Annotated in this window: 45 protein-coding genes and 2 rRNA genes (1 of these 47 running past the window's edge); 30 read left to right on the plus strand and 17 right to left on the minus strand. The window is 62.5% G+C overall.

What is annotated here, in order from left to right; translation table 11 throughout:
* Both O0880_RS19170 and rrf read left to right on the plus strand, forming a co-directional pair.
* Positions 1-99 (plus strand): 23S ribosomal RNA (locus O0880_RS19170); the annotation flags it as partial.
* Positions 100-247: 148 nt separating this feature from the next.
* Positions 248-360, plus strand: a 5S ribosomal RNA gene (gene rrf, locus O0880_RS19175).
* Positions 361-495: 135 nt separating this feature from the next.
* On the opposite strand, the gene uraH is transcribed toward rrf, so the two are convergent.
* On the minus strand, positions 496-849 hold the full coding sequence (uraH, locus tag O0880_RS19180) for a hydroxyisourate hydrolase (RefSeq protein ID WP_071325238.1): 354 nt from the start codon (positions 847-849) through the stop codon (positions 496-498).
* Between the two features lie 121 nt (positions 850-970).
* Between uraH and puuE the strand changes: the two genes are divergently transcribed.
* The 11 genes from puuE (at position 971) to O0880_RS19235 (ending at position 18,576) form a co-directional block, all read left to right on the plus strand.
* The gene (gene puuE / locus O0880_RS19185; protein ID WP_289888157.1) at positions 971-1,924 is read left to right on the plus strand and encodes an allantoinase PuuE; all 954 of its coding nucleotides are present in this window, start codon (positions 971-973) and stop codon (positions 1,922-1,924) included.
* A 98-nt stretch (positions 1,925-2,022) separates the two neighbouring features.
* Positions 2,023-3,489 (plus strand): xanthine dehydrogenase small subunit, encoded by a 1,467-nt coding sequence (xdhA, locus tag O0880_RS19190; RefSeq protein ID WP_289888161.1) that lies wholly within the window; start codon positions 2,023-2,025, stop codon positions 3,487-3,489.
* A gap of 10 nt (positions 3,490-3,499) precedes the next feature.
* Positions 3,500-5,845, plus strand: a complete 2,346-nt coding sequence (gene xdhB, locus O0880_RS19195) for a xanthine dehydrogenase molybdopterin binding subunit (protein ID WP_289888162.1) — start codon at positions 3,500-3,502, stop codon at positions 5,843-5,845.
* A gap of 9 nt (positions 5,846-5,854) precedes the next feature.
* The gene (xdhC, locus tag O0880_RS19200; RefSeq protein ID WP_289888164.1) at positions 5,855-6,922 is read left to right on the plus strand and encodes a xanthine dehydrogenase accessory protein XdhC; all 1,068 of its coding nucleotides are present in this window, start codon (positions 5,855-5,857) and stop codon (positions 6,920-6,922) included.
* A gap of 9 nt (positions 6,923-6,931) precedes the next feature.
* On the plus strand, positions 6,932-8,248 hold the full coding sequence (gene guaD, locus O0880_RS19205) for a guanine deaminase (RefSeq protein ID WP_289888165.1): 1,317 nt from the start codon (positions 6,932-6,934) through the stop codon (positions 8,246-8,248).
* 43 nt (positions 8,249-8,291) lie between these two features.
* Positions 8,292-9,794 (plus strand): adenosine deaminase, encoded by a 1,503-nt coding sequence (locus O0880_RS19210; protein WP_289888167.1) that lies wholly within the window; start codon positions 8,292-8,294, stop codon positions 9,792-9,794.
* A 794-nt stretch (positions 9,795-10,588) separates the two neighbouring features.
* On the plus strand, positions 10,589-13,999 hold the full coding sequence (locus O0880_RS19215) for a TonB-dependent receptor (protein WP_289888170.1): 3,411 nt from the start codon (positions 10,589-10,591) through the stop codon (positions 13,997-13,999).
* A 113-nt stretch (positions 14,000-14,112) separates the two neighbouring features.
* Positions 14,113-15,822, plus strand: a complete 1,710-nt coding sequence (locus tag O0880_RS19220) for a bifunctional metallophosphatase/5'-nucleotidase (RefSeq protein ID WP_289888171.1) — start codon at positions 14,113-14,115, stop codon at positions 15,820-15,822.
* 19 nt (positions 15,823-15,841) lie between these two features.
* A complete protein-coding gene (locus O0880_RS19225; RefSeq protein ID WP_289888172.1) occupies positions 15,842-17,071 on the plus strand; it encodes a phospholipase D-like domain-containing protein in 1,230 nt (409 codons plus the stop codon).
* Positions 17,072-17,073: 2 nt separating this feature from the next.
* Positions 17,074-18,141 (plus strand): S1/P1 nuclease, encoded by a 1,068-nt coding sequence (locus tag O0880_RS19230; RefSeq protein WP_289888173.1) that lies wholly within the window; start codon positions 17,074-17,076, stop codon positions 18,139-18,141.
* A 123-nt stretch (positions 18,142-18,264) separates the two neighbouring features.
* Positions 18,265-18,576, plus strand: a complete 312-nt coding sequence (locus O0880_RS19235) for a hypothetical protein (protein ID WP_289888174.1) — start codon at positions 18,265-18,267, stop codon at positions 18,574-18,576.
* A gap of 83 nt (positions 18,577-18,659) precedes the next feature.
* Here the strand turns inward: O0880_RS19235 and O0880_RS19240 are convergent, their stop codons facing one another.
* Positions 18,660-19,424, minus strand: coding sequence for a DeoR/GlpR family DNA-binding transcription regulator (locus O0880_RS19240; RefSeq protein ID WP_289888176.1), 765 nt, complete (start codon positions 19,422-19,424; stop codon positions 18,660-18,662).
* A 78-nt stretch (positions 19,425-19,502) separates the two neighbouring features.
* On the opposite strand from O0880_RS19240, the gene O0880_RS28140 reads away from it, so the two are divergent.
* A complete protein-coding gene (locus O0880_RS28140; RefSeq protein WP_354669901.1) occupies positions 19,503-20,459 on the plus strand; it encodes an NUDIX domain-containing protein in 957 nt (318 codons plus the stop codon).
* 50 nt (positions 20,460-20,509) lie between these two features.
* Here the strand turns inward: O0880_RS28140 and O0880_RS19250 are convergent, their stop codons facing one another.
* From O0880_RS19250 to O0880_RS19280, 7 genes are all read right to left on the minus strand, one after another.
* Positions 20,510-21,481 carry an ABC transporter permease gene (locus tag O0880_RS19250; protein WP_071325225.1) on the minus strand — a complete coding sequence of 324 codons (972 nt, stop codon included), beginning with the start codon at positions 21,479-21,481 and terminating at the stop codon, positions 20,510-20,512.
* Between the two features lie 4 nt (positions 21,482-21,485).
* Positions 21,486-22,565, minus strand: a complete 1,080-nt coding sequence (locus O0880_RS19255) for an ABC transporter permease (protein ID WP_289888177.1) — start codon at positions 22,563-22,565, stop codon at positions 21,486-21,488.
* Positions 22,562-24,091 carry an ABC transporter ATP-binding protein gene (locus tag O0880_RS19260; RefSeq protein WP_289888178.1) on the minus strand — a complete coding sequence of 510 codons (1,530 nt, stop codon included), beginning with the start codon at positions 24,089-24,091 and terminating at the stop codon, positions 22,562-22,564. Before O0880_RS19260 ends, O0880_RS19255 begins: the two co-directional genes overlap by 4 nt.
* Positions 24,092-24,172: 81 nt before the next feature.
* Positions 24,173-25,168, minus strand: coding sequence for a BMP family ABC transporter substrate-binding protein (locus O0880_RS19265; RefSeq protein ID WP_071325222.1), 996 nt, complete (start codon positions 25,166-25,168; stop codon positions 24,173-24,175).
* 500 nt (positions 25,169-25,668) lie between these two features.
* Complete coding sequence (locus O0880_RS19270; RefSeq protein ID WP_071325221.1) at positions 25,669-26,571, minus strand: LysR family transcriptional regulator; 903 nt, start codon at positions 26,569-26,571, stop codon at positions 25,669-25,671.
* Between the two features lie 85 nt (positions 26,572-26,656).
* Entirely contained in the window at positions 26,657-27,577 is a 921-nt protein-coding gene (locus O0880_RS19275; protein WP_289888716.1) for a pseudouridine-5'-phosphate glycosidase, read from the minus strand.
* Between the two features lie 12 nt (positions 27,578-27,589).
* The gene (locus O0880_RS19280) at positions 27,590-28,759 is read right to left on the minus strand and encodes a carbohydrate kinase (RefSeq protein WP_289888183.1); all 1,170 of its coding nucleotides are present in this window, start codon (positions 28,757-28,759) and stop codon (positions 27,590-27,592) included.
* A gap of 449 nt (positions 28,760-29,208) precedes the next feature.
* Here O0880_RS19280 and xapA point away from each other — a divergent pair, with 449 nt between their 5' ends.
* The 7 genes from xapA (at position 29,209) to O0880_RS19315 (ending at position 37,835) form a co-directional block, all read left to right on the plus strand.
* Positions 29,209-30,048 (plus strand): xanthosine phosphorylase, encoded by an 840-nt coding sequence (gene xapA, locus O0880_RS19285; RefSeq protein ID WP_071325218.1) that lies wholly within the window; start codon positions 29,209-29,211, stop codon positions 30,046-30,048.
* 107 nt (positions 30,049-30,155) lie between these two features.
* The gene (locus O0880_RS19290) at positions 30,156-31,349 is read left to right on the plus strand and encodes a phosphopentomutase (RefSeq protein WP_131374317.1); all 1,194 of its coding nucleotides are present in this window, start codon (positions 30,156-30,158) and stop codon (positions 31,347-31,349) included.
* Positions 31,346-32,305, plus strand: a complete 960-nt coding sequence (gene deoC / locus O0880_RS19295; RefSeq protein WP_071325216.1) for a deoxyribose-phosphate aldolase — start codon at positions 31,346-31,348, stop codon at positions 32,303-32,305. The genes O0880_RS19290 and deoC overlap by 4 nt, the downstream gene beginning before the upstream one ends.
* A gap of 42 nt (positions 32,306-32,347) precedes the next feature.
* Entirely contained in the window at positions 32,348-34,699 is a 2,352-nt protein-coding gene (locus tag O0880_RS19300; RefSeq protein WP_289888717.1) for an aldehyde dehydrogenase family protein, read from the plus strand.
* Positions 34,700-34,788: 89 nt separating this feature from the next.
* Positions 34,789-36,111: a thymidine phosphorylase gene (deoA, locus tag O0880_RS19305; protein ID WP_289888184.1), complete on the plus strand. Its 1,323-nt coding sequence runs from the start codon at positions 34,789-34,791 to the stop codon at positions 36,109-36,111.
* Between the two features lie 58 nt (positions 36,112-36,169).
* The gene (locus O0880_RS19310; RefSeq protein WP_335589235.1) at positions 36,170-36,604 is read left to right on the plus strand and encodes a cytidine deaminase; all 435 of its coding nucleotides are present in this window, start codon (positions 36,170-36,172) and stop codon (positions 36,602-36,604) included.
* A gap of 13 nt (positions 36,605-36,617) precedes the next feature.
* Positions 36,618-37,835 carry a nucleoside deaminase gene (locus O0880_RS19315; protein WP_289888718.1) on the plus strand — a complete coding sequence of 406 codons (1,218 nt, stop codon included), beginning with the start codon at positions 36,618-36,620 and terminating at the stop codon, positions 37,833-37,835.
* A 16-nt stretch (positions 37,836-37,851) separates the two neighbouring features.
* Here the strand turns inward: O0880_RS19315 and O0880_RS19320 are convergent, their stop codons facing one another.
* The 6 genes from O0880_RS19320 to O0880_RS19345 form a co-directional block, all read right to left on the minus strand.
* A complete protein-coding gene (locus tag O0880_RS19320) occupies positions 37,852-39,012 on the minus strand; it encodes a dipeptidase (RefSeq protein ID WP_289888185.1) in 1,161 nt (386 codons plus the stop codon).
* 11 nt (positions 39,013-39,023) lie between these two features.
* The gene (locus O0880_RS19325) at positions 39,024-39,446 is read right to left on the minus strand and encodes a VOC family protein (RefSeq protein ID WP_071325210.1); all 423 of its coding nucleotides are present in this window, start codon (positions 39,444-39,446) and stop codon (positions 39,024-39,026) included.
* A gap of 157 nt (positions 39,447-39,603) precedes the next feature.
* Positions 39,604-39,873: a hypothetical protein gene (locus O0880_RS19330; RefSeq protein ID WP_289888186.1), complete on the minus strand. Its 270-nt coding sequence runs from the start codon at positions 39,871-39,873 to the stop codon at positions 39,604-39,606.
* 143 nt (positions 39,874-40,016) lie between these two features.
* Positions 40,017-40,532: a hypothetical protein gene (locus O0880_RS19335; protein WP_289888187.1), complete on the minus strand. Its 516-nt coding sequence runs from the start codon at positions 40,530-40,532 to the stop codon at positions 40,017-40,019.
* A gap of 81 nt (positions 40,533-40,613) precedes the next feature.
* Positions 40,614-41,297, minus strand: a complete 684-nt coding sequence (locus tag O0880_RS19340) for a TetR/AcrR family transcriptional regulator (protein WP_071325207.1) — start codon at positions 41,295-41,297, stop codon at positions 40,614-40,616.
* Between the two features lie 9 nt (positions 41,298-41,306).
* Positions 41,307-42,776, minus strand: a complete 1,470-nt coding sequence (locus O0880_RS19345) for a PLP-dependent aminotransferase family protein (protein ID WP_289888188.1) — start codon at positions 42,774-42,776, stop codon at positions 41,307-41,309.
* Between the two features lie 200 nt (positions 42,777-42,976).
* Between O0880_RS19345 and O0880_RS19350 the strand changes: the two genes are divergently transcribed.
* The 7 genes from O0880_RS19350 (at position 42,977) to O0880_RS19380 (ending at position 53,014) form a co-directional block, all read left to right on the plus strand.
* Positions 42,977-44,293, plus strand: coding sequence for an aspartate aminotransferase family protein (locus O0880_RS19350; RefSeq protein ID WP_289888189.1), 1,317 nt, complete (start codon positions 42,977-42,979; stop codon positions 44,291-44,293).
* Between the two features lie 100 nt (positions 44,294-44,393).
* Positions 44,394-45,896, plus strand: a complete 1,503-nt coding sequence (locus O0880_RS19355) for a CoA-acylating methylmalonate-semialdehyde dehydrogenase (RefSeq protein WP_289888190.1) — start codon at positions 44,394-44,396, stop codon at positions 45,894-45,896.
* Between the two features lie 47 nt (positions 45,897-45,943).
* Complete coding sequence (locus tag O0880_RS19360; protein ID WP_289888191.1) at positions 45,944-47,311, plus strand: NAD(P)-dependent oxidoreductase; 1,368 nt, start codon at positions 45,944-45,946, stop codon at positions 47,309-47,311.
* The gene (gene preA / locus O0880_RS19365) at positions 47,311-48,588 is read left to right on the plus strand and encodes an NAD-dependent dihydropyrimidine dehydrogenase subunit PreA (protein ID WP_071325204.1); all 1,278 of its coding nucleotides are present in this window, start codon (positions 47,311-47,313) and stop codon (positions 48,586-48,588) included. The genes O0880_RS19360 and preA overlap by 1 nt, the downstream gene beginning before the upstream one ends.
* A gap of 274 nt (positions 48,589-48,862) precedes the next feature.
* A complete protein-coding gene (locus tag O0880_RS19370) occupies positions 48,863-50,347 on the plus strand; it encodes an NCS1 family nucleobase:cation symporter-1 (protein WP_071325203.1) in 1,485 nt (494 codons plus the stop codon).
* A 24-nt stretch (positions 50,348-50,371) separates the two neighbouring features.
* Complete coding sequence (gene hydA, locus O0880_RS19375) at positions 50,372-51,763, plus strand: dihydropyrimidinase (protein WP_289888197.1); 1,392 nt, start codon at positions 50,372-50,374, stop codon at positions 51,761-51,763.
* 15 nt (positions 51,764-51,778) lie between these two features.
* Positions 51,779-53,014 (plus strand): Zn-dependent hydrolase, encoded by a 1,236-nt coding sequence (locus O0880_RS19380; RefSeq protein WP_289888199.1) that lies wholly within the window; start codon positions 51,779-51,781, stop codon positions 53,012-53,014.
* A 15-nt stretch (positions 53,015-53,029) separates the two neighbouring features.
* Here the strand turns inward: O0880_RS19380 and O0880_RS19385 are convergent, their stop codons facing one another.
* Positions 53,030-54,784, minus strand: coding sequence for an allantoate amidohydrolase (locus O0880_RS19385; RefSeq protein WP_289888201.1), 1,755 nt, complete (start codon positions 54,782-54,784; stop codon positions 53,030-53,032).
* Positions 54,785-54,856: 72 nt separating this feature from the next.
* Positions 54,857-55,795: a LysR family transcriptional regulator gene (locus O0880_RS19390; RefSeq protein ID WP_034754583.1), complete on the minus strand. Its 939-nt coding sequence runs from the start codon at positions 55,793-55,795 to the stop codon at positions 54,857-54,859.
* 131 nt (positions 55,796-55,926) lie between these two features.
* Here O0880_RS19390 and O0880_RS19395 point away from each other — a divergent pair, with 131 nt between their 5' ends.
* Positions 55,927-57,159 (plus strand): urate hydroxylase PuuD, encoded by a 1,233-nt coding sequence (locus O0880_RS19395; RefSeq protein ID WP_289888210.1) that lies wholly within the window; start codon positions 55,927-55,929, stop codon positions 57,157-57,159.
* Positions 57,156-57,671 carry the 5' end (the start) of a M20/M25/M40 family metallo-hydrolase gene (locus O0880_RS19400; protein ID WP_289888211.1) on the plus strand. The gene runs 720 nt beyond the window's last position, so 516 of the gene's 1,236 nt are visible here — the first part of the coding sequence; its start codon is at positions 57,156-57,158; its stop codon lies off the right edge, out of view. Before O0880_RS19395 ends, O0880_RS19400 begins: the two co-directional genes overlap by 4 nt.

The following is a 57,671-nucleotide window of genomic DNA, read 5'->3' on the forward strand; positions in this document are numbered from 1 at the left end:
TTGAAGGGTCGTTCGAGACCAGGACGTTGATAGGCTGGGTGTGGAAGTGCAGTAATGCATTAAGCTAACCAGTACTAATTGCCCGTACGGCTTGTCCCTATAACCTTAGCAGGTACAGAGGATGAGAAAGTAACGTTGTGAGTTGTTGATACCACTCATTACCCAGTAATACCTCAATACATAATCCGCTTCTTCCAGATTTCGACACCTGTCGCCCCGTCGGGGACAGGCTGTCCTACAAGTTATGCCTGATGACCATAGCAAGTTGGTCCCACCCCTTCCCATCCCGAACAGGACCGTGAAACAACTTTGCGCCGATGATAGTGCTGCAACCAGTGTGAAAGTAGGTTATCGTCAGGCTTGTTATACGCAGTAGAGAAAAACCCCGCCAGTGATGGCGGGGTTTTTTTTCGTCTGGCGCTTTTGTTTGAGGCAGCCGAATGCCAGGCATAAAAAAAGGCAGCGCTACGCGGTGCCTTTGTCGCTGAAGGTCGCTCAACTTCCTCGATACGTGGAATACGACCACGGCGACACCACCAGTGGCACATGATAATTTTCGTCGGTATGCGCAATGCCGAAGGCCAGGGTCACCAGGTCGATGAAGCGGGGCGAGGGGAGATCGACACCCTGGGCGGCGAAATAGTCGCCTGCATTGAACACCAGCTCGTACTGACCCGCCTTCATGCTGTCGCCTTCCAGCAGTGGCGAACTGCAGCGGCCATCGCTGTTGGTCATATCCATCTTCAGCAATACTTTTCCTTCCGGCGCGACTGAAAACAGGGCCACCTTGACGCCGGCTCCCGGCTTGCCATGGGCGATATCGAGTACATGCGTGCTGAGTTTTCCCATTTGCTATCCTGTATATAGAGTGAGTGAATGTGCTTATCGTGCAAATCATATACCGGTGACTGCGCCGGGCTATATGATTGGGCATATAGCCCACATTGTCCTCCTATAGGCGTGCCACCGCATGAGTACTTACGAACATTATCCACGCGACTTGATCGGTTATGGCCGTACGCCGCCCCATCCGCAATGGCCGGGCAAGGCGCGTATCGCGCTGCAATTTGTCCTCAATTACGAAGAGGGGGCGGAAAACAGCGTGCTGCATGGCGATCCCGCCTCGGAGACGTTTTTGTCCGAAATGATCGGCGCGGCGGCTTTTCCTGCACGCCACCTGAGCATGGAATCCATTTATGAATACGGCTCGCGCGCCGGGCTGTGGCGCCTGCTGCGCATGTTCGAGGAGCGGCGCCTGCCGCTGACCGTATTTGGCGTCTCGATGGCCTTGAAGCGCAACCCGGAAGCGGTAGCCGCGTTCCAGGAATTGGGGCATGAAATCGCTTGCCATGGCTTGCGCTGGATTTCCTATCAAAACATGGATGAGGCGACGGAGCGTGCGCATATGCGCGAAGCCGTGCAGATCATCCGCGAATTGACCGGTTCCGCCCCACAAGGCTGGTACACCGGGCGCGATTCGCCAAATACGCGCAAACTGGTGGTGGAGCATGGCGGTTTTCGCTATGACGCCGATTATTATGGCGACGACCTGCCATTCTGGGAAAAGGTGGCATACACGGATGCCACCGGTGCCGCAGCCATGCAGCCGCAGCTGATCGTGCCCTATACCCTGGACACGAACGACATGCGTTTTGCCGCCATGCAGGGTTTTAATTCGGGCACGCAGTTTTTTGACTATTTGAAGGATGCATTCGATGTGCTGTATGCGGAAGGCGATCCGAACGGATTGAACCAGCCGAAGATGCTGTCCGTGGGCTTGCATTGCCGCCTGGTAGGCCGGCCTGGCCGCGCGGCGGCGCTGGCGCGCTTTCTCGACTACGTGCAGCGCCATGAGCAGGTGTGGATCACGCGCCGTATCGATATTGCCGAACACTGGCATGCGACGCATCCGTTCAAGGCATGATCTTTATTGATGTGGGATGATAAGTAAAATCAGTTTTTGCGTATAGTTGTCGTGTATGCCGGTGTTAATCTTCTAGACAGGACTATACCGAGGCCAGCATGTCAGAACCGATTCGCTTTTACTACCGTGACGCCGTACAGGAAGTACGCAACGCCGCCCCCACGCAGACTGTGTTGCAGCACCTGCGCGAGGACCTGCATTGCACGGGCACCAAGGAAGGCTGTGCGGAAGGCGATTGCGGTGCCTGCACGGTGGTCATCGGCAGCCTGGTTGATGGCAAGGTGGAGATGAAGGCCGTGAATGCCTGCATCCAGCTGACGCCTACGCTCGATGGCAAGGCCCTGTTTTCCGTGGAAGACTTGCAGCAGCCCGATGGCGCCCTGCATCCGGTGCAGCAGGCGATGGTCGAGTGCCACGGTTCCCAATGCGGATTTTGCACGCCCGGCTTCGTCATGTCGCTGTGGGGCATGTACCTGGACAAGAATGGCGCGCCACCCACGCGCTGCGAAATCGACGATACCCTGTCCGGCAACCTGTGCCGCTGCACGGGCTACCGGCCCATCATCGAGGCGGCAAAACGCATGGGCGAATTGCCGCATGTGGCCTTCGACCGCGATGCCCTGGGCACGCAGTTGCAGGCGCTGCAGCGCGACAGCTTGCTCACGTATGAACATGGCGGCCAGCAATTCCATGCCCCGCATACCCTTGAAGAACTGGTGGCGCTGCGTGCGGCGCATCCGCAAGCGTGCCTGCTGGCCGGCTCCACCGACGTGGGACTCTGGGTGACCAAGCAACTGCGCGACCTGGGCGACATTATTTATCTGGGGAATGTGGCGGCCTTGAAAACCATTGCCATTGCCGATGGCAAGCTGGAGATTGGCGCCGGCGCCAGCCTGAACGATGCCTACGGGGCGTTGTGTCAGCACTACCCCGAGGAACTGTCGGAATTGTGGCAGCGCTTTGCTTCCTTGCCAATTCGTAACGCCGGTACCCTGGGCGGCAATGTCGCGAATGGCTCGCCCATCGGCGACTCGATGCCATGGCTGATCGCCTTGGGCAGCGACGTCGTGCTGCGCGGCCCGGCGGGCCAGCGCATCATGCCGCTGGAAAAGTTCTATTTGGGCTATCAGAAGAAAGACTTGCAGCCGGATGAATTCGTCGAAGCCGTGCGCGTCCCCTTGCCGCGTGCCGACGTGCATTTCCGCACATATAAACTGGCCAAGCGCTTTGACCAGGATATTTCAGCCGTGTGCGCCGCGTTTGCCTTCCAGCTCGATGGCGAACGCATCGTTGATGCGCGCATCGCCTTTGGCGGCATGGCGGCCACGCCGCAGCGCGCTGCGCAAACGGAAACGTTTTTGCGGGGCCAGGCGTGGACGGAAGAAAACCTGAGCATTGCCATGCGCTTGCTGGCCGATGATTATGCGCCGTTGTCGGACATGCGCGCGTCCAACAGTTATCGCATGATGACGGCGCAAAACCTGCTGCGCCGCTTCTGGCTGGAAACACGCGTTGGCGCACCGTTGCCGCGGTCGTCCCTCAATGCCTACGCCTGTCGCGCTTGAAAGGACGAATATGAACCATCCTGCCACGCCTGAACTGCAAGCGGCCGCCTGGAGTGTTGTGGGCAAGCCCAGTCCCCATGAATCAGCGCAATTGCATGTGCTGGGGCAAGCTACCTACACGGACGATATTGCTGAACTGCACAGTACCTTGCACGCGGCCTTGGGCCTGTCGCAAAAGCCGCACGCGCGCATCACGGCCATGGATTTGTCCGTCGTGCGCGCTGCCGCCGGCGTCGTTGCCGTCTACACGGCGCAGGACATTCCCGGCACCAACGATTGCGGCCCCATCATTCATGACGATCCCATCCTGGCGTTTGATCTGGTGCAATACGTGGGCCAGCCCATCTTCATCGTGGTGGCCGATACGCATGATCACGCGCGCCGCGCCGCCCGCCTGGCGCAAGTGACGTATGAGGAGTTGCCTGCGATCATGACGCCACAGGCGGCCAAGGCGGCACAATCGTACGTGCTGCCACCCATGCACCTGGCGCGCGGCGACTATCAAGCGGCCTTCGAACGTGCGCCGCATGTGGTCAAGGGCCAGCTGTACGTGGGCGGCCAGGAACAGTTTTATCTGGAAGGCCAGATTTCCTACGCGATTCCGAAGGAAGCGCAAGGCATGCTCGTGCTGTGCTCGACCCAGCACCCCAGCGAAATGCAGCACGTCGTGGCGCATGCGCTGGGCGTGCATTCGCATAACATCACGGTCGAATGCCGGCGCATGGGCGGCGGCTTTGGCGGCAAGGAATCGCAGTCGGCCCTGTGGGCAGCCGCCTCGGCTATTGCTGCATCGAAACTGAAACGCCCCGTCAAGCTGCGCGCCGACCGCGACGACGACATGCTGGTGACGGGCAAGCGTCACTGTTTTTACTATGAATATGAAGTGGGCTACGACGACGCGGGGCGGATTCTGGCCGCCAAGGTCGACATGACCACGCGTGCCGGCTATTCGGCCGACCTGTCCGGTCCCGTCGCCACGCGCGCCGTCTGCCACTTCGACAATACCTATTATTTGTCCGACGTGGATATCCGCGCTGCCTGCGGCAAGACGAATACGCAGTCGAACACGGCCTTCCGGGGTTTCGGCGGACCGCAGGGCGCCATTGCCATCGAGTATGTCATCGATGAAATCGCCCGCCACCTGCGGCGCGATGCGCTCGATATCCGCCTGCTCAATTTCTATGGCCGCAACGATGGGGAAGGGCGCAACGTCACGCCATATGGCCAGGTCATCGTCGATAATGTCATCCATGAACTCGTCGCCGAACTGGAACAGAGCAGCGATTACCGCGCGCGCCGCCGCGCCATCGATGCCTACAACGAAGCCAGCCCTGTCTTGAAGAAGGGCCTGGCATTCACGCCATTGAAATTCGGCATCGCCTTCAACGTCACGCACCTGAACCAGGCTGGCGCCCTCGTGCACGTGTACGTGGATGGCTCCGTGCTGGTCAACCATGGCGGCACGGAAATGGGGCAAGGCATCAATACCAAGGTCATGCAGGTGGTGGCGCACGAGCTGGGCCTGGACCTGGGGCGGGTGCGCGCCACGGCCACCGATACCAGCAAGGTGGCGAATACGTCGGCCACGGCGGCGTCCACCGGTGCCGACCTGAATGGCAAGGCGGCGCAGGATGCCGCGCGCCAGATCCGCGAACGCCTGGCCGACTACGCGGTCAAACTGTACGGCGGCGCGCTTGCTGCCGTGCGTTTCTTCGACAACCATATTCACGTCAACGGCCACGTCATTGCGTTTGCCGAACTGGTGCAGAAGGCCTATCTGGCCAGGGTACAACTGTGGTCGGACGGTTTCTATGCCACGCCCGGTCTGTCGTGGGATGCGAAGACGATGACGGGCCATCCGTTTTCGTATTACGCGTATGGCGCGGCCGTGGCCGAAGTGGTGGTCGATACCTTGACGGGCGAATGGAAATTGCTGCGCGCGGATGCCTTGTACGATGCCGGCCAGTCGCTCAACCCCGCGATTGACCTGGGGCAGGTGGAAGGCGCTTTTATCCAGGGCATGGGCTGGCTGACGACCGAGCAGCTGTGGTGGAATGGCGCAGGCAAGCTGATGACGCACGCGCCATCGACGTATAAAATTCCCGGCATTTCCGATTGCCCGGAAGATTTTCGCGTCAAGCTATTCCAGAACCGTAATGTGGAAGACAGCATCCACCGCTCGAAAGCCGTGGGCGAGCCGCCGTTGCTGCTGCCGTTTTCCGTTTTCTTTGCCATCCGCGACGCCATTTCCAGCGTGGGCCATCACGCCGTGCAGCCGCCGCTCAATGCGCCGGCCACCAGCGAGGAAATCCTCAAGGCGATCATGGCCGTGGAAGCGGCCGGCACCGCCGCATAGGAGCAGACGATGAGCGACTGGCTGACAGCGATGGAGAAGGACGCGCAGGCATCCGTGCTGGTGACGGTCGCCCTGGTGGAAGGTTCCGGACCGCGCGAGGCGGGAGCGAAGATGCGCGTCACCACGGGCGGCCAGATCGATACCATCGGTGGCGGCCACCTGGAGCTGCGCGCCGTCGAAATCGCCAAGACCATGCTGGTCACGGGCGACACCCATGCGCGGCTCGAGCGTTTTGCGCTGGGCCCCAGCCTCGGCCAATGCTGCGGCGGCGTCGTCTATCTTGCCTTCGAAGCCGTCGATGCCAGCCTGGGGGCGGTGTTGTCCGCCTTGCGCGAACGCCGCCAGCAGGATAGCTGGCGGTTGACGGCGCTCGACGGTGCACCCGCCTCGGCGCTGTTCGATGCGATGGGGCGGTTGATCGCCGGCACAGGCGAGCAGGCGCCCAGCACATTCGCGCGCGAACGGGGCACCCATGTGGCGCAGGATGGCAGCGGGCGGCGCTGGCTGGTCGACCCGTGTCTGGCGCCGCGCGCCCATCTGACGCTGTTCGGCGCCGGCCACGTGGGGGCCGCCATCGTGCGCGCGCTGGCAGATTTGCCCTGTAATATCACCTGGGTCGATGAACGCGAAGACATGTTTCCCGCATACATGCCCGATAATGTGCGCATCGCCGCTACCGACACGCCCGAAGAATTCGTCGCGATGGCACCGCCCGGTGGCAGTTTCCTTGTCATGACGCATAGCCATGCGCTCGATCAACGCTTGACGGAAGCCATCATGGCGCGCGACGATGCGGGCTGGTTCGGATTGATCGGTTCGCAGACCAAGCGCAAGCAGTTCGAACACCGCCTGCAGGCCCGTGGCGTGCCGGACGAACGTATCGCCGCCATGGTGTGTCCAATCGGTATGCCTGGCATCCGCAACAAGGCGCCAGCCGTGATCGCCGCCTCCGTTGCCTGTCAATTACTCATGGTGTGGGAGGAAGCCACCGTGGCGGCCCTGGCCGCACCGCTGCGGCTGGTCACTGCCAGCACGCCACCGCGCCGCAAGAAACGCGCCGCCAACCACCCGTTATAGAAAGAAGTCATGCCGATTGTCCCTGCCACATTGCAAGCTTACCGTGCCAGCTTGCTGCACTTTCACGCCGATCCCGCCTTCCATGAGGAGGCGCATGCCTGGCACGCGGACGGTTTGCTGATCGTGGCCGATGGCAAGGTCGTGGCGGCCGGCGATTATGCGTCACTGCAGGCGACTTTGCCTCCCGGCACGCATATCGTCGATTACCAGGGCAAGCTGATCGTGCCCGGCTTTATCGATACCCACCTGCATTTCCCGCAGACGGAAATGATCGCCTCGCCCGCCCCGGGCTTGCTGCCGTGGCTTGAGACGTACACGTTTCCCACCGAGCGCGCGTTTGAGGACCCTGTGCACGCGCGCAATGTGGCCGAGTTTTTCCTCGATGAACTACTGCGCTGCGGCACCACCACGGCCATGGTGTATGGCAGCGTGCATCCGCAATCGGTGGACGCCTTCTTTGGCGCCAGCGAGGCGCGCGGCTTGCGCATGGTGGCGGGCAAGGTCATGATGGACCGCAACTGTCCCGCATTCCTGCGCGATACGGCAGAGTCCGGTGCGCGCGAGAGCGAGGAACTGATCCGGCGCTGGCACAAGCATGGCCGCTCGCTGTATGCGATCACGCCCCGTTTCGTGCCCACCTCGACCAATGAACAGATGCACCTGGCGGGCGAACTGGCGCGCGCCTATCCGGATACCTATCTGCAGACGCATGTGTCGGAGAACGAGGACGAGTGCCGCTGGGTGCGCGAATTGCATCCGCAGGCGCGCAGCTACCTCGATGTCTATGACCAGTACGGCATGCTGCGCCCGCGCGCCATGTTCGGCCACTGCGTCTGGCTCGATGAACGCGACCGCGCGCGCATGGCGGAAACATCCTCGGCGGCCGCGATTTGTCCTACCTCAAACCTGTTCCTGGGCAGCGGCCTGTTTGATTTTGAACGGGCCGATGCGGCGCGCGTGCCGCTGTCGCTGGCTACCGACGTGGGGGGCGGCACCTCGTTCTCGATGTTGCAAACCATGAACGAAGCCTATAAAGTAGCACGCTTGAAAGGCAGCTACCTGCCCGCCTTGCGCATGTTTTACCTGGCGACCCTGGGCGCCGCGCGGGCCATGCAACTGGAAGGCACCCTGGGCAATTTCACGGCTGGCACGGAAGCGGACTTCATCGTGCTCGACAAGCAATCGACGCCGCTGCTGGCGCGCCGCACGGCTGCTTGTCAAAGCCTTGAGGAATTGCTGTTTGCCTTTGCGCTGCTCGGTGACGACCGTGCCGTGGCCGCCACGTATTCGGGCGGACAGTGCGTGCATGTGCGGGGCCAAGGCTGACCTACCCGTTGTTCAACACGAATCACCCTGAGCGAGAACGCGTATGCACAAGAAACTCACTGGCCTGGCGCTTGGCGCCGCGCTGGCATTGACCGGTACGGCGCATGCCGCCAAGGCAGCGGCCACGCCGTCTGCCAATGAAGCGGCCACCGCGCGCCATTTTGCCGCCCTGCTTGCGGGGGCGCAGCCGAAGACCGCCGAACTGAGTCTGTTCTTTTCCATGATGCCCAAGGGCGGCGACCTGCATCACCATTACTCGGGCGCCATCTATGCCGAGCAGTTCCTCGACTGGGTCGACAAGGAAAACTATTGCGTCAACAAGGCGACCTACCGCATCGAAAGCAACAAGGATGTCGTGGCGGCCGAGCGCGCCAAGCCGGCCGCGCAGCGTGGATGCCTGTCATCGACGGAAGTGTTCGCCGATGCGGGCCTGTATGCGGAGTTGCTGCAACGCTGGTCGACCAAGGATTTCTATAGCCACGGCGCCATCCAGACGCCGCCCGACCGCACCTTCTTTGATACCTTCGGCTACTTCGGTCCCGTGGCCTCCACGAATACGGCCGATGGCCTGAAAACCCTGAAGCAGCGCGCCATCGCCGAAAACCTGAGCTATATCGAAACGATTTTCGAGCTGTCGCCATTCGTGCAAAACACGCAGTTCGACCAGCAGGTGCTGACCCAGGGCTTGCCGCCGGCCGCCCTGCAGGCGCTGCTGGCCAGCTGGACGCAGACTCTCGAGCAGGATGCCGCCTTCCAGAAAAGCATCACCGACTACAACGCCAATGTGAACAGCAGCAGCGCCGGCATCGACGACGCCAGCTTTACCATGCGCTACCAGGCGTATGTGCTGCGCTTCCTGTCGCCATCGCAAGTGTTTTCCTCGATGGTGGCCGCCTTCAAGGCAGCGAGCCTGAATCCCCTGGTGGTGGGCGTGAATATCGTGGGCCAGGAAAGCGTGAACGTTTCCATGCGCGATTACAGCCTACACATGGAAATGTTCAGGTTCCTCAAGGCGAAGTATCCAAACGTGAAGATCGCCTTGCATGCCGGTGAGCTGGCGCTGGGCATGGTGCCGCCGGAAGGCATGGCTTTCCATATCGCCGAAGCCGTCGATGTGGCCGGCGCCGACCGCATCGGCCATGGCATGGATATCGCCTATGAAAACAAGGCGCTGGCGACCATGCAAAAGATGCGCGAGCGGGGTATCCCCGTGGAAGTGAATCTGACCAGCAATGACTACATCCTCGGCATCAAGGGCCAGGCCCATCCGATTACCCTGTACCGCAAGTATGGCGTGCCATTCGTCATCTCGACCGACGATGCGGGCGTGTCGCGCAACACCCTGTCGAATGAATACGTCTTGTTTGCCAGCCAGTACAAGACCGACTATGCGGAAATCAAAAAGCTGTCATATAACAGCCTGCGCTATTCCTTCCTGGCCGAGGCGGATAAACAACGTTTGCTGAAAGCACTCGACGCCCGTTTCACCCGCTTCGAGGCGCAAATTGCTGCGGCCGATCAGGCCGGCAAGGCAAGCAAACCGTAAGTCGTATCGTTGTCGAAACCGACACTGTCACAGCGGCCGGATTCTCCGGCCGTTTTCCTTTCTCCTGCCAAATTCATATTGATGTGTTTTCGTTAACTTTGTGGCGGCCATGCGACACAATTGACGACAGATGCACGACTTTGTCCAATTTCCTGGATGAATCAATTTCAAGCACATATTGCTCATTTATAATCTCGCGCCATAAGCCCGGACACTGTCATCACGATATCAATCCTGCTACTTAGCTCATGCTATTTATATTTTAAATATATAAATATGTAAAAAAAAACGTATTTGTCATCCATTTTTTGATGATGCATAGTGAGATGAGGGTGATATTAAAAAGTCACAATTAATGTGGCAGATATCGTATGTAGATGGGTATTTGCAGTAAATAAAGGTGAGATGCAGAGTGAAACAAACAGTCATGCTGCTAAATGACGACATTTTTCTCCATCTTGCCGCCGTGTCACAGTCTTGAAATATTTAACAATTACACTCGCGGCTTGCCATGTTGGCCGGCTCAGCATGTCGGGTGAATGACACAGGTGCTAGCGCCCTGAGTTGTACGGCCAGGGATCCCGGATCCTGTCGTTTTTGCTTGAATAGGGATGGCTGTGGTGTGTGTGGAAGGCGTTTGTGTACGGTCTTGTCAGGACCAGCAGCCAGTCCAGCCGGCGTAACAGTTGCAGCATCGTAAAGAGGAAATGTTGTGTTTGTGTTGCTGTGCGGCGCAGCCGGGCGGTGAGGCAATCCAGGATTTTCAAAAATAATAGTCTTTTCTGGGGTTAAAGATGATCAATCACAAACGACTTCGGCTGACGCAAATCGCGTTGAGCCTGTCTATTGCACTGGCGGCGGCACCATCGTTCGCACAGAACACTACCTCGGCCATTAGCGGACGTATCTCGTCCAACGATGGTCAGCCAGCAGCTGGCGCCCAAGTTAACATCGTGCACGTTGAATCTGGCTCCGCCAGCAACGTGACCACCGATGCGGAAGGTCGCTATGTTGCACGCGGCTTGCGCGCTGGCGGTCCTTACACGATCACCATCACCAAGAACGGCGAAGTGGAAAAACGCGAAGGCGTATACATCCAGCTGGCTGAAACGGCTAGCGTCGATGCGACCTTGGGTGCCCCGATGCAATCGGTGAAAGTGGTTGGCAATGCCGCCCGCGCACAAATCTTTAACCGCAGCAACATGGGTGCCGGCACCAACATCGGCCCGACGGAACTGGCAACCCAGGCATCGATCTCGCGCAGCCTGCAAGACTACGCCCGCGCCGACCCGCGCCTGTCGCAAACGGACAAGGAACGTGGCGAAATCTCCGTCGCCGGCCAGAACTCGCGCTACAACTCGATGACGATTGACGGCGTGGCCGTGAATGACACCTTCGGCCTGGAAGCCTCCGGTACGGCGACCGGCAAGCAACCGATTTCGATCGAAGCGATCCAGTCGGTCCAGGTGAACGTCGCCAACTATGACGTGACGCAAAAAGGCTACACGGGCGCCAACATCAACGCCGTGACCAAGTCCGGTACCAACAAGGTCAAGGGCAGCGTTTACTACGTGTTCCGCAATGACACCACCGCTGGCGATCGCTACAACGATTCGACCGGTGAGTACTACGCGCCGCCAAAGTCGAAAGACACCACCAAGGGCATCACCCTGGGCGGCCCACTGATCCAGGATAAACTGTTCCTGTTCGCTAACTACGAAGAAACCAAGAGCTCGCGCGGCGCGCCGGCCTTCGGTCCGATCGGCAGCGACAAGACCAACGTGGCCATTTCGCAATCGGCCATCGATGGTGCCATCGGTATCGCCAAAGATAAATATGGCCTCGATATCGGTAGCTCGGCTATTCCTAGCGGTTCGGAATTCACGGCCAAGGAAAAGCTGCTGAAACTGGATTGGAACTTGACCGACAGCCAGCGCATGATGTTGCGTTACACCAAGACAGAGCAAGCCGAGCCGATCTACACGGGTTTCTCGCCAACAGGTTTGTCGCTGAGCTCGTACTGGTACACCCAGGAAAAGAGCCTGGAAACCCTGGTCGGCCAATGGACGGCCGAATGGACGCCGACGTTCTCGACCGAAGTGAAGGTATCGACGCGCGACTATGACAGCGTGCCGAAAAATAATGCTTTCCTGCCGGCCATGGGCCTGCAGTTCACAGGTGCGCTGCCAGCCGGTGCACCTGCTGGCCTGGCCACCGGTAGCCGCTTCCTGAACTTCGGTACGGAACAGAGCCGCCAGAAAAACGTCCTGGGCACCAAGACGAAAGACTTCTATGCAGCCGGTACCTGGGCGTTGGGTGACCACGAACTGAAGTTTGGTGCCGATTACAGCAAGAACGACGTCTACAATGCGTTCCTGCAAAACGTCAATGGCAACTACACCTTCGGTTGTATCAACAGCAGCGCTGCCGTTGCCTATTCGTTTGGCGCGATCAATTGCGGTACGGCTACCGCGGCGCAACTGCAAGCTGCCGTGCTGGAGAACTTCAGCCGTGGCCGTCCAAGTTCGTACTCGTACCAAGTGGCGCAACCTGGCCGCACGCTGAACGACGCCATCGCGTCGTTCTCGCTGAAAAACATCGGCTTGTTCGTGCAAGATAGCTGGGATGTCAGCAAGCAGCTGACGGTCATGGCCGGCTTGCGCATCGATGGCACCCGTATCGGCGAAAAGCCGATCTACAATGCGCTGGCAGCCCAGCCAACCGTGGCACGCACGACGCCAACCGGCCGTCAAACGGGCGGCTTCGGCATCGATAACTCGCACACCATCGATGGCGAGAACCTGTACCAGCCACGCGTTGGCTTCAACTACAAGCTCGATTCGGCACGTCCGACGCAGTTCCGTGGTGGTTTCGGCCTGTTCCAGGGCGCCGCTGCCAGTGTCTGGCTGGGCAATCCTTACCAGAATACCGGCCTGGTCACGCAAAACATCACGTGTACCTCGGCGGCTGGCACGTGCCCGACCACCGATGGTTTCTTCAATCCGGATCCAACCAAGCAGCCGACCAACCTGGCCGCTGTGGTTCCCGCCATGAAGGTCGATGCCCTGAGCACGGATCTGGCGCAACCGTCGGTATGGAAAGCCAATCTGGCGTTCGAACATGAGTTGCCATGGATGGGCCTGATTGTTGGCGCGGAATACCTGCGCTTGCAAACCAAGAACTCGATCTACTATGAAGAGTTGAACCTGGGTGCGCCAACTGCTTTCGGTAGCGACGGTCGTCCGCTGTACTATGGCCCGAACGCTTACAAGACCTCGTGCTGGAATGCCACGGGCGGTCTGATCGGTGGTGCCAATTGCAGCGCGCTGACCAAAGCGGGCAGCAATGCCGCCTTCGGCCAGGTGCTGATGGCCAAGAACACGGACAAGGGCGCATCGAACGTGCTGACCCTGTCGGTACGCAGCCCGCTGCGCGAAGGCCTGTCGTGGGGTTCGTCGTACACCTACAGCGATGCCACGGAAGTGTCGCCGCTGACGTCGTCGACGTCGAGCTCGAACTGGGGCGGCCGTGCCGTCTTCAATCCGAACGAAAACGTCGCTTCGAACTCGAACTACATGGTCAAGGATCGCTTCACGGCGAACGTCAACTGGCAAAAACGCTTCTTCGGCGAATACAAGACCACGTTCGGTCTGTTCTATGAAGGCCGTAGCGGCAAGCCATACAGCTGGACCATCAACAATGACTTGAACGGTGATGGCCTGGGCGGCAATGACTTGATGTACATTCCTAGCGCGCCAGGTTCGGGCGAAGTGGTCTTCGCTGGCGCCACGGCAGCAGCCCGCGCCGCCAACGAGGCAGCGTTCTGGAAAGTCGTCAACGCCAATGGCGACCTGCGCAAAGCCAAGGGTGGCGTGATTGGCCGCAACGAGAGCTTTGCTCCATGGACCAACAGCTTCGACGTGCGTCTGAGCCAGGAAGTGCCAGGTCTGTTCAAGGGCCACAAAGGTATCTTTACCTTTGATATCTTGAACTTTGGCAATATGCTCAACCGTAAATGGGGCCGCATCAATGAAGTGGCCTTCCAATCGGCTGGCGGTCAGGTACGCAGCTTCGTCGACTACGTGGGTATGGAAAACGGCAAGTACGTCTACAACACCCGCGCCACGGTTGAAGGCACGGAAACGCGCCAAGCCAAGGGCGAGTCGCAATGGGCACTGCAAGCAACGATCAAGTACGAGTTCTAATCTCGTCCTTGCCTCGTAGCTTGGCAAACTAAAAAACGGCTGGTGGCGACACCAGCCGTTTTTTTTATACGCAAGATGGTTTACTCTTTCCCCTTTTCAATAAATATCATTCCATGGCTCACTTCCTACGCACTCCGGTCGCCAGCGCGGCCCTGATCCTGACTCTGTCCGCCTGCAGCCATTTCGCTGCCGCGCCGCAGGCTGCGCCGAGCGGCCCGATCGAAGTGAACCTGGTTGCCCTGAACGATTTTCATGGCAACCTCGACCGCAGCAAATTTAGCTATACCAGTGCCACCGATCCTGTCCGCAAGACGGTGCAGGCGGGCGGCATCGATACCCTGTCCGGCGCCTTGGCGGCATGGCGCAAGGAAGATGCGCAGCTGATCTTTGTCGGCAATGGCGACCTGGTCGGCGCCAGTCCCGCCATGTCGGCGCTGTGGGCCGATGAGCCCAGCATCGTGGCCATGAACATGCTGGGCATGAAGGCCAGTTCCGTCGGCAACCATGAGTTTGACCAGGGCAAGGCGGAATTGCTGCGCCAGCAGCGCGGCGGCTGCGAGTCTTCGCGCGCCGACAAGGCCTGCAAGTTCACGCCCGATTTCCAGGGCGCCAGCTACACCTATATGGCGGCCAATGTCATCGATACGCAGACGGGCAAGTCCCTGCTGCCGGCCTACCGCATCGAAGAGGCGCATGGCGTCAAGGTGGGCTTGATCGGCGCCGTGCTGAAGGATACGCCTTCCGTGGTGACGGCCGCCGGCATTGCCGGCCTGCAGTTCGGCGATGAAGCGGACGCCATCAACGCCACCTTGCCGCAGCTGCGCGCACAGGGCGTGGGCGTGTTCGTCGTGCTGCTGCACCAGGGCGGCGAAACGAAGGAAGCCGTCGATCAGCCCGATTGCAGCGGCCTCAAGGGCGAGGTGATCGACGTGGTGAAACGTCTCGATCCCGCCATCCAGCTGGTCGTCAGCGGCCATTCGCACCAGGGTTATCTGTGCCGTGTCGATGGCCGCCTGGTGACGCAAGCACAGATGGGCGGACACATGTTGACGCGCATCAAGCTCAAGGTCGATCCCGTGAAGAACGCCGTGATCGACGCCAGCGCGCAAAACGTCGTCATGCTGCCGGGCATGTATGAGCCGGACCCTGTCGTGGCAGCCTACCTGGAGTCGGTGAAGCAGCGCAGCGCGCAGGAACTGTCGCGTCCCGTGGCCGTCATCGCCGTGCCGACGGTAGGCCGCAGCACCAAGGGCAGCGGCGCTTCCGCGCTGGGCGACCTGGTGGCCGACAGCACCCTGTTCGGCGCGCGCGCTGCCGGTGCACAAATCGGCCTGATGAATAATGGCGGCATCCGCAAGGATCTGGAAGCGGGCGCCGACCTGATGACGAATGTGGGGCAGAACCAGGCCGTGGTGCCGTTCGGCAATACGCTGATCGTCGTCAGCCTGTCCGGCGCGCAAATCCGTACCTTGCTCGAGCAGCAATGGCCGGGCGCGGTGGCCGAAGATGGCAATCTGCTGCAAGTTTCGGAAGGATTCAGTTATCGCTGGGACAGCACGCAGCCGCAAGGCCAGCGCGTGCTGCCGGGCAGCATCATGCTGAATGGCAGCCCTATTGACGATAATCAACAATACCGTGTCGCCGCCAACAGTTTCCTCGCCGGCGGCGGCGACCGCTTCACCGTGCTGGCAGCCGGCACGCGCCGTCTCGATACGGGCGTGCGCGATATCGACGCCTTCAGCGATTACCTGATTTCCCGCGCGCGCGCCGGCAAGCCTGCGGGCAGCGCCACGGCGGCAGGCCGCATCGTGCGCGTCAACTAATACTTTCAAGGAAAAAACCATGCGTCGCTTATTTGTTTCCGTTCTACTTTCCAGCCTGTTCGTGGGCACGGCCCACGCCGATTTCACGATTCCCGGCTTTGAGCTCGTGCACACTTCTCCCGTGGAAACCACGCTGACCAATCCCGACCTGCGCGAACCGGTCACCGTATGGAGCGAGCTGTTCGACGGGGCCAAAAAAGAGATCGTCATCGCCCAGTTCTATGCCGTCAGCAAACCGGGTACGGCATTTGAGAAAGTGCTGGCCAGCCTGACGGCGGCCGGCCAGCGCGGCGTGAAGATCCGCTTCCTGCTCGACCAGAAGGGCGTGGGCCTGTCGGAAGCGGCAACCATCGCGCAGATCAAGGCGATTCCGAACCTGGACTTGCGCCTCATCGATTTCAATAAAGTCACGGGCAACGGCATCGTGCACGCGAAATACCTGGCCGTCGACGGCCAGGTGGCCTACATCGGCAGCCAGAATTTCGACTGGCGCTCGTTCGAGCACATCCATGAAACGGGCTTGAAAATCACGGAGCCTGCCATGGTCGGCCAGGTGCAAGCCATCTTCGAGCAGGATTGGCAAGCCCAGGCCCTGACGTCGCAAGGCAGCCGCGCCACGGTACTCAACAGCAAGGTGGTGCCGGCCAATTACGCGCAAAACGCGTTTTTGCTGGCCAGCCCGAATGCGTACAACCCGGCCGGCGTGGGCGACTCGGAAACGGGTTTGCCGGCCTTGCTGGCGGAAGCGAAAAGCGACGTGCGCATCCAGCTGCTCGACTACGCGCCGCTGTCCTACGGCCCGAACCGCACGCGTCCGTATTACGCCGTGATCGACAACGCCGTGCGCGCGGCCGCCCAGCGCGGCGTGAAGATCAAGCTGATGGTGTCCGCCTGGAACACGGAAGCGCCGGCCATCGCCTATCTGAAAAGCCTGGCCCTGGTGCCGAACGTGGAAATCCGCATCGTCACCTTGCCGACGGCATCGACGGGCTTCATTCCGTTCGCGCGCGTGATCCACAGCAAGACCATGAGCATCGACGGCAAGCTGGCCTGGGTCGGCACGAGCAACTGGGCGGGCGGCTATTTCGACTTGTCGCGCAACCTGGAAGTGGTGCTGCGCAACGACGCCATGGCGCAGCGTATTGCCGCGCTGCACGAGCAGACGTGGAGCTCGGCGTACGCGCAGCCCATCGACATCAACAAGCAGTATCCGAAACCGGCGAAAGCGGCGCCGCAAGCGAAGGAGTGAGCATGAAAAAATTACTCACGGTGCTGGCGCTGGGCGCCGCTTTCTCCTCCGGCAATGTGCTGGCCTGGGGCAATGACGGCCACCGCGCCGTCGGCGCCATCGCCGATCAATTGCTCAAGGGCAGTGCTGCCCAGGCGGCAATTGCCAAATTGCTGCTGCCCGGCGAAAGCCTGGAAAATATTGCCAACTGGCCCGATTGCGTGAAGGGCACGTATTGCGGCCCGCAATCGGCGGAAATGCTGACGTATGTGGCGGCGAACCCGAAGCATGGCGAATACCATTACACGAACGTGCCTTTCCAGAACGAGCATTACCACGACCATGGCGTGGGCACGGCTGACGACGACATCGTGCAGACGTTGAAACAGGCGATTCTGGTGTTGCAGGGCAAGGATGATGCGGCCAGCAATCCGCACCGTTTCAGCCAGCGCGAAGCCTTGATCCTGATCACGCACCTGGTGGGCGATATCCACCAGCCTTTGCATGTGGGGAACGCCTTTGTCGGCAAGGATGGCCAGTTTTTCGTGCCCGCCACCCAGGCGCAGATTGACGACGTGGCGATCTTCAATGCGCGCGGCGGCAACGACCTGCTGCTCGACGATGCGAAGCTGACGGCGCTGTCGGACGCCGTGATTCCCGCGCCGCTGCCGGCCGGGGATGGCGCGGCCAAGCCGGCCAGCGCCTATCCGAAGTCGCCCACCAAGCCCCTGCATTCGTACTGGGACAGCACGGTGGTCGATTACGCCATGCGCCGCCTGAGCACGCGCACGCCGCAGCAATTCGCCAGGACGGTGATTGCCAGCGGGCCTGACGTGAGCCGCAATACCGGCGACCCCGTCACGTGGCCGTATCAATGGGCCGATGCATCGCTGGCCGCCTCGAAAGTGGCCTACGCGGACGTGGTGGCGGGCCCGGCCACGCAGCAGACCAGCCGCAAGGGCGAGGCCTACAATGTGTGGGCCTTGACGGTACCGGACAATTATCCCGTGCCCAGCTCGGCGCTGGCGAAGCAGCAGCTGATTCATGGCGGCTATCACTTGGCTGCGTTGTTACAGGCTATTTGGCCGTGAAATGCAGATGCATGGAAAACCGCTGCCCTGGCGGTTTTCTTGCTCAGCCCATGCATTTGATTTGATCTATCGAATTGCAAATGTAATAATTGCCGGATTATTACTTAACAAACAGGATTGACAGTGAATAAAGTTATTAAACGCATCTGCGTATGGGCCTTGCTGGCATTGAGTAGCGCTGCCTATGCCTGGACTCCAGCGGGCGAGCCTGTCAGTATCAAGGAAGTCATCGTGTGGCAGGATGCGAGTCCCATCGTGGTCAAGCTATCGAACGGCCTGTATTGCCATGTTATGCCTGAAGAGAAAAATCTTTATGCTTTGGTGCTGACCCTGTATGCATCCGGAAAGACGGCGTCTATCTATTGTTACGATACTGTGGAGGATAAATCCGGGTATTCTTCGCGTCGTTTGCACCGCATAGGCGGTTTAAGTTAATTTGATCTTTGGAAATTATTTCTTAGTGAGGATGCTTTCCTTGCTGCTCATAGGCGTGAGCATTTCAGCTTGAGTTCGCTAATTCACGCCAATGTCACAACTATGCCCATCTCGCGGTACGGCGCCAGCAGCGCGTCCTCCATGTCGCGCTGCACGACGATATCGCTGACCTGGCTCAACGGCGCGATCTGGAACGGCGAGGCGGTATTCAGCTTTTCCGGCGAGGCCAGCACGATGGTGCGGGCCGACGCCTCGCTCAGGGCGCGCTTGACGCACGCTTCCTCATAGTCTCCGGTGGTGATGCCCGCTTGCGGATGCAGGCCGGCCACGCCCATGAAATACAGGTCGGCGCGGATGCGGCCGATGGCTTCCACGGTGGCCGCGCCCACGCCGACGATCGAATGCTTGTACAGGCGCCCGCCCAGCATCACTACCTCGATCGATGGATGATTGATGAGCTCGACTGCAATCGAGGGGCTGTGCGTGACCACGGTGGCGCGCAATTCTCGCGGCAGCTGGCGCGCCAGCTGCACCGCGGTCGTGCCGCCATCGATAAACACCACTTGCCCCGCCTGTATCATGGCGCCCGCCGCGCGGCCGATGGCGGGCTTGGCTTCGGCTGACATCTGTACGCGGCCCGCAAACGGCGCCAGCGCGGGCGAACGGGGCAGCAAGGGCAGGGCGCCGCCATGCACGCGTTCCAGCAATCCCTCTTTCGCCAGCTCGCGCAGGTCGCGGCGGATGGTGTCTTCCGATAATCCCAGGGCGTCGCTGACGGCCTTGGCGACGATCTGTCCCTCGCGCTGGAGCAGGTCCAGCAAATACTGTTTGCGTTGATGTGTCAACATGATTTTTCTTGTTAATTCTTGATGTTGCACGAGTTTGCATGATAAAGTCGGTGAACGCAAGCACAACAAGGAGACGACATGCGCGAAGACAATCCGGGGCAGGAGAGGGTGCGCATCCAGCACGTGCAGACCCTGTCGCACGACTGGTATCTGTTGCAAAAGACCACGTTCGACTACCTGCGCCGCGACGGCCAGTGGCAGACGCAGACGCGGGAAACCTATGACCGTGGCGATGGCGCCGCCATCCTGCTCTACAACAAGGAACGGCGCACGGTGATCCTGATCCGCCAGTTTCGCTTTCCCACCTACCGCGATGGACACGACGGCTTCCTCATCGAGGCGGCGGCCGGCTTGCTGGAACAGGCCAGCGCGGAACAGCGCATCCGCGCCGAGGTGGAGGAGGAAACCGGCTACCGGGTGGGCGACGTGGGCAAGGTCTTCGAGGCCTTCATGAGCCCGGGTTCCGTGACGGAGCGCCTGCATTTCTTCGTTGCCGAGTACGATCCGTCGAGCCGTATCGGCGCTGGCGGCGGCCTGGCGCACGAGGGCGAAGATATCGATGTGCTGGAGCTGCCGCTGGCGCAAGCGATGCAGATGGTGGCGGACGGCCGCATCTGTGACGGCAAGACCATCATGCTGCTGCAGCATGCGCAACTGCACTTGATGCCGCGCAAACGGGGGCTGCAGATCCTCATCGCCGGTCCCTACCGCTCGGGTACGGGCGACGATCCCGTCTTGATGCAGCGCAATGTGGCGGCCATGGAAGAGCTATGTTTGCCGCTGTATGCGGCCGGGCACTTGCCCGTGCTCGGCGAATGGCTGGCCTTGCCCATGCTGGCGCTGGCCGGTTCAAGCCAGGTGGGCGATGGCGTGTATGAAGAGCTGTTCCACGCGCACGCGGCGCGGCTGCTCACGCATTGCGATGCCGTGCTGCGCATGGGCGGCGCGTCCCGGGGCGCCGACCAGATGGTGGATGTGGCGCGCGGCCTGGGCCTGCCCGTGTATTTCTCGCCGGACGAGATTGCGCCGGCGTAAAAAAAAGCGAAGCCCGCGGGCTTCGCTTTTTTTGTCCTGCGCGTTGAAACTTAGCGCGACTTGACGAACGGAATGCCGATGGCCTTCGGCGCGATGGATTTCGCCATCAAGCCGGCCAGCACGATCACGGTGACCACATACGGCACCATCTGGATCAGCGAGCCGGGGATGCGGCCGACGACAGGCAAGTCCACGCCTTCGATCTGGATCTGGATGGCGGCGAAGAAGCCGAACATCAGGCAGCCGAGGAAGGTGTAGACGGGGCGCCAGTTGCCGAACACCATGGCCGTCAGGGCCAGGTAGCCGGCACCGGCCGACATGTCGCGCAGGAAGAAGCCGCTTTGCACGATGGCCAGATAGGCGCCCGAGAACGAGCACAGGATGCCGGCCACCAGCATGGCCATGTAGCGCGTCGCTTCCACGCTGACGCCAGCCGAGTCCGCCGCGTGCGGGTTTTCGCCGCAGGCGCGCAGGCGCAGGCCGAAACGCGTGTGGTACAGCAGCCAGTGCACGAGCGGGATCAGCAGGAATGCCACGTAGACGAGGATGGAATGGCCGCCGATCAAATGGGCGTACACCCAGCCGATGAAGGGAATGTGCTCCACGTACTGCGTCCCAGGCAAGACGACGTCGAACAGGCGCGCGGAACCGAGATCGGGCGTGCGGCCGCCTTGCTGGAAAAAGAACTGCGCCAGAACAAAGGTCAGCCCGCTCATGGCGATATTGATCGCCATGCCGGCCACCAGCTGGTTGCCCTTTTGCGTGATGCTGACGTACGCCTGCAGCAGGGCCAGGGCGACGCAGACGAGCATGCCGGCGGCCATGCCGTAGTACGGGTTTTGCGTCGTGTAGGCCACGGCGGCGGAAGCGAAGGCGCTGGCCAGGATCTTGCCTTCCAGGCCGATGTCGATCATGCCGCTGCGTTCGGCGAACAGGCCGGCCATGGCGGCAAAGATCAGGACCGGCGCATTGCGCACGGTCGATACCAGGATGCTGGCGAAATGAAAGTCGTCGAGTGTCATGGTGTTAGCCTTTGGTGCGCTTGAGCAGGGCGGAAATGGCCGGTGCGTAGAAGTTTTCCATTGCGCCGCAGAACAGGATGATCAAGCCCTGGATGAAAATGAAGGTTTCCGTCGGGATATTCGGTTTTTCCAGCGACAAGTCGAAGCCACCCTGGATCAGGGCGCCGAACAGCACGGCCGACAGGAAGATGCCGACCGGATGCTGGCGGCCCATCAGGGCGATGGCGATGCCGATGAAACCGGCGCCACCGACGAAGTTGAGCGACAGATAGTGCGTCGAGCCCATGATGGAATTGACGGAACCCAAGCCGGCCAGGGCGCCCGAGATCAGCATGACGATGATGATCATCTTGCTGATCGACACGCCCGCATAGTGGGCCGCATGCTTGTTGAGGCCCGTGGCGCGCAGCTTGAAGCCCCACGACGAGCGCCACACCATCACGCCATAGATGACCAGCGCGGCGATCGCCAGCAGGAAGCTGACGTTCAGCGGCGTGTCGCCCAAGGACGGGAACCAGGTGTTCAGGCGCGGCATTTCGCCGCTTTCCGCGAAGACGCGGCTGGCCGTGTTCTGCTCGCCCGGCGGTATCAGGTATTTCACGATCACGAAGTTCATCAGACTGGCGGCGATGAAGTTGAACATGATGGTGGTGACGACGATATGGCTGCCGCGCCTGGCTTGCAGGTAGCCGGGCAAAAAGCCCCACAGCGCGCCGAACAGGGCGGCGCCGATCATGGCCGCCGGAATCAGGAGCCAGGCGGGCAGGGTCTGGTCGAAGGCCAGCATGGCCACCGTCAAGCCCAGACCGCCGATATACATCTGGCCTTCGCTGCCGATATTGAACAGGCCGGCCTGCATCGCCACGGAGACCGACAGGCCCGTGAAGATGAAGGTACTGGCGTAGAACAGCGTATAGCTCAAGCCTTCCGGATTGAGCAGGGCGCTGTTGACGAGGATGGACAGCGATTCGGCTGGGTCTTCGCCCAGCATATAAATCACCAGTGCCGCGACCAGCAAGGCCGACAGCAGGTTTAACATGGGCATGACAAAGGCTGTCGCCCAGCGTGGCAAGTCGTTATTCATGATTTATGCATTCCCCCCATCAACAGACCGATGCGGGTGGTATCGAATTCTTCAATTTTCAGTTCGCCGGTGATGCGCCCGCCGCACATGACGAGAATGCGGTCGGCCAGCGCCCGCACTTCTTCCAGTTCGACCGACACCAGCAGGATCGCCACGCCTGCGTCGCGCAGGGCCAGCAATTGCGTATGGATACTCTCGATGGTGCCGATGTCGACGCCGCGCGTGGGCTGGCCCACCAGCATCAGTTTCGGCTGCGCCAGCACTTCGCGCGCGATCACCACCTTTTGCTGGTTACCGCCCGACAACAGGCCGATGCGCAGGTCGGGGTTGGCCGGCCGCACGTCGAAGGTCTTCAGCAGTTCCGCGCAGCGCGCGCCGATGGCCTTGAAGTTGAACAGGCCCCAGCGGTTCTTCAGGCGGTCCTGATAGCCGAGGATGGTGTTTTGCATGACGGAGAAATTTTTCACCACGCCATCGCGTAAGCGGTCTTCCGGAATGTGGGCGATGCCCAGCTCGCGGAAGGCCAGCGGCAAGCCGTCGGCATCGTGGCGCTTGCCAAACGGCAAATCCTTGTCGAGGAAGCGCAGCTTGCCCGAGGTCGGCAAGCGCATGCCCGAGAGGATTTCCAGCAGTTCGCTCTGGCCATTGCCCGAGACCCCCGCGATGGCGACGATTTCACCGGCGCGCAGGTTGAAGCCTATGTCGGCCAGCAATTTGACCTGCTGCTCGTCGGCCAGCTGCAAATCAGCCACTTCCAGCACCGTGGCGCCCGGATTGTACGGCGCGCGCGGCAGATGGCTCTGGATGGGGCGGCCCACCATCATGTTGGCCAGTTCCTCTTTCGAGGTGCCGTTTGTCGCCACGGCGCCCACCACCGTGCCGCCGCGCATGACGGTGACGTTGTCGGTGATTTCCAGGATCTCTTGCAGCTTGTGCGTGATCAGGATGATGGTCTTGCCCTGTTCCTTGAACAGGCGCAGGATTTCAAACAGCGACGCCGTTTCCTGTGCCGTCAGCACGGCCGTCGGCTCGTCGAGGATCAGGATATTGGCGCTGCGGTAAATCTGCTTGAGGATTTCCACGCGCTGCTGCGCGCCCACGGACAGGTCCTCGATCTTCGCCAGCGGGTCGACGTCGAGGCGGTAGCGCGCGCAAATGTCGCGCAGCTGGGCTTCCGCTTCGGCGCGGTGGCTGGCCAAACGAAAACCGCCTTCCGTGCCCAGCATGATATTGTCGAGGACGGTGAAGTTCTCGACCAGCATGAAATGCTGGTGCACCATGCCAATGCCGAGATTGATCGCTTCCTGGCTGTTGCGGATAGGCTGTACTTTTCCGTCGAGCAAGATTTCTCCGCCGTCGGCACGGTAATACCCGTACAGGATGCTCATCAAGGTCGATTTGCCGGCGCCGTTTTCCCCCACCAGGCCATGGATACTGCCCTTGGCGATGGAGAAGCTGACGTCGGCGTTCGCCTTCACATGTCCAAATTGCTTGGAAATGCTGCGAAATTCTACTGCTGGCTGCATAGGTTCATAACTGGATAGTTTCATGGAAACGCGCCGCGCGGAGACAGGCCCCGGCGGCGCGCTAAAAGATACGGAGAAAAATTAAACCGGGCAGCTGCTGCCGACGCGGTAATCGATCACTTTGATCTTGCCATCGATAATGTCCTTACGCGCACCCAACACGCGCTTCTCGATTTCCGGCGTGATCAGCTTGCGGTTGTTGGCGTCGAGCGCCCAGTCCACGCCGCCTTCTTTCAAGCCTTTATAGCTGACGCCGCCCTTCCAGGTGCCGTTCTTGACTTGCATGAAGCTGTCGTAGACCGTGTTGTCGACGCGCTTGACCATCGAGGTCAGGATGCTGCCTGGATACAGGTGGTTCTGGTTCGAATCGACGCCGATCGCCAGCTTGCCTTTTTCCTTGGCCATCTGCAGGGTGCCCATGCCGCTGCCGCCAGCGACGGCGAAGACGACATCGACGCCGCGCTCGAATTGCGAGCGGGCCAGTTCGCCACCCTTGGCCGGGTCATTCCAGGCGCCGGACGTGGTGCCGACCATGTTTTGCGTGATTTCCGCCTTCGTATTGACGGCCTTGACGCCTTGCGCGTAGCCGCAGGCGAAGTTGCGGATCAATGGAATATCGATGCCGCCGATGAAGCCGACTTTCTTGCTCTTGCTGGCCATGGCCGCGGCCACGCCCACCAGGTAGGAGCCTTCTTCTTCCTTGAAGACGACGGAATTGACGTTGCTGCCGGCGGCCTGGCCGTCGATCAGCACGAATTTCACGTTCGGGAACTCCTTGGCGACCTTTTGCACGGCTTGCGTTTGCGCAAAGCCGATGGCGGCGATCATGTCGAGTTTCTTGCGGGCCAGGCCACGCATGACTTGCTCGGCCTGCGTATCGCTCGATGCCTGCACTTCGATGAAGGAAATGCCCGTGTCTTTTTTGAAGCGCGATGCGCCTTCGAAAGCGGATTGGTTGAACGACTTGTCGAACTTGCCGCCCGCGTCATACACGACACCCAGTTTTGGGGTAGCCGCGGACGCTTGAGCAGTCAGAAATACGGCTGCGATCGTCAAACTAAATTGTGTAAGTTTCATGAATTGGCTCCTGGAAGATCGATATTGTATATTTTTTATAGGTGAAACATATAATTTGGGGCCGATTTAGCCTGTTTTTCATGCATGAGGAGATGGTTCCTTATCAACATTGCACTGTATAGCACAAGAACATTGCTGCTCCCCGATGCTTTTGTGGCCATGCTGTGCTGATCATGCAACAGTCGCGCCGCGTCTCTTTTATATTTACAACATCGAATGGGGGCGCCAGGACTGGCAGGAATGCAGCGTCAGCAGAAGCGCATGACGGGCAAGGCAAGCACAGTGAGGGCGCCGCGATGGGCGTCCGAATCACTATGCATCATGCCAGATATGTATGACAAATACGTTTTTGTTTATGTATTTATATGAATCACATATAAATAGCTTTTAAGAACGCATGACAAAACCGTGGCCTGCGGCGCGGGAAGCGGAACTGTGCGTGAGCACCGTGAGCATCGGAGGCCGCGACCCGCGACGCGCAGCGGGTTTTGTTCGCGTTCTCAGGCGGCTGGGGGATTGAGTATGTTCAGGAAGGCCCGCACGACAGGAGCGTCGTCGAGCGTGGTGTAGCTGATATACAGGTTGGCCGACGGTGGATTGGTCTTAATCGGCAGAAACACGACGCCGGGCCAGCCGATGCGGCTCGTCGTTTCCGGCACCAGGGTCACGCCCAGTCCGGCACCGACCATGGCCAGCAGGGTTTGCGGTTCGCTCGCTTCCTGGAAGATCACCGGTTCGAAACCGGCATTCACGCAGCATTGCACCAGATAGCGGGGAAAGGCCGATTTGTCCAGGTTGAGGGTCAGCATCGGTTCGTGGGCGATGTCGATCAGTTCGATCGCCGTGTTCTTGGCCAGCGGATGGTGTTCGTTGACGGCCACGCACACGTTTTCGCGGAAGCACAGTTCCTGGCGCAGGTTGTCGTGGCGCAAGTCGTCATCGTTGAGCTTGGGTTCGCGCCAGAAGCCCACGTCGATCTGCTTGGCGCGCAGCGCCTCGTATTGCACTGTCGGGCCGAATTCGTGGATGGTCCAGGTGACGCGGGGAAATTTGGTCTGGAATTCTTCCAGCAGGCTGGGAATGGGGCCCCACATGGCCGAGCCGACGATGCCCACGCGCAAGCGGCCCACTTCGCCGCGGTCGATCTGGCGGATGGTGTCGATGGTCATGCGCATCTTCGCCAGCAGGTCGGCCGCCTCGTTCATCAGCGCCTTGCCCGCCACGGTCAGCTCGAAGGTGCGCGTGGTGCGCGCAAACAGGCGCACGCCCAGTTCGCTTTCCAGTTTCATGATCTGCTGGCTCAGGGGCGGCTGCGAGATATGCAGGCGCTCGGCGGCGCGGCTGAAGCTTTTCTCCTCGGCGACGGCAAGAAAATACTTTAACTGTTTCAGATCGATGGACATGCTTTCCTTGGCGTTGCGCGGTGCTTGGCGATGGAACGGCGCGCGGACCGGTAAAGGCGCGCGCGCTTTCTTTACAGCAGTCCTATTATCGTGCCACCACTGCCTGCATGGCAATGGCTAGTGCCGTGCCGACCTGGGCATTGTGCTTGACGAGGGCGATATTCGTTGCCAGGCTGCGGCCGTCCGTCAGCTGCTTGATGCGCGACAACAGGAATGGCGTGACCTGCTTGCCCTTCACGCCGCCCGCGTCCGCTTCCTGCAGTGCCTGCGTGGTGATCGCGTCGATTTCCTCTTTCGGCATCGCTTGCGCGGCCGGCACGGGATTGCTGACGATCACGCCGCCTTTCAGGCCCAGCTGCCACTTGGTGCCGATGAAGGCGGCCTGTTCGGCTGGCGTGTCGAGGCGGAAATCGGCCTTGTAGCCGCTTTCGCGCGTGAAGAAGGCAGGAAACCCTTCCTGGCCCACGCTGATGACGGGCACGCCGTGGGTTTCCAGGTATTCCAGGGTCAGGCCGATGTCGAGGATGGATTTCACGCCCGCGCAGACGACGGCGACGGACGTTTGCGCCAGTTCCTGCAAGTCGGCGGAAATGTCGAAGCTCGTTTCGGCGCCGCGGTGCACGCCGCCGATGCCGCCCGTGACGAACACGGCAATGCCGGCCAGTTCCGCGCAGATCATGGTGGCGGCCACGGTGGTGGCGCCCAGTTTGCCCTGCGACAGGACGAACGGCAGGTCGCGGCGGCTGACCTTCATGGCGTCGGGCGAGGTGCCCAGCAATTCCAGCTGCTCGGGCGACAGGCCGACGCAGATCTTGCCGTCGATGATGGCGATGGTGGCCGGCACGGCGCCGCCGTCGCGGATGATCTGTTCCACTTCGCGCGCCATTTCCACGTTTTGCGGATACGGCATGCCGTGCGAAATGATGGTCGATTCCAGCGCCACGATTGCCTTGCCGGCGGCGCGCGCGTCGAGTACTTCTTGCGAGAACGAGAGGAAGCTATTCAATTGAGTCATGTTTCAGTCCTGTTGAAAGAGGGTAGGAGGGGGCGGCGCCAGGTCGGCGTCGTCGATATCGTCGAGCGCGCCGGCCGAAATCAGCGGCGACACGGTGGCATCGGATTCAAGGGTCATGGCGGCCAGCTTCAGGCCGCGCCGGCACGCCAGCTTCAGGTCGCCGCTGTCGTGGTACAGCGACCAGCAGACGGCGGCGGAAAACGCGTCGCCGGCGCCCGTCACGTCGACGGCGGCCACTTCGCGCGCGGCCAGGTGCAGGATCGGCGCGTCCAGGCTGTCGCCATCCGTGAAGTACACGCCTTCGCCGCCGCAGGTGACGATCACCTGGCGCGCACCCTGGCGCTGCACGTCGCGGCAGGCGGCGCGCAGGTCGGCCGCCGTCGGCAAGGCCCGCGCCACGCGCGTTTCCAGTTCGCCCCGGTTCAGGATCAGCAGGTGCAGGCCCGTCAGGTCTTGCGGCAGGTGCGCCATCTTCGGCTGCGAGACGGCGACGATGACCAGCGGCGCAGCCGGGCTGCGGCCCTGGCTGTCATCCTGGCGCGCATCGGCCAGGAGCGCCTGCACGCTGTCGTGGCCCAGGTTCAGGTCGCACACGGTGAGCGCGGCGGCCGCGCGCTGCGGCTGGCGGCTGTGCAGGAAGGCGGGGGTCAGCTGTTCATACAGTTGCATGTTGGCCATTGCCAGCAGCATTTCGCCATGTTCGTCCAGCACGGCCGTGTAGGTGCCGCTGCTGGTATTGCTTAAATGCAAACTGCCGCGCATGTCGATGCCGGCGTCTTCCGCATGCGTCTGCAGGGCGTGGCCGGCCGCATCGTCGCCCAGCGCCGTCAGCAAAGCCACGGGGATCGACAATCGGGCCAGGTTTTCCGCGATGTTGCGGCCCACGCCGCCAAATACCTCTTCCGAGCTGACAGGGTTCGATGTGCCCATCTGCAAGGTGGCCAGGGTACGCATCTTGCGGTCGAGGTTGGCGGCACCGATGCACAGCACGGGCCGGCTGTCGGGCAGCACATAGGCGCGTCCCAGCAGCCGGCGTTCACGGATCAGTCCGGCGATATGGCCGGCGACGGCCGAGCGCGATAAGCCCAGCTCGCCCGCCAGGTCCTGCTGCGAGATGAAGGGATTGTTGCGGATCAGCGTGTACAGCTGGTCTTTTTTATTGGTATCGGTCACGGGGTTTCGCAAAAGGTTTAAACATTTGTCTGAAACTGTAAACATTTGTCTGTCCGGTGTCAAGCGCATGTCCAGCGTTCGTGAAACGTGGTCGTATGGAGCTTGTATGCAGGCATTTTCCGGGCATTGCAAGGGCGTCGACGCGGCTGGCAGGCGAGTGCTTGTCTCGACTATAATATCGGCCATTTATATTTGAATTGTATAAATAGGCAAGAAAAATGGTATTTGCCATACATATTCCGTTTGATGCATAGTGGCGGCAAATAGAGGTTATCCCGGTAGGGAGCGCCAGCAGGGATGTCTTCATCTGCTGGGATAAGCTTGTTGGCAATACGCAATTCGATATACCGGTAACACCATATACATACCCGATACCTGGGCCGCAGCACCTTGCCTTGTACTGCCGCGCAGGCAGCAACCATCATTAATTAGTCAATCAGAGGATAACCATGTCGAACAACGCCCCTTTCCACGCCGCCGAAATCATCCGTGCCCGCGCCCCTGAAAATTTCAAGCCGCGCGTGGCGATGATCCTCGGCTCCGGCCTGGGCGTACTGGCCGAGCAGATGACGGACGCCGTCAGCATCAGCTTTGACGAATTGCCGGGTTTCCCGATCAGCACCGTGCACGGCCATGCGGGCGAGCTGGTGGTCGGCACCCTGTCGGGCGTCGCCGTCGTCTGCATGAAGGGCCGTGGCCACTTCTACGAAGGCTATGGCATGGGCGTGATGACGAGCGCCATCCGCACCCTGAAGCTGCTGGGCTGCGAAATGCTGTTCGTGACGAATGCGGCCGGTTCTCTGCGCCCTGAAGTGGACGCCGGCAGCCTGGTGGCCATCAGCGACCACATCAACCTGCTGCCAGGCACGCCGATGGTCGGCCCGAACGACGACCGCTTCGGCCCGCGCTTCTTCAGCATGGCCAACGCCTACGATGCGGACTTGCGCAACCTGGTCAAGGAAACGGCTGCGTCGAACGGCATCACCCTGCACGAAGGCGTGTTCGTCGCCTACCCGGGCCCGAACTTCGAGACGGCCGCGGAAATCCGCATGATGGCCCGCCTGGGCGCCGACACGGTCGGCATGTCGGTGGTGCCGGAAGTGGTATCGGCCCGTCATTGCGACCTGAAAGTGGTGGGCGTGTCCGTCATCACCAACCTGGCGGAAGGCATGTCGCCATTCGCCCTGTCGCACGAGCAAACCCTGAAATACGCGGCCATCGGCGCGAAAGACCTGGTCAAGCTGATCCTGGCTTTCCTCTCCAAAGTCGCTGAAAAACCGCAAGCCTAAGCACTTCTTTTATGCAGTAGCGGCGCGCCAACCAGCGGCGCTGCCGCGCGGCAGGCCGGGAAAAACCGGCCTACACTGTCCGCATCATCCACAAAGCGAGCCTTATCATGTCACGCGCATTTATCCTCCTGCTTGATTCCTTCGGCCTTGGCGCGACGCCAGACGCCGCCAAGTATGGCGACGCAGGTGCCAATACCTTTGGCCATATTGCCAGCACTGTCGCCAAAAGCGGCAAGACCTTGAAACTCCCGAATATGGAACGCCTGGGCCTGGGCGCCGCCGCCCACCTGGCCAGCGGCGAATGGGCCACGGGCTTCGACCAGCGCGACGGTTTTACCGGCGCCTACGGTGCGGCGCGCGAGCGTTCCACCGGCAAGGACACGCAGAGCGGCCACTGGGAAATCGCCGGCGTGCCCGTCGAATTCGACTGGGGCTACTTCCCCCGCACGACGCCATCGTTTCCGGCCGACCTGACCGACAAGCTCAAGGCCATGTCGGGCGTGCCCGGCTTCCTCGGCGACTGCCATGCCTCGGGCACGGACATCATCAACAAGCATGGCGACGAGCACGTCGCCACGGGCAAGCTGATCATCTATACCTCGGGCGACTCGGTGATGCAGATCGCCGCGCACGAAGAATCGTTTGGCCTCGAGCGCCTGTACGCAGTGTGCGAAATGGCCTTCAAGCTGGTCGAGCCGTACAACATCGGCCGCGTCATCGCCCGCCCGTTTACCGGCAGCAATGGCAACTACACGCGCACCTCGAATCGCCATGACTACGCCGTCGCGCCGCCGGCACCGACCCTGCTCGACCACGTGAAAAACGCGGGCGGCGAAGTCGTCGGCCTGGGCAAGATCAGCGACATTTTCGCTACCCAGGGCATCTCGCGCGTCGTCAAGGGCGTCGACAACATGGCCCTGTTCGAGGCGCTGCTGAAAACGGCCGATGAAGTGCAGGACAAGTCGCTCACTTTTGTGAACTTCGTCGATTTCGACCAGGCCTTCGGCCACCGCCGCAATGTCGAGGGCTATGCCGATGCGCTGCGCGAAATGGACGCGCGCCTGCCGGAATTCATGGCCAAGCTGAAGGAGGGCGACCTGGTCGTGATCACCGCCGACCATGGCTGCGACCCGACCTGGCACGGCTCCGACCACACCCGCGAACATATTCCGATGATCTTCTTCGGTCCCGGCGTCGCCCCGCGCGCGCTGGGCATTTCCGAGACTTTCTCCGATATTGGCCAAACCCTCGCCAAGCACCTTGGCGTACCACCACTTGCTAATGGAACCAGCTTGTTATGACACTCATGCACCCCGACTTCAAGCGTAACGAGGCGGTCGGCCTCGACCTGGGCTGGATCAACCAGATCCGCGTCAACCGCGCCGCTACCGATCGCCGCGCCGCCAGCCTGGCGAACCGCCGTACGGTGAAAAAGGAATACCAGGCCGCCTGGCTGGTGAAAGCCATCCAGATGATCGACCTGACCACCCTGGGCGGCGACGATACGCCGGGCCGCGTGGAGCGCTTGTGCATGAAGGCCATGCGCCCGCTGCGCGCCGACCTGATGGATGCGCTGGGCTTGACGCAACTGAGCACCGGCGCCGTGTGCGTGTACCACGAGATGATCCAGCCAGCCGTGAAAGTCATCCAGGGCCGCCTGCCCATCGCCGCCGTGTCGACGGGTTTCCCGGCCGGCCTGACGAGCATGGAAACGAAGCTGCGCGAGATCGAACTGTCGGTCGCCGCCGGCGCCTCGGAAATAGACATCGTCATCACGCGCCAGCACGTCCTGAACGGCAACTGGCAAGTGCTGTACGACGAAATGCTGGCCTACCGCAAGGCGTGCGGCGAAGCGCACGTGAAGGCGATTCTCGCCACGGGCGACTTGCTGACGATGGAAAACGTGGCCAAGGCCTCGTGGGTCTGCATGATGGCGGGCGCCGATTTCATCAAGACGTCCACCGGCAAGGAAGGCGTGAACGCCACCATTCCCGTGGCCCTGACGATGGTGCGCACGATCCGCGAATACCACGAGCAGACGGGCTTCCAGGTGGGCTTCAAGCCCGCCGGCGGCGTCAGCTCGGCCAAGAGCGCGCTGCAATACCTGACGCTGATGAAGGAAGAACTGGGCAACGAATGGCTGCAGCCGCACCTGTTCCGCATCGGCGCTTCCAGCCTGCTGACCGACATCGAGCGCCAGCTCGAGCACTACGTCACCGGCAGCTACTCGGCCAATCATCGTCACGCACAACCTTAAAGAACAATCGTCATGCCAACAATTAACGAGATTCTCACTACTATGGACTACGGCCCTGCTCCCGAAAGTCAAAAAGAAGCGCAGGCGTGGCTAGACGGCCATCAGCGCAAGTTCGGTCTGTTCATCGACAATGCGTGGAGCGAGCCGGCCGAGCTGTTCGCCTCGACCAATCCGGCCGACGGCGTGCAGCTGGCCGAGCTGACGCAAGCCACCGACCAGGACGTCGAACGGGCCGTGGACGCGGCGCGCCGCGCGCTGCCCGTATGGCAAGGCATGGGCGGCCATGGCCGCGCCAAGGTCATGTACGCGCTGGCCCGCTTGCTGCAAAAGCATTCGCGCCTGTTCGCCGTGCTCGAAACCCTGGACAACGGCAAGACCATCCGCGAAACGCGCGATATCGACCTGCCGCTGGCCGCGCGCCACTTCTACCATCACGCCGGCTGGGCGCAGCTGCAGTCGGAGGAATTCGCCGACTACCGTGCCGTGGGCGTGGTGGGGCAGATCGTGCCGTGGAATTTCCCCCTGCTGATGCTGTCGTGGAAAATCGCGCCGGCCCTGGCGGCCGGTAACACGGTCGTCTTCAAGCCGGCCGAATTCACGTCCTTGACCGCCATGCTGTTCGCCGAACTGTGCGTGCAGGCGGGCGTGCCGGCCGGCGTGGTCAATATCGTCACCGGCGACGGCCGCGTGGGTTCTGCCATCGTCAACCATCCTGGCGTCGACAAGATCGCGTTTACGGGGTCGACCGAAGTGGGCCGTCTGATCCGTGAGGCGACGGCCGGCAGCGGCAAGAAGCTGTCGCTGGAACTGGGCGGCAAGTCGCCGTTCATCGTCTTCGAAGACGCGGACCTCGATGGCGCCGTGGAAGGCCTGGTCGATTCGATCTGGTTCAACCAGGGACAGGTGTGCTGTGCCGGTTCGCGCCTGCTGGTGCAGGAATCGGTCCAGGAGCGCTTCCTGAACAAGGTGCGCGCACGCATGGAAAACCTGCGTCTCGGTTCGCCACTGGACAAATCGATGGACGTGGGCGCGCTGGTCGACCCGGTGCAGCGCCAGCGCATCGCCGCGCTGGTCGATTCGGCCCGCGCCGAAGGCTGCGACGTCTGGCAGCCGGCGTGCGAACTGCCGGCGGACGGTTCGTGGTTCCCGCCCACCCTGATCACGGGCGCGTCGACCTCGGCCGCCGTGGCGCAGGCTGAGATCTTCGGCCCCGTGCTGGTGGCCATGAGCTTCCGCACGCCGCCCGAAGCGGTGCAGCTGGCGAACAACACGGTGTACGGCCTGGCCGCCAGCGTGTGGACCGAGTCGATCAGCCTGGCGCTGGACATCGCTCCCGCCATCAAGGCTGGCGTGGTGTGGATCAACAGCGCCAACCAGTTCGACGCGGCATGCGGCTTCGGCGGCTACCGCGAATCGGGCTTTGGCCGCGAAGGCGGCCGCGAAGGCATGCTGGAGTACATGACGGCCCTGGCCGAAGATGCGCGTCCGGCCTTGCCGGTGGCGGAAGCGAAGGCCAAAGGCAATGCGAAACCGGCAGCAGCCGACCCGTTCGCCATCGACCGCACGGCCAAGATGTACATCGGCGGCAAGCAGGCGCGTCCTGACAGCGCCTACAGCGCGCCAGTGTTCGGCGCGAACGGCGCCCTGCTGGCTGAAGTGGGCGTGGGTAGCCGCAAGGACATCCGCAACGCCGTCGAAGCGGCGCACAAGGCATCCGGCTGGACCGGCGCCACGGCGCACAACCGCGCGCAAGTGCTGTACTACATCGCCGAGAACCTGGCTGCGCGCGCCGATGAATTTGCCGCCCGCATCGCCGCCATGACGGGCAGTAAAAACCCGGAGAAGGAAGTACAGGCTTCGATCGAACGCCTGTTCTACTACGCGGCCTGGGCCGACAAGTACGACGGCCTGGCGCACCAGCCGCCGACGAAGGGCATCACCGTGGCGCTCAATGAAGCGGTCGGCGTGATCGGCATCGTCTGCCCGAACGAAGCGCCTTTGCTGGGCTTCATTTCGCTGGTGGCGCCGGCCATCGCGCTGGGCAACCGCGTGGTGGTGGTGCCGTCGGAAGCGCATCCGCTGTCCGCGCTGGACCTGTACCAGGTCTTCGATACGTCCGACCTGCCGGGCGGCGTCGTCAACATCATCAGCGGCAACGCCGATGAACTGGCGCGCACGCTGGCCACGCACGCCGACATCGACGCCGTCTGGCGCCATGACGGATCCGCCGAAGGCTGCGCGGAAGTCGAGCGCCTGTCGGCTGCCACCCTGAAACGCACCTGGGTCGGCGGCGCCAAAGGCCGCGACTGGTACAGCGCCGCGCAAAGCGGCGGCCGCGCCGTGCTGGCGCATGCGTCGCAAGTGAAAAACGTGTGGATACCTTACGGCGTCTAATGTAAATAACCGCACCGCCGGGGCCGCAACTCCATCGCAAAGGCGATCGGGGTGCGGCCCCTAAGTCATTCATTTATTGGAGTTATCCCATGTTTTTAACCCAAGAAATCATTCGCAAGAAGCGCGACAAGGGTGTCCTGAGTGCAGAGGAGATCCAGTTTTTCGTGCGCGGCATCACTGACGGCAGCGTCAGCGAAGGCCAGATCGCGGCGCTGGGCATGGCCGTCTATTTCAACGACATGAACATGGACGAACGCGTGGCGTTCACCCTGGCCATGCGCGATTCCGGCCACGTGCTGGACTGGCGTTCGCTGAACCTGCCTGGCCCCATCGTCGACAAGCATTCGACGGGCGGCGTGGGCGACGTGGTTTCCCTGCTGCTGGGACCCATGGTCGCCGCTTGCGGCGGCTACGTGCCGATGATCTCGGGCCGCGGCCTGGGGCACACGGGTGGCACGCTGGACAAGTTCGACGCCATCCCGGGCTATTGCACGGTGCCGGACAATGAACTGTTCCGCAAGGTGGTGCAGGAGATCGGCGTGGCCATCATCGGCCAGACGGCGCAGCTGGCGCCGGCCGACAAGCGTTTCTACAGCATCCGCGACGTCACCGCGACGGTGGAGTCGGTGGCCATGATCACCGGCTCCATCCTGTCGAAGAAGCTGTCGGCTGGCCTGGACGCGCTGGTGATGGACGTCAAAGTCGGCACGGGCGCCTTCATGCCGACTTACGACAAGTCGGTGGAGCTGGCCGAGAGCATCGTCGCCGTCGGCAATGGCGCGGGCATGCAGACATCGGCCATTCTGACGGACATGAACGAGTCGCTGGCGCCATATGCCGGCAATGCGCTCGAAGTGCGCGGCGCCATGGATTACCTGACGGGCCGTTCGCGTCCCGCGCGCCTGCATGAAGTGACCTTGGCGCTGTGCGCCGAAATGCTGGTGCTGGGCGGCCTGGCCGCCACCGAAGAAGAAGCGCGCGTCAAGCTGATGGCGGCGCTCGATTCGGGCGAGGCGGCCGAGCGCTTCTCGCGCATGGTGTCGGCTTTGGGCGGCCCGGCCGACCTGGTCGAGAACCCGGACAAGCACCTGGAAAAAGCGCCGTTCATCGTGCCGGCGCCGGCGCTGTCCGCCGGTTACGCCAATGTGCGCGATTGCCGCGCTATCGGCCTGGCCGTGGTGGCCCTCGGTGGCGGCCGCCGCCGTCCGAGCGACAGCATCGACTTTGCCGTCGGCCTGACGGACCTCGTCGGCCTGGGCGAGCAAGTGTCCGTAGGCCAGCCGCTGGCCATGGTGCACGCGCGCACGGAAGCGGCGGCGCAGCAAGCCGTCAGGGAAATCCAGGAAGCGTATGCCATCAGCGCGGTCGCGCTGGCGGCCAATCCCGTGATTTACCGTACCATTCGACCGTAACTATTTTTAGCCCAAAAGCAGAGTTCGGGATCGTACCCTCAGGGTACGATCCCGGCCATTGCGGGTTTTACAGGTAAATAATCAAATGAACAACCAAGAACTGATCGCCGAAGCCAACGCCGGCCGTGAACTGGCTTACGCGCCATACTCGCGTTTCAAGGTGGGCGCGGCCCTGCTGTGCAAGGATGGCCGCGTCTTCCGTGGCTGTAACGTGGAAAACGCCGCCTATGGCCTGTGCAACTGCGCCGAGCGCACGGCATTTTTCAGCGCCGTCGCGCATGGCTGCAAGCCAGGCGATTTCGCCAAACTGGCCGTCACGGGCGACACGGCCGAACCGATTTCTCCGTGCGGCGCCTGCCGCCAGGTGATCTTCGAAATGGGCGGTGCCGACCTGCCGGTGATCCTGACGAACCTGAAAAACGATGTCATGGAAGTGACGGCGGGCTGGCTGCTGCCGCACGGTTTCGGCAATTCCGACCTGGACATGAAGTAAATTAGGCAATGGCATCCGCTTGAACAAGACGATCGATATCCAGGCCGCCGTGGCCATCGCCGCGGCCGAAGCCCTGGCAGCCAAGACGCAGGGCACCTTCGGCGTGGGCGGCGTGCTGCTCGATGGCGCCGGCAATGTGCTGCAATCGATGCACAACAACGTCGTGCGCCAGGGCCTCGTGTTCGATCCTACCGCGCATGGCGAGCGCCAGCTGGTGGACTGGTATTTCGCCGAACGGGCCAAGGGCACGCCCCTGCCGCCGCCCGGCGAGCTGACCATCGTCACCTCGCTCGACCCGTGCTGCATGTGCACGGGGGCGATCCTGGCCGCCGGTTTCAACGTGGTGGTCGCCGCGCCCGATGTCAAGGCCGGCATCAATTACGATGGCGCCGCCAGTTTCACGGCCTTGCCGGCGCCGCTGCAGGCGCAGGCTGGCCGCAGCTTCTGCTATCCGGCCGTGCGCGGCGCCACCGACTATGCGCGCGCGCCGTCCGGCGCCGCACCCAGATCTTTTTTCATCGGCAAGAGCATCCACGAGGCGACGCAGGCCCTGTGCTCGCTGGTGTTCGAGTCGACGTCGGCGCAGGTGATGCAGCTGCTGAACGCCGGCGATGACGGGCAACGGCGCGATCCGGCCACCTTGCCCGCCGAGCATCCGGTGGTGCGCGCCTTGCGCCGCCGCTATCCCGATGCGCTGACTTACCGCTGCACGCCGCATGCGCCCGACGCCGGCCTGGCGCCGTTTCTGCAGGCGGCCATGGAACAGGATGCGCGCGATGGCGGCCAGGGCGACGCAGCCGCCTTGCTCGACTCCTTCGGCAACCTGCTGCTGTGCATGCCGGGCCAGCTGGCACGCTCCCTCATTCGCACGCCATTCATGGAATGCACGCGCCAGTATGCGCAACTGCGCTATGAATTGATGGCGGGCGCCGAACCGGCGCTGCAGGAAGAAATCAAGAGTTATCTGGGCCATCCCAAGCATGGCACCTTCGTGCTGGCCATCGGCCCGGACGACAGCGCCGCCAGTTTCATGACCCTGGGCGCCTACGGCTCCACCATGGAAGGGGCGCTACCCGAGAGTAATCCGGCGCAATTCCAGTACGTGCGCCCGGCCATGGATGAAGACGCGCTGCTGGCGCTGTGCGGCGCCATGCCGCCCCTGTACCGCAGCCTGATCCGGATCCGGCCGCGCCAGGTGGCGGACCCGGCCCTGGTCACGGCGCTAGGCTAGGCGCCGGTTCAGCCGGTCAAGCGTCATCGTCGGGCAGGTTTTTCAGCAGGAAGTCGCGCACGTTTTCACCGGCGATGCGGCGGATCTGGGCCTCGGACAGGCCCGCATCCAGCAGCGCCTGCGTCAATCGCGGCAGGCCGGCCGCGTCGATGGCAGTGGTGACGGCGCCATCGAAGTCGGAGCCGTAGGCCACGTGTTCGGCGCCGATCAGCTTGACCGTGTACTTGATGGCGCGCGCGATCGCCGCCACGTCCTTGCCGCAGACGGCCGTATTCCAGAAACCGATCCCCACCAGCCCACCCTGGGCGGCGATGCGTTTCAACTGGCCGTCGCTGAGATTGCGCCCATTGGCGCAAGTGCCGCGCACGCCCGTGTGCGAGACCATCACGGGGCGTTGCGCCAGGCCCAGGACATCGTCGATGGTGGCCGGCGAGGCGTGCGCCAGGTCGACGATCATCCTGCGCTGCTCCATGGCGCGCAGCCATTGTCTGCCCAGCGGCTTCAAGCCGCCTTTTTTCAGGCCATGCTGGGAACCCGATAATTCCGTGTCGAAGAAGTGCGTGGGCGCTGCCATGCGGTAGCCCGCCTTGTACAGGGTATCGAGGTTGTCCAGCTTGCCTTCGAGCGCATGCGCGCCTTCCAGCGTCAGCCAGCCGGCCAGCAGGGCAGGATCTTTTTCGCGCGCCGCGATGAAGCTGCGCAGCTGGGCACGGCTGCCGATGACGCTGACCCTGCCATCGCTCTTGCCGGCCAGCCGGCGCAGCTCGTCGGCCTGGTAGGTGGCGCGCGCCAGCAGGCTGTTCCAGGTGGCTGGCGGCAAGCCCTGCGCCACCACCAGCGCCGTGATGTTGTCCGTGTCGCTGCCGTTGCGCTCGATATTCATCTTGCGCGGCGTCTTGGTGACGACGGAAAACGCCTGCAGCGCGACATTGCCTTGTTGCAGGCGGGGGAAGTCCACATGGCCATGCTTGCCTGAGCGGTTCAGGTCGCGCTGCCACAGCAGGCTGTCCGCATGCAGGTCGGCGATCCACAAGCGCTGGTGCAGGGCCAGGGTGTCGCGCGACGGCGCCTTGGCGGAATAGGGGTAGACCTGGTTCATTTGCCGGTCGACCAGTCCGGGGGCGGACAGGAAGCCGCCGACCAGAAGGCTGGCGGCGGCGATGGTACTGATGATCATTGTTCTCCGTTTCACCATGGGTCGTAGGTGCCCAGGCTCCAGATGTGGCCTTCCGGGTCGCGGCAGGTAAAGCCACGTCCGCCGTAATCTTCATCCTTGATGTCGAGCACGATGTCGGCGCCGGCCTCGCGCGCGCTGCGGTAGACGGCGTCGGCGTCGCTGACGACCAGGTAGCAGCTTTGCGTATTGGCGCCGCCGACTTCGCCGGGCAGCTTCATCAGGCGGCCGTAGTCGCTGGCGATGGCGGGCGCCACCATGACCATGCCATGGCCAAAGCTCAGTTGCGCATGGGCGACGCCACCGTTACCGTCCGGCACGATCAATTGTTTTTCAAAACCGAGCGCCGTGCACAGCCATTCGATGGCGGCCGGGGCATCGTTGTAGCGCAGACAGGGAATGGTGGTGCAGGCTGTGGCTTTTGCTGTCGTGGTCATCGGAAAACTCCTATGGCAGATGGGGAGTAGTTTGGATCGTCCCGCGCACGCGGCGTTCGGTATCCCGGCCATCCATCGGGATGGTCATTGATACCCGTCAGTGCGGCGCCCATATAGTGCCACAAATGCCATGCGGCACCTCTGCCGCCACGAACTTTTATTGTGGCGACTGCTGCGAGCCGGCCACCTTCGTCTCCGCGCCCGTGTCGTCGCTGTTGCTTGCCCATCTCAGCAGCATGACGAGGGCAAACAACATGATGGCCAGCGGCAAGATGGTGATCAGGAACGCCAGGCCCAGGCAGCACGCCAGCAGCATGGGCCAGGGCATGGCGCGCAGGGCGGCCATGCCCTGGCGCACATAGGCGCACAGTTCGTTCCAGAACGCGCTGAAGGAAGTGCTGCCCGGTGCCGAATTGATGTCTTTCATGCTGTTCTCCTGTCGTCGTGGTTGCCGCTGCCGTATGCATGCTGGCGATGAAACCACTATAGGCAAAACGCCGCTGGCGGTCATCGCGCATGCGATGAATGGCAGGAATGGCGGCGCGAACGGCGACAGGCAGGGACAGACGGCTATTCGAATACCTTCAGTTTCAGCTGGAAGCTGAGCGCGCCGTACAAGCGGTCCTTGTAGGAAGGCACGATGGCGATATTCACGCCCACGCGCTGGTATTCATAGCTGATGGTGGGGACCAGGGCCGGGAACCAGCCGCCATCGCGCATCTTCGGATAGCCGCTGAAGCCGCCGACGACGGCGCCGACACGGAACGGGCCCATCTTGATGGGCTGGTAGTACACGCCCAGGTAGTTCGAGTAGGCGCGGTCGCTATTGTAGAAGCGTCCGGCCGTGGCCGAAGCCACGGTGGAAAAGCGGTATTCGGCGCCCAGGCCGGGGTTGCTGTCGTTCAGATTCTTGTCGCGCTGAAAATGGTACGAATAAAAGCCCGCATTGAGCCACGTCTCGCTCAGCGGCTGGTTCTCGATCATGCCAAATGTCTGCGCCTGCGCCCCTGAGGCCAGTGCCAGCAGCGCCGCGCAGGCCGTCTTGCCCAGCAATGAGGCGCCGCGCGCCGATAACCAATGTGTCATGCCTGTTCCTTATCCCGTGAAATATCGCAAAAGCTCCAGCGCGCCATGCTATCACTGGAAGTTTGTTTCTTGGAAATTTCATCACGGGAGGGGCTGCGCGGCAGGCAGGGCGATGGCCGCCAGCACCATCTGCACGATCAGTTGCTCGGCGTCATCGTAGTCCTTGCGGCTGAGCTGCTTGCGCTCGAGCACCAGCGTCATCTGCGCCGAAAAATCCGCATAGGACTGGGTCATGGCCCAGATCGTGAACATCAGGTGCGTGGCATTCACGGGCGCGATCCTGCCGGCCGCGATCCATTCCTCGAAGATGCCGATATCCTTGCGCAGCAGGGGCACGACGCGTTCGCGTATCTGCGCGCCGTACAGGGGCGCGCCATTGATCACTTCGAGCGCATATACGCGCGACGCCCACGGCTGTTCGCGCGAAAAACGCAGCTTGGCGCCGATGTAGGCGCGCAGCATGTCCTGCGGCGCCGCCTGGTCGCCGGCGCTGGCCAGGCTGTCCATGCGCGCCAGCCAGTCGTCGAGCACGTCGTCGAGCACGCGCTGGTACAGCTGCTGCTTGGAGGGGAAGTAATACATGAGGTTTTGCTTCGACATGCCGGCCCGCTCGGCGATGGCGGCGATCGATGCGCCTTCGTAGCCGCTCTCGGCGAACACGCGCACGGCCTGTTCCAGGATGTCCGCCTCCAGGCGGTCGCGGTTTTGCAGGCGCCGGCCACCGGCATTCTTCACAGGGAGGGCAGGGGATTTATCGCTGGCCATGGGAACTCTCTAGCGGGGGCGGATCGATTGCAGGAATGCCAGCAGCACGGGCGTGTCCGTGTAGGCCACGTTGAAACGGAACCACACGGTCTCGGGCGCGCGCAGCATGAAAAATTCATTGGGCGACAGCAGGATGCCCGCCTTCAGGGCCTGGTCGGCGACGACCTTGCCATTCCATTCCGGCGTCTGGATGTCGGGCCAGCCGGCGCTGACGAACATGCCGCCACGCGGGCGCGCCACGGGCGCCATGCCGGCCTGCGCCAGGCAATCGATGCTGCGCTCGCGGGCCGCATCGAGTTGCGCCACCAGCCGTTCCACCATGCGCTTGTAGGGCCGCGCGGAAACGGCGTGGTAGGCGGCGCGCTCGTTGATTTCCGACGTTGTCAGGCCGGTCAGCATTTTGACGCGCACCAGTTCGGCGACCAGCGACGGCGAGGCGCAGATGGAGCCGACGCGCAGCACGGGCGACAGGGTCTTGGAAAAACTGCCCACGCGGATCACGCGGCGCAAGCCGTCCATGGCCGCCAGCGACGCTTCGCCGCGCGCCGCCAGTTCGCGGTAGATATCGTCCTCCACCAGCCAGAAATCGAATTGCTCGGCCAGCGCCAGCAGGCGGTGCGCCTGCGCCTGGCTCAGCGAGGTACCCAGCGGATTTTGCAGCACCGTATTGACGAACATCAGCTTGGGCTGCGTGCGGGCCGCTTCCGCGGCCAGCGCATCGAGGTCCAGCCCCGCCTCGCCGCGCGCAATGCCCACGGGGATGCAGCCGTGGTGGCGGATCAGCGACTGCAGATTGCTGTAGCCGGGATCTTCCACCAGCACCGTGTCGCCCGGCTTGGTCAGGCTGCGCAGGATCAAGTCGAAGGCGTGGGTGGCGCCATGCGTGAGCAAGACCTGGTCCGCCTCCACCTGGAACAGGTCTTCGGACAAGGTGGCGGCCAGGTGCTGGCGCAGCGAGGGAAAACCGAGCGGATGGCCATAGCCGCGCAGCCGGCTGGCGGGAATGCGCATGGCCTGGCGCACGGCATCGAGCACGGTCGCCTCGCCATACATCTCGGGCGGCAGCCAGCCGGCGCCCACGGGCAGCGCTTCCGACACGCCCGAATACAGATCCGGCGTGAGGGCGTCGATGGCGGTGGGGCTCGCAAGGGTGCTGGCAATGAGGGCCCCCTGCGGCGAGGCGGCGATGTCGTGGCGCGCGACGAAATAGCCGGAACCGCGCCGCGACGACAGCAGGCCCAGGTTGACCAGGCGGTCATACGATTCGACGACGGTGAAGGTGGACACGCCATTGCACTTGGCGAACTGGCGCACGGACGGCATTTTGGTGCCGATGCGCAGGGCGCGGCTACCCACCATGACGCTGATGGCGATGACGATCTGCTCGACCAGGCCGCCCTTCTTGTGGCGGCCGATCTCCAGCACGGGCCAGCCGCTGGCGTTACCTTCGCCCTCGTCCTGCTTCACGTTGTGCGTCACCGGTGGCTCCTTATGCTGCCTTGCACAAAACTGTAGTGGTTTTCCGACCTGTACGGTTGGGATACTTTGCCGTTTGTGTATCTGTGCCAGATGGGATGGCCTGTCTATTATTACATCAGCTTTTTGCCAACTGGTAAATTATTTTGCGCTTCGTCAAAAACGATCTTGGCGCCGCGGCAGCCCATTCCAAGGAGAAGGTCATGAACGAAACAAGGCCGGAATCGATGTCGGCATTCTGGATGCCGTTTACCAACAACCGCGACTTCAAGTCCCATCCGCGCCTGCTCGTCTCGGCCGAAGGCATGCATTACAAGGATGTCGACGGCAACAGCATCCTCGATGGCACGGCCGGCCTGTGGTGCGTGCCCTGCGGCCATGCACAGCCGAAAATCGTCGGCGCCATCCGCGAAATGGTGGGCCAGCTCGACTTCGCTCCCACTTTCCAGATGGGCCATCCGGCCGCCTTCGACCTGGCGGAAAAACTGATGGACTACACGGGGCATAAATTTGGCCACGTCTTCTATACCAACTCCGGTTCCGAAGCCGTGGACACGGCCCTGAAGATCGCGCTGGCCTACCACCGGGCGCGCGGCGAGGGCGCACGCACGCGCCTGATCGGCCGCGAGCGCGGCTATCACGGCGTGGGCTTTGGCGGCATCTCCGTGGGCGGCATCGGCGGCAACCGCAAGACCTTCGGCCCCTTGCTGCCCGGGGTGGACCACCTGCCGCACACGCATAACCTGGAGCAGAACGCGTACACGCGCGGCGAACCCGAATACGGCACGCACCTGGCCGACGAACTCGAACGCATCGTCGCGCTGCACGACGCCTCGACGATTGCCGCCGTCATCGTCGAACCGGTGGCCGGTTCCACGGGTGTGCTGATCCCGCCGAAAGGCTATCTGAAGCGCTTGCGCGAGCTGTGCACCAAGCACGGCATCCTGCTCATCTTCGATGAAGTCATCACGGGTTTTGGCCGCATGACGACGCCGTTCGCCGCCGATTATTTCGACGTCGAGCCTGACCTGATGACGACGGCCAAGGGCCTGACCAACGGCATGGTGCCGATGGGCGCCGTCTTCAGCAAAAAATACATCCACGACGCCTTCATGGATGCGCCGGCAGGCATCGAACTGTTCCACGGCTACACGTACTCGGGCCACCCGCTGGCCTGCGCCGCCTCGCTGGCCACCTTGCAGGTATTCGAGGAGCAGGACATCCTCGGCCATGCGAAAAGCATGCAGGCCTACTGGGGCGATGCCGTGCATTCGCTCAAGGGCTTGCCGCATGTGATCGACTTGCGCAGCATCGGCCTGATCGCCGGCATCGAGCTCGATCCCATCGCGGGCAAACCGGGCACGCGCGCCTTCAACGCCTTCAAGCAGGCGTTCGCCGACGGCGTGCTGATACGCACCACCGGCGACATCATCGCCCTGTCGCCGCCGCTGGTACTGGAAAAACAGCACGTCGACGAGCTGTTCGGCAAGCTGGCGACGGTGCTGAAAAACCTGGACTAAACGGCGGCCCCAAACAACACCCGGGGTCAGACCCTCAGGGACTCGGCGTCCCCGTCCGACCCCAGTCTTTGCCTCTGGGTTTAAAAAAATGGAAAAACCAATGACCAATCTCGACACCATCACCCACTACATCAATGGCGCCAAAGTCGACACCGCCAGCGGCCGCTATGGCGACGTCTACAACCCCGCACTGGGCCTGCCCGTGGCCAGGGTGGCGCTGGGCACCAGCGACGATGTCGACGCTGCCGTGCAGGCGGCGGCCGCCGCCTTCCCCTCGTGGTCGGCCACGCCGCCGCTGACGCGCGCCCGCGTCCTGTTTCGCTATCTGCAGCTGTGCCAGCAGCACACGGACGAATTTGCCGCCATGCTCACGCGCGAGCATGGCAAGACCTTTGCCGATGCGCAGGGCGAGGTGGCGCGCGGCATCGAGATGGTGGAGTTTGCCGTCGGCATACCGCAGCTGCTGAAAGGCGAATTTACGGACCAGATTTCGCGCGGCATCGACGCCTGGTCCATGCGCCAGGCGCTGGGCGTGGTGGCAGGCATCACGCCATTCAACTTTCCCGTGATGGTCCCGATGTGGATGTTCCCCGTCGCCATCGCCTGCGGCAATACCTTTGTCCTGAAACCGTCCGAGCGCGACCCGTCCGCGTCCCTGCTGCATGCGCAGCTGCTCAAGCAGGCAGGCTTGCCCGACGGCGTCTTCAACGTGGTGCAGGGTGACAAGGTCACGGTCGACGCCTTGCTCGACCATCCCGTGGTGCAGGCGATCAGCTTTGTGGGCTCGACGCCGATCGCCGAATATATCTATGCGCGCGGCAGCGCCAGCGGCAAGCGCGTGCAGGCGCTGGGCGGCGCGAAGAACCACATGGTGGTGATGCCCGACGCCGACATGGACATGACGGTCGACGCCCTGATCGGCGCCGCCTACGGTTCGGCGGGCGAACGCTGCATGGCCATCTCCGTCGTCGTGGCCGTGGGCGACGCGGGCGACAAGTTGATCGATGCACTGGCAACGCGCACGGCCGCACTGAAAGTGCGCGACGGCATGGCAGAGGGAGCCGAAATGGGGCCTGTCGTATCGCTGGCCGCCAAGCAGCGCATCGAAAAGCTGATCGCCTCCGGCGTGGAGCAGGGCGCGACCCTCGTCGTCGATGGGCGCAATCATGTGGTGCCGGGCCGCGAGAACGGCTTCTTCGTCGGCGGCACGCTGTTCGACCATGTAACGCGCGACATGAGCATCTACAAGGAAGAAATTTTCGGCCCCGTGCTGTGCGTGCTCCGGTGTCCTGACGTGGTGCATGCGGTGGAGCTGATCAACGCCAACGAGTACGGCAACGGCGTGGCCATCTACACGCGCGACGGCGGCGTGGCGCGCGAATTCGTGCGCCAGATCCAGGTCGGCATGGTGGGCGTCAACGTACCGCTGCCCGTGCCGATGGCCTTCAACAGCTTCGGCGGCTGGAAGCGCAGCATGTTCGGCGACCATCACGCCTATGGCCCCGAAGGCGTGCGTTTCTATACGCGTCACAAGGCCGTGATGCAGCGCTGGCCCAACACGGCCAGCGCTGGTGTGGAATTTGCTTTTCCCCAGATGAAGTGATGGTTTCACACTACAAATCCACCGCAGGATAAGAGAAGGAAAACGCGATGATCGAGTCCCTGAACTATTTGCCGCATCCGAGCCTGCCCAACGAGGAACTGGCGGGCCATTTCACGGACCTGGCGCCACCGTTGACGGCGCGCCAGGCAGCCATCGAAAGCGCGCGCTGCCTGTATTGCTACGACGCGCCGTGCAGCCGCATCTGTCCGTCGGAAATCGACGTGGCCAGCTTCATCCGCAATATCCACGACAGGAACATCAATGGCGCCGCCGCCGGCATCCTGAAGCAGAATATCCTGGGCGGCAGCTGCGCCAGGGTCTGCCCGACGGAAATCCTGTGCGAGGACGTCTGCGTGCGCAACCACGACGCGGAAGGCCAGCCCGTCAAAATCGGCCTGCTGCAGCGCTACGCCGTCGATCACATGCATTTTGCGCAGCACCCGTTCAGGCGGGCGCCTGCCACGGGCAAGACCATCGCCGTCGTCGGCGCGGGTCCGGCCGGCCTGTCGTGCGCGCACCGCCTGGCCATGCTGGGCCACGACGTGGTGATCTTTGAAAAGGACGGCAAGGCCGGTGGCTTGAATGAATACGGCATCGCCAAGTACAAGCTGACGGACGATTTCGCGCAGAAGGAAGTCGACTTCCTGCTGGGCATAGGCGGCATCGCCATCCGATGTCGCCAGGCGCTGGGCGAGCACGTACACCTGCGCGAGCTGCATGCGCAGTATGACGCCGTCTTCCTCGGCCTGGGCCTGGGTGCCAGCCGCAAGCTGGGCCTGACGGGCGAGGATGCCCCCGGCTTGCTGGCCGCCGTCGACTACATCGCCGCGCTGCGCCAGGCGGACGACCTGGCCGCGCTGCCCGTGCCGAAGCGGGCCATCGTGATTGGCGCCGGCAATACGGCCATCGACATGGCCGTGCAAATCCAGCGCCTGGGCGCCGAGGAAGTCACCCTCGTGTACCGGCGCGGCTTCGACGCCATGACGGCCACCCACCACGAACAGGAGATCGCCAAGGCCAACCAGGTGCGCATGCTGACGTGGGCCCAGCCGCAGCAGGTGCTGCTCGATGCTCATGGCCATGTGGCCGGCATGTGCTTCGAGAAAACGCGCATGCAGGGCGCGCGTTTGACGGGCACGGGAGAAACGTTCGACGTGGCGGCCGACGCCATCTTCAAGGCCATCGGCCAGAGCCTCGATACCGAAGTGCTGCAGGACCCCATGGCAGCGCTGTTGCAGCGCGAGGGCGACAAGATCGCCGTCGATGCGGGTTTTCGCACGGTGCTGCCGGGAATTTACGCGGGCGGCGACTGCGTGGCGCCGGGACAGGACTTGACGGTGCAGGCCGTCCAGCATGGCAAGCTGGCCGCACTGGCCATCCATCACGATCTTCTTTCCAAAGTGGAGGCTGCATAATGGCTGATCTCAGCATCGAATTTTGCGGCATCAAGTCGCCGAACCCCTTCTGGCTGGCGTCCGCGCCACCCACCGACAAGGCCTACAACGTGGTGCGCGCCTTCGAGGCCGGGTGGGGCGGCGTCGTGTGGAAGACGCTGGGTGAGGATCCGGCCGCCGTCAACGTCTCGTCGCGCTACTCGGCCCTGTACGGCAAGAACCGCGAAGTGGTCGGTTTCAACAACATCGAGCTGATCACCGACCGCTCGCTGGAGATCAACCTGCGCGAAATCACGCAGGTGAAAAAGGACTGGCCGGACCGCGCCATCGTCGTCTCGCTGATGCTGCCGTGCGAGGAGCACTACTGGGCCGACATTTTGCCCAAGGTCGAGGCCACGGGTGCGGACGGCATCGAACTCAATTTCGGCTGCCCGCACGGCATGCCGGAGCGGGGCATGGGCGCGGCCGTGGGCCAGGTGCCCGAATACGTGCAGATGGTGACCGCCTGGTGCAAGAAGCACAGCCGCCTGCCCGTCATCGTCAAGCTCACGCCGAACATCACGGACGTGCGCATGCCGGCGCGCGCGGCCAAGGCGGGCGGCGCCGATGCCGTCTCGCTGATCAACACCATCAATTCCATCACCTCGCTGGACCTGGACCGCATGGTGGCCTTGCCCATCGTCGGCGGCGCCAGCACGCACGGCGGCTATTGCGGCGCGGCCGTCAAACCCATCGCCTTGAACATGGTGGCGGAAATCGCCCGCGATCCGCAGACGCGCGGCTTGCCCATTTCCGGCATCGGCGGCATCGGCAACTGGCGCGACGCGGCCGAATTCATCGCCCTGGGCGCCGGCTGCGTGCAGGTCTGCACGGCCGCCATGCTGCATGGCTTCCGCATCGTCGAAGAGATGAAGGATGGTCTGTCGCGCTGGATGGATGAAAAGGGCTATGAACGCATCAGCGACTTTGCCGGCAAGGCCGTGGCCAACACGACGGACTGGAAATACCTGGACATGAATTACCAGGTCATCGCGCAGATCAACCAGGACGACTGCATCAAGTGCGGCAAGTGCTATGTCGCCTGCGAAGACACGTCGCACCAGGCCATCGCTCAGCTGATCGACGCCGCCGGCACGCGCAGCTATGAAGTCATCAAGGATGAATGCGTGGGCTGCAACCTGTGCGAAATCACCTGTCCGGTGCAGGGCTGCATCACGATGGTGCCGCAGACCACGGGCAAGCCGTACATGAACTGGACACAGGATCCCAGGAATCCACGGGCATTGGTGACGGCCTGACATAAGCTACTGCGCGTCGCGCCTTGCGGCCTGTGATGCTCACCGTGCTCCGGCACGGTTGCGCTTCCCGGCCACAATTCGCTGCCGCTCGCTACGCTTCTGTTCGTCGTTGCGAGGCTGACGTCTGGCCAGGGAAACCCAAGGCACGGTTTTTGCATATATTTATTTTGTAAACAGTTGCCCATCTTTGCAGTAAGCTAGGCTGCAGCCGTTTCCACATTGCCGTATCCCTGGCGCCATCGCGCGCCAGCGGTCTAACCGATGGAGCAACCCTGTGAACCACGACTACTCAGGCAACACGCAACTCTGGAATGAAGACCTGGCGCCCACCACGGCGGCGCAGCGCACCTGGCGCTGGTATCACTTCGCCGCGCTGTGGGTCGGCATGGTGATGTGCATTCCCGCCTACACCCTGTCGGCCAGCCTGATCGACAGCGGCATGTCCGGCTACCAGGCCGTGCTCACGGTATTTCTCGCCAATGCCATCGTGCTCCTGCCGATGCTGCTGATCGGCCATGCTGGCACCAAGTACGGCATCCCGTATGCGGTGCTGGCGCGCGCCTCGTTCGGCACCATGGGCGCGCGGCTGCCGGCGCTGATGCGCGCCATCGTCGCCTGCGGCTGGTACGGCATCCAGACCTGGTTCGGCGGCCAGATGATCTATACCCTGATGGGCGTGCTGGTGGGGCATGAATTGGGCGGCGAGAAGATCGCGGGCCTGGGCATCAACGGCAGCCAGCTGCTGTGTTTCCTGGCTTTCTGGGCCATCCAGTTCTATTACATCCTGCATGGCATGGAGTCGATCCGCAAGCTTGAAACCTACACGGCGCCGCTGAAAATCCTCATCTGCTTCGTGCTGCTGTACTGGGTGCACAGCAAGGCAGGCGGCGTGGCCAGCCTGCTGGACCAGCCGTCGCAATTCATCCCCGGCGGTAAAAAGGCGGGCCAGTTCTGGAGCGTCTTCTGGCCATCGCTGACTGCCATGGTGGGCTTCTGGGCCACCCTGGCGCTGAACATTCCCGACTTCACGCGCTTCGCCAAGACGCAGCGCGACCAGGTGATCGGCCAGTCGATCGGCCTGCCAGTGCCCATGGGCTTGCTCGCCATGCTGGCCGTGATCGTCACGGCCGGTTCCGTCGTCATGTACGGCAAGGCCATCTGGGACCCCGTCGACCTGGCCAGCCGCATGACGGGTGCCGCCGTGCTGATCGCCCTGATCATCCTCTTGATCGACACGGTCAGCGTCAACCTGGCGGCCAACCTGGTGGGACCGGCGTACGACTTTTCCTCGCTGGCGCCGAAGCAGATTTCGTACAAGATGGGCGGTTATATCACGGCCTTCATCGCCATCGTCATGATGCCGTGGAAGGTGCTCGAATCGACGCAGGGCTACATCTTCACGTGGCTGATCGGCTACTCGGCCCTGCTGGGGCCCATCGCCGGCATCCTCATCGTCGACTATTATTTTGTGCGCAAGACGCAGCTCGACGTCAGGCAGCTGTACCGCGACGATGGCGTGTACTCGTATGGCAAGGGCTGGAACATGGCGGCCCTGATCGCCTTCGTCATCGCCGTGCTGCCGAATATTCCCGGTTTTCTGAACGCGGCCTTTCCCACGGCGTTTCCCGACGTGGCCGAAGGCTTCAAGACCGTCTATACCTACGCCTGGTTCGTGGGCGTGGCCATCGCCGCAGTCGTCTACGGCGTCATGATGAAGGGCAAGACGGCGGCGCATTTGCAACAGGCGCCGCTCGCCTGACCCGCTAAACGAGGAGACAGCAACATGACTATGCTCATACGCGGCGGTACCGTCGTCAATGCCGACCGCGCGTTCCGCGCCGATGTCCTCATCGAGGGCGATACCATCGCCGCCGTCGGCGAGAATCTGCCTGTGCCGGCCGGCGCCACCGTGATCGACGCGGGCGGCCAGTACGTGATGCCGGGCGGGATAGACACGCACACGCACATGAACCTGCCCTTCATGGGGACGGTGACATCCGACGATTTTTACACGGGCACGGCGGCGGGACTGGCCGGCGGCACCACCACCATCATGGACTTCGTCATTCCCGCGCCGAAGCAGTCGCTGATCGAGGCCTATCACCAGTGGCGCGGGTGGTCGGCCAAGGCGGCCGGCGACTACACCTTCCACGTGGCGATCACCTGGTGGAGCGAGCAGGTACATGAAGAGATGGGCATCCTCGTGCGCGAGCATGGCGTGAACAGCTTCAAGCACTTCATGGCGTATAAGAACGCCATCATGGCCGACGATGAAACCCTGGTAAAAAGCTTTACCCGCTCGCTGGAGCTGGGCGCGCTGCCTACCGTGCATGCGGAAAACGGCGAGCTGGTGTTCCAGTTGCAGCAAGCCTTGCTGAAGAAGGGGATTACCGGACCACAGGCGCATCCGCTGTCGCGCCCTCCGGCCGTGGAAGCCGAGGCGGCCAACCGCGCCATCGCGATCGCCAATGTCTTGAATACTCCCGTGTACATCGTGCACGTCTCGTGCGCGGAATCGCTGGACGCCATCACGCGGGCGCGCGCGAATGGCCAGCGCGTGTATGGCGAAGCGCTGGCGGGCCACCTGGTGATCGACGACAGCGTCTACCAGAGCGACGATTTCGACTACGTGGCGGGCCATGTCATGAGCCCGCCGTTTCGCGGCAAGCAGCATCAATCGGCCCTGTGGCACGGCCTGCAAAGCGGCAACCTGCACACGACGGCGACCGACCACTGCACCTTTTGCGCCGAGCAGAAGGCGGCGGGCAGGCAGGACTTCACGCGCATCCCGAACGGCTGCGGCGGCGTCGAGGAGCGCATGGCCGTGGTGTGGGACGCGGGCGTCAATTCCGGCATGCTGACGCCGTCCGAATTCGTCAAGGTCTCGTCGACGAACGCGGCGCAGATCTTCAATATGTATCCGCGCAAGGGCGTCGTTGCCGTGGGCAGCGACGCCGACATCGTGCTGTGGGATCCGCAGGGCACGCGCACGATTTCCGCCGCCACGCAATTCGCCAGGGGAGGCTTCAACGTCTTCGAAGGACGCACCGTGCGCGGCATCCCCAGCACCACGATTGCCGCCGGCAAGATGGTGTTCCACCAGGGCGAGCTGACGGCCGTCGAGGGCGCGGGGCGCTATATCGAGCGCTCGGCGTTTTCCGCCACCACCGCATGAACTCAGGAGACAGCAATGGATGATCTACGCATCAATGGCGAACGATTGTGGGCGGCGCTGATGGAACTGGCGCGGATCGGCGCGACAGTGAAGGGCGGCGTCAAGCGCCTGGCCCTGACGGACCTGGACAAGCAGGGCCGCGATCTGGTGGTGGGCTGGGGCCGCGAGGCCGGCATGAGCATCACCATCGACCAGATCGGCAATGTGTTCATGCGCCGCGACGGCACGGACAATACCTTGCCGCCCGTGATGACGGGCAGCCATATCGACACGCAGCCCACGGGCGGCAAGTTTGACGGCAATTACGGCGTGCTGGCGGGCCTGGAAGTGGTGCGCACCCTGAACGATCTGAAGATCAAGACGCAGGCGCCGATCGAGGTGGCCTTCTGGACCAACGAGGAAGGCTCGCGCTTCGTGCCCGTGATGATGGGCTCGGGCGTATTTTGCGGTGCTTTCTCGCTGGAGACGGCATATGCAGCCAAGGACACGGAGGGAAAAACGGTGGGCGAGGAGCTGGCGCGCATCGGATACAAGGGAGAGCAGGTGCCGGGCGACCATCCGATCGGCGCCTACTTCGAGACGCATATCGAGCAGGGCCCCGTGCTGGAAGACGCCGACAAGGTCATCGGCGTGGTGCCGGCCGTGATGGGCCTGTCGTGGTACGACTGCGTGGTGACGGGCATGGAAGCCCATGCGGGCCCCACTCCCATGGGCTTGCGCAAGGACGCGCTGCAGGTGGCCACCACCATCATGCAGGAAGTGGTGGCGATTGCCAACCGCTACCCGCCGTACGGGCGCGGTACGGTGGGCATGGTGCAGGTCTTCCCGAACAGCCGCAACGTGATCCCCGGCGAAGTCAAATTCAGCATCGACCTGCGCAATGTGAACGACGAACTGCTCAACACCATGCACGGCGAAATCACGGCCTTCATCGACGCCACGCGCGACAGGACGGGGCTGGGTATTTCACTGGACAGAGTCTCCTATTATCCGCCATGCCCGTTTCATCCCGATTGCGTGGGCGCCGTGCGCAACGCCACCGCCAAACTCGGTTATTCCGTGATGGACGTGGTCTCGGGCGCCGGCCACGACGCCATCTACGCGGCCCGCCTGGCGCCGGCCGGCATGATCTTCGTGCCATGCAAGGATGGCATCAGCCATAATGAAATCGAGGACGCCAAGCCCGAGCACCTGGAAGCGGGCTGCAACGTGCTGCTGCACGCGATGCTCGAGCGGGCCGTGGCCGTTTAGCCACGCCGGCCAGCCTTAGGGCTTCGGCTGGAAGTTGCGCAAAAACGCCAGCAGCGCGCGCGCCGCGATGTCGGCGTCGTCGGCCGTCATGCTTTCCAGCGGGTTGTGGCTGATGCCGCCATTGCCGCAGCGGGTAAACAGCATGGCCACGTCCGTGATGGCGGCCATGGCCATGGCGTCGTGGCCGGCGCCCGACAATAGCGCATATGGTTCGATGCCGACCGATTCCACGGCCTGCGCCAGCTGCGCCATCAGCCATGGCGCGCATGGCGCGGCACGCGCCGACAGCAGCAGTTCCAGCTGGTAGTCGATCTGGCGCCGCGCGCAGATGGCGGCGATGCCGTCCAGAATATCGTCGACGGCAGCCTGGCGCACGGCATCGACGGCGGCGCGGATATCGAGCGACAGGGTGCAGGCGCCGGCGATCACGTTGACGGAGCCGTTGGGCACCTGCAGCTGGCCTACGGTGCCCACCAGCGCTTCGCCCTGGCTGCAGCGTCGTTCCACCAGCAGGATGATTTCGGCCGCGGCGCTGGCCGCATCCTTGCGCATGTTCATGGGCGTGGTGCCCGCGTGGCTGGCCACGCCGCCCAGATTGACCAGATAACGCGAGCTGCCGGCGATCGCCGTGACGATCCCCAGCGGCAGGTCGCGCTCGAGCAGCACGGGGCCCTGTTCGATATGCACTTCCACGTAGCCGAGCAAGTCGGCCGGATCGCGCGCGATGGCGCCGATGGCGGATGCCGCATGGCCGGCGGCGGCCAGCGCGTCGCGCATGCTCACGCCATCCGTGTCGCATTGATCGAGCAGCGACAGATCGAACTTGCCCGTGACGGCCGTGCTGCCCAGGAAAGTGCTCTTGAAGCGCACGCCTTCCTCTTCGGCGAAGCCGACGATCTCGAAATGGTACGGCAGTTTCTCGCCCCGCTCGTGCAGGTGGCGCACGACGGCGATCGGCAGCACGATACCCAGGCGGCCATCGTACTTGCCGCCATTGCGCACCGTGTCGTAATGCGATCCCGTCATCAGGGTCTTCGCGCCGGGGACGTCGGACAGATAGCGCCCGACCACATTGCCGACGGCGTCGATGTGCACCTGCATGCCCGCTTCCGCCATCCATTCGGCCAGCTGCGCGGCCGTCTTCCGGTGCGCCGGCGTCAGGTAGGCACAGGTCAGGTTGTAGTCGCTGTCGCTCCAGCCAGCCAGCGTTTCGGCGTGCTGCATGATGATCGGCCCGAAATCCAGGCGCACGTCGAACAGGTCGTTCAGGCGCAGCTCGGCGATGCGCTTGATCTGCCGCAGCGATTCGGCCAGTTCATCGGCGCGCCGGTTCTTCAGGCGCCGCGCAAACGTGGCGATGATGTCCTGGCGCGTCAAGCCTTCGCCCGTCGGGCCCTTGACGGCCAGGATGAAGGGGAAACCGAATTTGGCGTTGTATTCGCCATTGAGGCGCTGCAGCGTGGAAAATTCCTCGGGACTGCACAGGTTCAGGCCGGACTTGGCCTGCTCGCGCGTTGATTCCGCCGTCAGCTGTCCCGCGATGGCGGCCTTGCCGGCCAGTTCAGGGTGGGCGCGTATCAGCCCAAGCTGCTCTTCTGGCGAGGCATGCGCCAGCACGCGCTGCAATTCCGTCTTCAACGCCGTCAGGCTGGAAAATGGCATGGCGGGGGCCGCCCGCTGGGCAATCCAGGGTGAATGTTCATAGATGCCGTGCAGCTGCTCGATGAAGCCGGCGTGGCTGTTGGCGTTCAGGTTTGAAAGGGTGGTCATGGTTTTCCGATCATGCAAGCGGTGATGATAGCGCCCCGTCCTGCGCCCATTATATGCGCGCGCTGATAGCAGCTATCGCTGTACCAGCGCCTTGGCCGCGGCGCTGACCTGGTCGCGCAGCCATTTGTGCTCGGGCGCCTGGTGCACGCGCTGGTGCCACAGCTGGTAAAAGCGCATGGGCGGGAATTTCAATGGCACGGTATACGTTTTCAGCGGCAGCGTCTTTTCATAGAAGCGCATGAATTGCCGGCCCGTGGTGAGCACCAGGTCGGTCTGCGTCAGCATGTAGGGAATCAGGCCGAAATACGCCGATTCCACCACCACGTTGCGCTGCAGGTTCTGGCGCTCCAGGAAGGAGTCGATCACGCCGTGGTAGCCCGGCATCATCTGCGACGGCGCCACGTGGGGCAGGCTCAGATAGTCGTCCAGCGTCATGGCGTCGCTGGCCGTGCGCCGCGCATAGGCGTTTTCCGCATGCATGGCGCAGATGATCGGGTCTTCGAACAGCTTCGAGATGTGCAGATGGGCGGGCGGCTCGTCCCAGTTGGCGATGACCAGGTCCAGCCCCCCATCGGACAGCTGGCGGATATGGTCGATGCCCGGCCCCAGGCTGTGCAGCACCACGCGGCTTTTCGGCGAGCCGCGGCGCAGCAGGGCCACCACGTTGGGCAGGAACTGGCTGTCCAGGTAGTCGGGCGCGGCGATATGGAAGGTGCGCGCCTCTTCCTGTGCCACGAACGGCGTCTTCTTGACGAACAGGCTTTCCGTCTGGTCGAGGATGCGCTTGGCCGGGTTGAGCAGGCTTTCGCCATGCTGCGTGGGCACCATGCCGCGCGCGCCGCGCACGAGCAGCGGGTCGCCCGTCAATTCGCGCAGCTTGCGCAAGGAGGCGGAAATCGACGGCTGCGGCTGATTGAGCTTGAGCGCCACGCGCGAGACATTCTTTTCCACCAGCAGCAGATAGAGGATGCGGATCAGGTGCAGGTCGAGGTGTTGCGGCAGGCTGGACATGTGGCGGCGGCTCTGTTGTATATCGAATTGAATATGTCAAATATACGATATTTTTCATGTGATGGGCGGCAAATCCGTTTATCTTGTGTAGATTGGCACGAATATTGGTTCGGTCTGACTCGAGGAAATTTATGGAAGTATTCGCTTACCTGATCCCATACGGCCTTGAATGGCTGAACCTGATCGTCCGCTGGTTGCACGTCATCACGGGCATCGCCTGGATCGGCGCTTCCTTTTATTTCGTCTGGCTCGACAACTCGATCCGCCCGCCCGCGCCCGGCTCCGAGCTGGCGAAGAAGGGCGTGTCGGGCGAACTGTGGGCCGTGCACGGCGGCGGCTTTTATCATCCGCAAAAATACCTGGTGGCGCCCGCCGAACTGCCGAAGGAACTGCACTGGTTCAAGTGGGAAGCGTATTCCACCTGGCTGTCCGGTTTTGCGCTGCTGACCATCGCGTATTACTTCAATGCGCAGGCCATGATGATCGACAAGGCCGTGGCCGACATCAGCAGCGGCCAGGCCGTCGGCATCGGCATCGCCACCCTCGTCATCGGCTGGACCGTGTACGACCTGCTGTGCCGTTCGAAGCTGGCGCAATACGAGCTGTGGTTCGGCGTGACGGTGTTCGCGCTGATCGTCGGCGCTGCGTATGTGCTCACGCATCTGCTCAGCGGGCGCGCCGCCTACATCCACGTGGGCGCCATGATCGGCACCATCATGGTGGCCAATGTGCTGATGCTGATCATTCCCGGCCAGCGCAAGATGGTCGAAGCCATGGCCGCCGGCAAGCTGCCCGACCCCAAATACGGCCTGAAAGCCAAGCAGCGCAGCGTGCATAACAATTATTTCACGCTACCTGTGCTGTTCATCATGATCAGCAACCACTACGCGATGACCTACCGCAACGATCACGCCTGGCTGGTGCTGGCGCTGATCATGGCGGCCGGCGTCTTCATCCGCCACTTCTTCAACCTGCGCCACAAGGGGCGGGTCGAGTGGCGCTACCCGGCCATCGGCGTGGCCCTGTTGCTGGCCGTGGCCGTGGCCATCGCGCCGAAAGCGCCCGTGGCCGTGGCGGCGGCACCGGTGGTGGATCCTGCCGCGCAGTTCAGGAGCGTGCACGCCATCATCGCCCAGCGCTGTGCCACCTGCCATTCGGCCCAGCCCACGCAGCCAGGTTTCGCCACGGCGCCGGCTGGCATGATGCTGGATAATGAAGGCGAAATCCGCCAGCACGCGGCGCAGATCTACAAGCAGGCCATCGAGCTGAAAGCCATGCCGATCGGGAACCTGACCAATATGACGGAAGCCGAGCGCACTGAATTGGGCGCCTGGCTGCAACAGACCATGCAAGGAGCAAAATGACAACGCACGCGGAACGGATCACGGCCTGGATCGACGAACACTTCGACGAGGAAGTCGCATTTTTGCAGAAGGTGGTGCAGCAGCCGACGGACACGCCGCCCGGCAACAACGCGCCGCACGCGGAACTGGTGGCGCAGCTGCTGCAGGCGTATGGCTGGCAGGCGGAAAAACACGCGGTCCCACAGGAGCAGGTCGAGGCGTATGGCATGCAGAGCATCACCAACCTGATCGTGCGCCGGCCGTATGCGGCAGGCGGTCCGACCGTGGCCCTGAATGCGCATGGCGACGTGGTGCCGCCCGGCGACAACTGGACGTATCCGCCGTATGGCGGGCAGATCGACGGCGGCTATATGTATGGCCGCGCGACGGCCGTCTCGAAGGGCGATTTCGCCACCTATGTGTTTGCCGCGCGCGCGCTCGAGGCGCTGGGTATCCCGTTGCAGGGCCAGCTGGAACTGCACTTCACGTATGACGAGGAATTCGGCGGCTTGCTGGGGCCGGGCTGGCTGCTG

Origin of the sequence: Janthinobacterium sp. SUN118 (assembly GCF_030397695.1) — a bacterium.
In the GTDB taxonomy this organism is placed as follows: Bacteria; Pseudomonadota; Gammaproteobacteria; order Burkholderiales; family Burkholderiaceae_D; genus Janthinobacterium.

Bases quoted from the DNA above. Each gene is read 5' to 3' on its own strand.
- xdhB (WP_289888162.1), top strand. From the start codon at position 3,500: ATGAACCATCCTGCCACGCCTGAACTGCAAGCGGCCGCCTGGAGTGTT.
- O0880_RS19260 (WP_289888178.1), bottom strand. From the start codon at position 24,091: ATGCAGCCAGCAGTAGAATTTCGCAGCATTTCCAAGCAATTTGGACAT.
- xdhC (WP_289888164.1), top strand. From the start codon at position 5,855: ATGAGCGACTGGCTGACAGCGATGGAGAAGGACGCGCAGGCATCCGTG.
- O0880_RS19390 (WP_034754583.1), bottom strand. From the start codon at position 55,795: ATGTCCAGCCTGCCGCAACACCTCGACCTGCACCTGATCCGCATCCTC.
- xdhA (WP_289888161.1), top strand. From the start codon at position 2,023: ATGTCAGAACCGATTCGCTTTTACTACCGTGACGCCGTACAGGAAGTA.
- O0880_RS19250 (WP_071325225.1), bottom strand. From the start codon at position 21,481: ATGACACTCGACGACTTTCATTTCGCCAGCATCCTGGTATCGACCGTG.
- deoA (WP_289888184.1), top strand. From the start codon at position 34,789: ATGTTTTTAACCCAAGAAATCATTCGCAAGAAGCGCGACAAGGGTGTC.
- O0880_RS19335 (WP_289888187.1), bottom strand. From the start codon at position 40,532: ATGACACATTGGTTATCGGCGCGCGGCGCCTCATTGCTGGGCAAGACG.
- uraH (WP_071325238.1), bottom strand. From the start codon at position 849: ATGGGAAAACTCAGCACGCATGTACTCGATATCGCCCATGGCAAGCCG.
- deoC (WP_071325216.1), top strand. From the start codon at position 31,346: ATGACACTCATGCACCCCGACTTCAAGCGTAACGAGGCGGTCGGCCTC.
- O0880_RS19380 (WP_289888199.1), top strand. From the start codon at position 51,779: ATGGATGATCTACGCATCAATGGCGAACGATTGTGGGCGGCGCTGATG.
- O0880_RS19230 (WP_289888173.1), top strand. From the start codon at position 17,074: ATGAAAAAATTACTCACGGTGCTGGCGCTGGGCGCCGCTTTCTCCTCC.
- O0880_RS19210 (WP_289888167.1), top strand. From the start codon at position 8,292: ATGCACAAGAAACTCACTGGCCTGGCGCTTGGCGCCGCGCTGGCATTG.
- O0880_RS19225 (WP_289888172.1), top strand. From the start codon at position 15,842: ATGCGTCGCTTATTTGTTTCCGTTCTACTTTCCAGCCTGTTCGTGGGC.
- O0880_RS19300 (WP_289888717.1), top strand. From the start codon at position 32,348: ATGGACTACGGCCCTGCTCCCGAAAGTCAAAAAGAAGCGCAGGCGTGG.
- xapA (WP_071325218.1), top strand. From the start codon at position 29,209: ATGTCGAACAACGCCCCTTTCCACGCCGCCGAAATCATCCGTGCCCGC.
- O0880_RS19270 (WP_071325221.1), bottom strand. From the start codon at position 26,571: ATGTCCATCGATCTGAAACAGTTAAAGTATTTTCTTGCCGTCGCCGAG.
- O0880_RS28140 (WP_354669901.1), top strand. From the start codon at position 19,503: ATGCGCGAAGACAATCCGGGGCAGGAGAGGGTGCGCATCCAGCACGTG.
- O0880_RS19385 (WP_289888201.1), bottom strand. From the start codon at position 54,784: ATGACCACCCTTTCAAACCTGAACGCCAACAGCCACGCCGGCTTCATC.
- O0880_RS19320 (WP_289888185.1), bottom strand. From the start codon at position 39,012: ATGATCATCAGTACCATCGCCGCCGCCAGCCTTCTGGTCGGCGGCTTC.
- O0880_RS19265 (WP_071325222.1), bottom strand. From the start codon at position 25,168: ATGAAACTTACACAATTTAGTTTGACGATCGCAGCCGTATTTCTGACT.
- O0880_RS19240 (WP_289888176.1), bottom strand. From the start codon at position 19,424: ATGTTGACACATCAACGCAAACAGTATTTGCTGGACCTGCTCCAGCGC.
- O0880_RS19350 (WP_289888189.1), top strand. From the start codon at position 42,977: ATGAACGAAACAAGGCCGGAATCGATGTCGGCATTCTGGATGCCGTTT.
- O0880_RS19290 (WP_131374317.1), top strand. From the start codon at position 30,156: ATGTCACGCGCATTTATCCTCCTGCTTGATTCCTTCGGCCTTGGCGCG.
- puuE (WP_289888157.1), top strand. From the start codon at position 971: ATGAGTACTTACGAACATTATCCACGCGACTTGATCGGTTATGGCCGT.
- O0880_RS19395 (WP_289888210.1), top strand. From the start codon at position 55,927: ATGGAAGTATTCGCTTACCTGATCCCATACGGCCTTGAATGGCTGAAC.
- O0880_RS19355 (WP_289888190.1), top strand. From the start codon at position 44,394: ATGACCAATCTCGACACCATCACCCACTACATCAATGGCGCCAAAGTC.
- O0880_RS19220 (WP_289888171.1), top strand. From the start codon at position 14,113: ATGGCTCACTTCCTACGCACTCCGGTCGCCAGCGCGGCCCTGATCCTG.
- preA (WP_071325204.1), top strand. From the start codon at position 47,311: ATGGCTGATCTCAGCATCGAATTTTGCGGCATCAAGTCGCCGAACCCC.
- hydA (WP_289888197.1), top strand. From the start codon at position 50,372: ATGACTATGCTCATACGCGGCGGTACCGTCGTCAATGCCGACCGCGCG.
- O0880_RS19360 (WP_289888191.1), top strand. From the start codon at position 45,944: ATGATCGAGTCCCTGAACTATTTGCCGCATCCGAGCCTGCCCAACGAG.
- O0880_RS19330 (WP_289888186.1), bottom strand. From the start codon at position 39,873: ATGAAAGACATCAATTCGGCACCGGGCAGCACTTCCTTCAGCGCGTTC.
- O0880_RS19340 (WP_071325207.1), bottom strand. From the start codon at position 41,297: ATGGCCAGCGATAAATCCCCTGCCCTCCCTGTGAAGAATGCCGGTGGC.
- O0880_RS19215 (WP_289888170.1), top strand. From the start codon at position 10,589: ATGATCAATCACAAACGACTTCGGCTGACGCAAATCGCGTTGAGCCTG.
- guaD (WP_289888165.1), top strand. From the start codon at position 6,932: ATGCCGATTGTCCCTGCCACATTGCAAGCTTACCGTGCCAGCTTGCTG.
- O0880_RS19255 (WP_289888177.1), bottom strand. From the start codon at position 22,565: ATGAATAACGACTTGCCACGCTGGGCGACAGCCTTTGTCATGCCCATG.
- O0880_RS19325 (WP_071325210.1), bottom strand. From the start codon at position 39,446: ATGACCACGACAGCAAAAGCCACAGCCTGCACCACCATTCCCTGTCTG.